The following is a 55936-nucleotide window of genomic DNA, read 5'->3' as shown; positions in this document are numbered from 1 at the left end:
GCGGTCGATGCTCGTCGCCGCCCTCGTCCTCGTCGTCCTCGTCGGTGCGGTCGCGTGGATCGTCACCCGCCTCGTCGTCACCCCGGTGCGCACGTGCGGAGGTGGCCCGCCTCATCGCCGACGGCGACCTCGACGAGCGCATGCCCGTCCACGGCAACGACGAGATCGCGGTGCTCGGGGAGAGCTTCAACGACATGGCCGACACCCTCCAGCACCAGATCCAGCAGATGGAGCGGCTCTCGGTGCTGCAGCGGCAGTTCGTCTCCGACGTCTCCCATGAGCTGCGGACCCCGCTCGCGACGATCCGCGCCGCCGCCGACCTCATCTACGATGCGCGCGACGACCTCGATCCGGTGACTGCCCGCAGCGCCGAGCTGCTCAACTCGCAGGCCGAGCGCTTCGACGCCCTCCTCTCCGACCTCCTCGAGATCTCCCGCTACGACGCCGGGGCCGCAGCGCTGGTCGCCAAACCCGTCACGTCGGCGCGATCGTCACCTCCGTCGTCGAGACCGTCTCGATGATCGCCGACCAGATGTCGACGCACATCGTCGTCCATGCCCCGTCCTCACCGGTCATGGCCGAGGTCGACCGGGTGCGGATCACGCGGATCATCCGCAACCTCGTCGTCAACGCCATCGAGCACGGGGAGGGCAAGCCGATCGACGTCTACGTCGCCTCGAACGCCGAGGCGGTGGCCGTGAGCGTGCGCGACCACGGCGTGGGCATGAATGAGGAGCAGGTCGAGCACGTCTTCGACCGGTTCTGGCGCGCCGACCCCGCCCGCAAGCGCACCCTCGGCGGGTCCGGCCTCGGCCTGGCGATCTCGCTCGAGGACGCCCACCTCCACAGCGGCTGGCTCCAGGTGTGGGGCAACCCGGGGGAGGGCTCGTGCTTCCGGCTGACGCTGCCGCGCCGTCCCGACCAGGAGATCACCTCGTCGCCGCTGCCGCTGCCGCCGCGGGACGCGCAGATCCGCGGCTCCGCGCTCGTCGCCGGCCCGATGTCCTCCGACGGCTCGGTGCGGATCCAGACCGGGTCGATCCCCATCGTCGTCGAAGCCGATCTCGCCGAGGCGGTCCCCGACCGCAGCGAACCCGCCGAGGCGGAGGAGAGCGAACTGCAGAAGGGAAGCTCATGAGACCGTCGACAGCCCGGATGCGCGTGGTCACGATCGTCCTCGCCGTCTGCGCGAGCCTCGCCCTGACCGCGTGCTCCTCGATTCCCACGACCTCGCCCGTCGGACACCTCCCGGCGGCATCGAACGAGGCCGCCGCCGGCAGCGCGCGGACCCCGGACGGGCCGAAGCCCGGTGACAGCGTCGGGGAGATCGTCCGCGGGTTCCTCGCCGCCGGCGCCGGGACCGGCAACAACTTCGCCGTCGCGAAGTCGTTCCTCACCGAGGCGGAGGCCCAGGAGTGGAACCCGCTCGCCTCGGTGTCCGTGCTGCCCGGCGACACCGACCTCGACTCGCTCAACTACGAGGTCACCTCCGACCAGAAGACGCTGACGATGTCAGCTCCCGTCGTCGGCATCGTCGACTCCTCGGGGATCTTCTCCTCGGCGACCCCGGACACCCGCTCGAACCTCGAGTTCTCGCTGCGCCAGGAGAACGGGGAATGGCGGATCTCCTCGGCCCCCGACGGCCTGCTCGTCACCCCGACGACGTTCCGCACGATCTTCCTCAGCTACTCGCTCGAGTTCTTCACCTCTGACTTCTCCTACCTCGTGCCCGACTCCCGGTGGTTCCTGCGCTCGTCGTCGACCCCGACGGCGATCATCAACGAACTCCTCACCGGGCCCGCGCCCTACCTCGCCGGGGCCGTCATCACGGCGGCCCCCGACGGGGCGAAGCTCAACGACTCGAACGTCGTGACGATCGAGAACGGCGTCGCCAACGTCTCCCTCGGCAATCTCACCCCGGCGCCGACGGACCGGGAGAAGGGCCTCATCCGGCAGCAGATCGCCTCGACGCTGCGGGCCATCCCCTCGGTCTCGAGCGTCGAGCTGACGATCGGCGGTCAGGTCGTGTCCGAGAGCCTGCAGCCGAAGACGGACTCCTCCGTCCAGGTCGACGGGCCGCCGGTCGTCATCGCGAACAACCGGATCTCGCGGATCTCCGGCACCACGGTGGCCCGGGCGGAGAACAGCCCCGACCTCAGCGATGCCAAGGCCAGCGACCCGGCCGTGTCCTTCGACGACTCGATCTACGCGTACCTCGAGGACGACGGGCAGCACCTCAAGCGGCTGCGCGCGGACTCCTCGGAGTCGCGCACCGTGCTCAACGGGTCGTCGCTCGTCGGGCCGAGCATCGACCGGTTCAACTCGATCTGGACGGGCGAGCGCGACAACAAGGGCGAGATCACGGCGGTCGGCCGCGACGATCAGGTCTACACCGTCGCCGCGGACTTCCTCTCCGGTCGCACCCTGCTCGATCTCGAGGTCTCCCGGGACGGCACCAGGCTGGCGGTGCTCAGCCGGCAGGGCGATCAGCCCGAGCGCATCGACGTCGTCGGCATCCCGCGCGACCGGGCGGGCAACCCCGCCGCCTCCCTCTCCGACGCCCCGCTGCAGGTCGGCTCGTACTTCTCCGGGATCCAGGACATCTCGTGGGGCGGGTCGACCTCGCTCGCGGTGCTCGCGCAGCTGCCGGGCGAGACCGTCCAGCCCTACCGGGTCCACGTCGCGGGTCCGCCCGAGCAGCTCGGCCAGCTGCCCGGCGGCGGCGACCGGATCGCGGCCGGCGAGGACGGTCGCTCGATCCTCGTGACCGGGACCGCCGGCGAGATCTACTCGTATAACTCGAACGCGTGGCAGAAGCTCATCGACGTCACGGCGAAGGATCCCGCGTATCCGGGCTGAGTCGCTGCGATGGGGCTGCTGAGCGAGTTCTCCGATCTCTTCCTGCCGCGACGGTGCGCCGGCTGCGGGCGGGAGACCGTCTCGCTGTGCACGACGTGCCTCATGCTCCTCGGCGGCGTTCCGCGCGCGATGGAGCCGCGGTACGGGACGCTGCCCGTCGTCGGGGTCTCGGAATACAACTCGCGGGTGTCCCATATGGTGGTCAATTTCAAGGACAACGGCCGTCGGGACGTCCTCGACCCGCTCGCCCTCGCTCTCGCACGGGCGATCGTCGCCGCCCTCGACCTCGTCGGTCATCCGGGCGGACCGGTGGGCGTCGTGCCCGCACCGAGTTCGCAGGCAGCTCTCCGCCGCCGCGGAGGATCGCACACCGCCGCCCTCGCCCGGCGGGCCGGGCAGCTCGCTCCGGACCTGTCGCTCGAGGTCATCGACGTCCTCGCCGCGCGCAGGCGCCACGACCAGGTCGGACTCGGGGCACACGAGCGGGCGCACAATGCGGAGAACTCGCAATTCCTCATCCCGAATCCGCCCTCCCGGCGGGTGCGGGAAATCGCTGCGGAGACCGCCACGGTCATTCTCGTCGACGATTTCTCGACCACCGGCGCGACCTTGGCCGAAAGCGCAAGAGTATTAACATCGGTGCAGGTCAGACCCGCTGTTGCCGCAGTCATCGGACTCGGTCGCGGGGGCACTCGATTTGTCTCTCCCTTTACTGTATAACGGTGTTTACCCATCCAAGGGAATGGGATCGGATTCATCCGAAGAACGAGTCGCCAAAGGACCCATCATGGACATTGTTGTCACCGGACGCCAACTGACCATCTCCGACAGCTTCCGCGCGCACATCGAAGACAAGATCGCCAAAGTCGAGCAGCTCGCGCCTCGCGCGCAGCGTGTCGAGGTCCACGTCGCTCACGATAAGAACACGAAGCAGCCCGAGACGAGCGAGCGGGTCGAACTCACGGTGGTGGCGAAGGGTCCGGTCATCCGCGCCGAGGCGATGGCGAGCGACAAGTACGCCGCCCTCGACCTCGCGTGGGCCAAGCTCGTCGAGCGCTTGAGGCGGGCCAGGGACAGGAACAAGGTGTCCCGCGTCGGCCGTCATCGCAAGGAGTCGACCGCCGAGGCGCTCGCGAAGATGCCCGTCGCCGAGCCGCTCGGAGGGACCGAGGCCGATGCCGACGCCGAGACGACCGCATCGACCCCCGACCAGACGAACGGCCGGATCAAGGCAGAGGGCGATTCGCCCGTGGTGCTGCGGGAGAAGTCGTTCGCGGCGGCGCCGATCGGCATCGAGGAGGCGCTCAACCGGATGGAGCTCGTCGGCCACGACTTCTACCTCTTCATCGACGAGGAGTCGTCGAAGCCCTCCGTCGTCTACCGCCGCAAGGGCTGGAGCTACGGTGTCATCGCCCTCGACGAGGACCTCGTCAGCGAAGAGGCGCTGCCGGAGACGGTCGCCGACTAGGCACCGCCTGACCCGACGACGCTACCGAGGCGGCACACCCCGTGAAGGGGAGTGCCGCCTCGGCGCATGTCCGGGAGGTGGGCTGTTCAGTGTTCGGCGCGGGAGGCTCAGCGCTCGGCGCGGGAGGGGCCCCACGTGACGATGCGCCACAGACGCTCGAGCGGGCCCTGCGAGAAGAACCGCAGCCACACGGCGGAGGCGATGATCTGGACGATGAGGATCGCCGTGCACACAGCCGCAGCCGCGACGTAGCCGCCCTCGCTGTCGAAGGCCGCGAGGTCGGGGACGAGGAAGCGGACGCCGACGAGGAGGAGCGTGGCGCCGATGTAGTTCGTCAGCGCCATCCGCCCCAGCGGCGCGAACACGGCCCGGAGGACCGACTCGGCGGGGGTGCGCATGAGGAGCAGGACGACGATGACATAGCACAGAGCCATCGTGATCCCCAGGCCCGCGGTGATCCACTGATCGAGCTGGCGGGTGAGGTAGTCCGTGGTGAGGAACCCGGTGACGGTGACGGCGGCGGCGAGCCCGCCGACGAGGGCGAGGCGGCCCGGGTGAGCCAGCGCCGTGCGGACGAAGTCGGTGTAGCCGATCGCGAAGCCGAGGAGGAAGAGGCCGGGAATGATCGCCATCCCGCCGCCGGTGGCCATTCCGGCGATGAGGAGGAGCGCGCCGAGACCCGAGGTGATCGCCGGGAGGACGCGGGCGGGCAGCCACGTCGAGGGCAGGAGGACGACGAGCGCGGCGAGAGCGTACGGCAGGAGCGCCTCACCGGGCTGGAGGAGCATGTGGAGGGCGCCGAGGGCGCCGAGGAAGAGGAATCGGCGCAGCAGGGCGAGACGGGGCCGGGGGCTGCGTCGGCGGGCGGAGTGCCACATGATGCCGAAGCCGATGCCGAAGAGGATCGAGAAGATCGGGAAGAACCGGCCCTGGACGAAGTCCTGGCTCGCGGCGTAGAACGGGAGCGTGTCGCCGCTGCCGTCGACCGAGCTGAGTCCGAACATCGGCGGCAGGTTGACGAAGATGATGCCGCACAGGGCGACGCCGCGCAGCACGTCGAGGGCGGCGATCCGGCGGGGACGGGTGAGCTGGTCGCCGGTCGGCTGCGCGGAAGCGGGTACCGGCGGGGTGAGTGCGTGTGAGTTCATGGCCTCCATCCTCGTCGGGGAAGCGGCCTGAGACATCGGCCGGGCGACCGGTTCGCCGGCTCCGCCCTCAGCCGTTCGGCTGATCCATCGCCCCCGACTCCCACATGCGGGCCGCGATCTCGACGCGATTGCGGGCGCCGAGGCGGGTCTGGATGTTCCCGAGATGCGTCTTGACGGTGCCGAGGGAGATGTAGAGCTCGGCACAGATCTCCTGGTTCGTCAGTCCCGTGGCGACAAGGGCGGCGACGTCGCGTTCGCGCTCGCTCAGGCTCTCCACCCGGTCGCGCGGCCGGCGTGCGGCTGCGCGGCCGGTGAGCGGCGGCGCAGGAGAGCGAGGGTGAGGGCGGGAGAGATGAGGGCCTCCCCGTCGACGGCGGCCTTGACCCCGGCGATGAGGAGGTCGGGTCCGGCGTCCTTGAGGAGGAACCCGCTCGCGCCCTGGTCGAGGGCGGCATCGACGTACTCCTCGTCGTCGAACGTCGTCACCATGATGACCTTCGTCAGGGGGGTCAGCCGCGGCAGCGCGGAGAGTCCGTCGAGGCGGGGCATGCGGATGTCGAGGAGGACGACGTCGGGGTGCTCCCGCTTGGTCAGCTCGATCGCATCGACCCCGTCAGCACCCTGCCCGACGACGGTGATGTCGGGGTCGGCATCGAGGATGAGCGCGAAGCCCATCCGGACCATCTCCTGGTCATCGACGAGGGCGACTCTGATCATCGGCGGGGCTCCTTCGGGTGGGTCGGCGGGGTCGGTTGAATCGGTGCAGTGAGCGGGATGCGGGCGCGGACCTCCCAGCCGCCGGCGACGGGACCGGCGGTCAGGGTGCCGCCGGTGCCCTCGACCCGGTGGCGGAGTCCGATGAGACCGGAGCCGCTGCCGCGTCCGATCCCCTCGGCCCCCGGTGCGTTGGCGATCGTGAGGATCACGGCGCCGAGGCGGTCGGCGGTGATGTCGTCGGCGGTGAGTCCGATCGTCACCGGCACGGCGGTGCCCGCGTGCCGGCGGATGTTCGTCAGGGATTCGACGAGGACGCGGTCGAGGACGGCCCAGACGGGGCCGGGGACCGCCTCGGCGAGGGAGGCATCGAGGTCGACGGTCACCGCAGTGCCCCCGGCCGCGCGGAAGGCCTCGACCCGATCGAGGAGTCCCTGGCGGCCGGTCGTCACCGGGGTCCGGGCGGCAGCGGCATCGTCGTGGGTGGCCGAGACGAGGGCGCGGATCTCCTCGAGCGCGCGGGTGCCCGACTCCTCGATCTTGCCCAGCGCCGTGTGGAGGATGCCGACGTCGTCGCTGCGGGCGGCCGCCTGGGAGAGGACGACGATGCCGGTGACCTCGTGGGCGACCATGTCGTGGAGTTCGGTGGCGATGCGGCGGCGCTCGTCGGCGACGGCGGTGGCGTGACGTTCGATGAGCGAGCGGTCGACCATCCGCAGGAGCAGGCCGAGGGCGAGGGCGGCGATGACCCCGGTCGAGGCGCCGAAGGCGAACGTGAAGCCGTCCCCGGCGGAGAAGCCGGCGGCGAGCCCCGGTGCGAGGACGGCGGCGACGGCGAGGACGACGAGCCCGGTGATCTGGAGCGGGGAGACGGCGACCCGACCGAGGACGGCGAGGACGACGAGGCTGAGCCACAGCACAGTGATGCTGATGCCGGAGCCCACGACGAGGACGAGCTGGGCGGCGACGAGGACGGCGACGACGATGAGCAGCAGGCGCGCCGTGCCCGGGCTGACCGCGGCTGCCGTGCGGGTCGTCAGCCGGGTGCGGATGAGGACGACGGCGCTGACCACGGTGGCGGCCACCGTGGTCAGCGCGGTGAGCAGTCCGAACGCGGCGAGGATGTCGAGTCCCAGGCAGAGCGGTACCGGCACGAGCCACAGCCAGGTCAGGACGGTCTTCATGTCTCGGAGTCTAGTCATCGCCGAGCGGTCGGGTCCTCAGGCGCGAGCGCACGTCGGGTCCGCGTACTCGATCTCCGCGGCGACGCCGTCGTTGTTGGCGAACACCGAGGTCAGCGTCGCACCGTTCGGCAGGTCGAGGCTGCCGATGCTGCGGTCGTCGGCGAAGACCTCGAGCTTGCCGTCACCGGCGGTGCCGGAGAACGTCACGGTCTTCCCGCCCATCGTCGCCTGGTCGGTGAACGCCCCGGCTTCGTCCTCGACGGGGCGCGCATCCGCCTGCGGGTAGTCGAAGGTGACGAAGCGGGAGACGCGGGCCGCCCGGCCGTCGCTGAGCTCGTGGACGATGAGCTGGTCCTTCTTCGTCCCGGCCTGCGGGGCGAGATCGACGTAGGTGAGCTCGGCCCGCTCGGCCATCGCCGAGAGGATGTAGGGGCGCCCGTGGACCTCGATGCCCGAGGCGGTGACGTCGCAGCCGCCGAGGTAGTCCTCGACCTGGGCTTCGAGCTGGGCCTTCGACCGGTACTCCCAGAAGAAGAGCGCGCCGATGCCGACTGCCAGCGCGGTGAGAACGGAGGTGAGGGCGATGATGACCTTCTTCATGAGAGGTCCTTCCTGTGTTCGAGGGACGGACCGGAGGGTGGTCCGCTGTGGGATCTCCATCCTGTCGCGCGGCAGGGGGCGGCGACCTCAGCCGTTCGGCCGATCCGACTCGGCCGAACGGGCAGAGCTGGGTCGCGTCAGTGGGGTGGCCTATCGTGGGGCCATGCAGACGATGTCACTGGCGGCGGCGCGGCGGACGGCGATCGCGGCGACCGGTCTCGACCGTCCCCGCCCGCCGCAGGTCACCGCGCGCCATCTCAAGGCGACGTTCGAGCGGATGGGATTGGCGCAGATCGACTCGGTCGCCCGAGTCGTGCGCTCCCACTACCTGCCCTTCTACTCGCGGTTGGGACCCTATGACCGCAGTCGGCTCGACCGGCTCCTCTACTCCGACCCGCGGATGGGCGCCGAGTACTGGGCGCACGCGGCGGCCTTCGTGCCCCCGGAGACGTGGCGCCACTTCGCCCGCAGCCGAGCGGAGTGGTGGCGCATCGACCACGGACAGCGCCACCCGGAGACCGGGGCGGCCTTTCGGGCCCTGCAGCGGTCCCTCCTCGAGGCGCTCGAGGACGGACCGCAGACCGCCAGGTCGGTCTCCGAGCTCGTCGACCATGACCTACCCGAACGCCACCGCGGGCACTGGGGGTGGAACCCGAGCCAGGTGAAGTCGGCGCTCGAAGCGCTCTTCGTCTCCGGGGCGGTGAGCTCCGCGGGACGCAATGACCATTTCGAGCGCATCTATGCGCTGCCGCGCGATGTCAGCCCCCTCCTCGGCGAACCGGTCCTCGCCTACGGCACCCCGGAGGCCCCGGACCTCGGGCTGCAGAGCGGCGCGGGCAAGCCCCCGCGGGGCGTGTCCGGGACGGCCAACGACGTGCTGGCCCTCACGCGCATCGCCGCCCGGGCTCTCGGGGTCGCGCGCCCGGACTGCCTCGCCGACTACTTCCGACAGCTGCGCGCCCCGACCGACGTCGCGATCGAGACGCTGCTCACCTCTGGCGAACTCGTCGAGGTCGAGGTCGCGGGCTCGCCCGCCCTGCGCTGGCATGCGGCGAGGACCCCGCGGGCGACGGCGGCCAGAGCCCTGCTCGCCCCCTTCGACCCGCTCGTCTTCCACCGCCCGCGCATCGAATGGCTTTTCGACTTCCACTTCCGCATCGAGATCTACACCCCCGCGTCCCGGCGGAAGCACGGGTACTACGTCATGCCGTTCCTCCTCGGCGACCGCCTCGTCGCCCGCGTCGACGTCCACCGCGACGGACCGGCGGGAGTGCTCCGCGCGCTCAAGGTGACCTGGGAGCCGGGGGAGGAGCACTGGGACGAGCTCACCGCCGAACTCACCGCGCTGGGACGGTGGCTGGGGGCGGGGTCGGTGGATGTGTGCGGGACTCACCTGCCATTAAGCTAGGGCCTATACAGTCATTCGAGTTGTCGTCAGGCGCCCCGCGCCGAATAGGAGAGAAGTGGCTAACATCCTCGAGAAGCTTCTGCGCACCGGTGAGGGCCGGACGCTGAAGAAGCTCCGCCGGTACACCGACGCCATCAATCAGCTGTCCGATGAGTTCAGCGAGATGTCCGACGCCGAGCTGCGCGAGGAGACCGACCGGTTCAAGAAGCGCGTCGCCGACGGCGAGTCGCTCGATTCGCTGCTGCCCGAAGCCTTCGCCGCGGTGCGCGAGGCCTCCGGACGGACGCTGGGCATGCGCCACTTCGACGTCCAGCTCATGGGCGGGGCCGCCCTGCACCTCGGCAACATCGCGGAGATGAAGACCGGTGAGGGCAAGACGCTCGTGGCCACCGCGCCGGCGTACCTCAACGCGCTGACCGGCAACGGCGTCCACGTCATCACCGTCAACGACTACCTCGCGACCTATCAGTCCGAGCTCATGGGCCGCGTCTTCCGCTTCCTCGGCATGGAGACCGGCTGCATCCAGGCGAACATGCCCTCGGACGAGCGCCGCAAGCAGTACGCCGCCGACATCACCTACGGGACGAACAACGAGTTCGGCTTCGACTACCTCCGCGACAACATGGCGTGGACGGCCGAGGAGCTCGTCCAGCGCGGGCACTCGTTCGCGATCGTCGACGAGGTCGACTCGATCCTCATCGACGAGGCCCGCACCCCGCTCATCATCTCCGGTCCCGCCGAAGGCGACGCGAACCGCTGGTACGAGGAGTTCGCGAAGGTCGTCAAACGACTCAAGGCCGACCGCGACTACGAGGTCGACGAGAAGAAGCGCACCGTCGGCGTGCTCGAACCCGGCATCGAACGCGTCGAGGACTACCTCGGCATCGGCAACCTCTACGACGCGGAGAACACCCCGCTCATCAGCTTCCTCAACAACGCGATCCGCGCGAAGGAGCTGTTCAAGAAGGACAAGGACTACGTCCTCCTCGACGGCGAGGTGCTCATCGTCGACGAGCACACCGGTCGCGTCCTCAAGGGCCGTCGCTACAACGAGGGCCTCCACCAGGCCATCGAGGCGAAGGAGAACGTCAAGGTCCAGGCGGAGAACCAGACGCTGGCGACGATCACCCTGCAGAACTACTTCCGCCTCTACGACAAGCTCTCGGGCATGACCGGCACGGCCGAGACCGAGGCTGCCGAGTTCATGTCGACGTACAAGCTCGGCGTCGTGCCGATCCCGACGAACAAGCCGATGCAGCGCGTCGACCAGTCCGACTTCGTCTACAAGAACGAGATCGCGAAGTTCGATGCCGTCGTCGACGACATCGTCGAGCGCCACGAGACCGGTCAGCCGGTCCTCGTCGGCACGACGAGCGTCGAGAAGAGCGAATACCTCTCGAAGCACCTCGCCAAGCGCGGTGTCCGCCACGAGGTGCTCAACGCGAAGAACCACGCCCGTGAGGCGGCGATCGTCGCTCTCGCCGGACGGAAGGGCGCGGTCACCGTGGCGACGAACATGGCCGGCCGCGGCACCGACATCATGCTCGGCGGCAACGCCGAGTTCATCGCCGTCGCCGAGATGGAGAAGCGCGGACTCGACCCCGTCGAGGACGCCGAGGAGTACGAGAAGCAGTGGCAGGACGTCCTCGCCGAGGCGGAGGCGAAGGTCGAGTCGGAGGCCGAGGAGGTCATCGAACTCGGCGGTCTCTACGTCCTCGGCACCGAACGCCACGAGTCCCGACGCATCGACAACCAGCTGCGCGGACGCTCGGGGCGTCAGGGCGACCCGGGGGAGAGCCGCTTCTACCTCTCGCTCACCGACGACCTCATGCGCCTCTTCGGCTCCGGTGCCGCCGAGCGGATCATGGCCACGGCCAATGTGCCCGACGACGTCCCGCTCGAGTCGAAGATGGTCACCCGGGCGATCCTCTCGGCGCAGACGCAGATCGAGCAGCGCAACGCCGAGCAGCGCAAGAACGTGCTCAAGTACGACGACGTCCTCAACCGCCAGCGCACCGTCATCTACGACGAGCGCCGCAAGGTCCTCGACGGCGAGGACCTCGCCGATCAGGTCGCGAGCTTCCGCGAACAGGTCATCGACGCGTACGTCCAGGCCGCGACGACCGGCCCGGTCGAGGAGTGGAAGGTCGACGAGCTCTTCGAGGCGCTCGGCAAGATCTACACCCCCTCGATCACGGAGGAGGACCTCGCCGAGGAGGTTGGCGGGCTGAGCAACCTCACGAAGAACCGCCTCAACGCGGAGATCCAGTCCGACATCGACGTCTTCTACGCCCAGCGCGAGGAGGATCTCGGTGAGGAGGCGACCCGTGAGCTCGAGCGCCGTGTCGTCCTCTCCGTCATCGACAAGCGCTGGCGCGAGCACCTCTACGAGATGGACTACCTCAAGAACGGCATCGGCCTGCGCGCGATGGCCCAGCGCGACCCCCTCGTGGAGTACCAGCGCGAGGGCTTCGAGATGTTCACGACGATGCAGGACGGGATCAAGGAGGACGTCGTGCGCCTCACCGACACCCTCGAGGTCACCGTCAACCGACCGCAGGGCGAATCCGGTGACGACTCGGAGGTCGAGGTCGACGCGGCAGAGCTGCGCCACACCACCCCGAAGATGCAGCTCTCGGCTCCGTCGGAGGACGGCGGCACCTCGGTGACCGAGGACGACGCCGACAGCGCGGACGACCCGGCTCCGGCCAACCGCGCCCAGCGCCGGGCGAAGAAGAAGGCGAAGCGCTGACGGGTCTCACATGGTCTGCAGCGCCGTCATCGTCCAGCGGTTCGTCAGCAGTTCGAGGCGGATCGCCACGGCCCGGTAGCGCGCGGGCGTGCGGACCATGACCGTGACCTCGGCGACGGTCTCGGCGACGCGGCACACGCGGGAGCGCCCGGCGGTCAGCGTGCGTTCGGCCGCATGGTCGCGGACCGGTCTCGTCGGGGCGATCTCCGCTCGCAGCTGAGCGCGCCGATCGATCTTCTCGAGCAGCTCCTGGTCGACCCAGCGGGCGATCGTGTCGCTGCGACGCACCCCGGAGAAGATCTCGAGGCACGCGATGGCCAGAGACGTCGCCGTCGCGGCGATCCGTTCGCCGTCATCGTCCGGCGGCACCGGCCGCGGGGGAGAGGCGCCAGGGGCGCTGCGGGTCAGCCGCGTGGCCGGGGCAGTCGTGCGGGCCGGGCGCGTGAGGACGAGGGGTGCGCTCATGAGGGGATCTCCAATCGCTGTCCGGGCATGATGAGATCGGGGTCGGCGCCGATGACGTCGCGGTTGGCCGAGTGGATGGCGGCCACGAGCGTCCCGCGCGCGTCATCGGAATCGGTGAGCTCGGAGGCGATCGACCACAGGCTCTCCCCACGGCTGACGATGTGCACCGTCGGTGTGGAGGAGTCCGGGCCGGGCGCGGCAGGGGCGTCGGGGTCGCGGGTGTCGGTGTCGGGCGTCTCGCCGTCCGGGTCATTCGCGGTGTCGGACGCACCGTCGGGCGGATCAGTGCTGTTCGGCGGATCCGGGCTCGCCGGAGGATCGGCAGGGTCGGTGGTCGGCCATCCGGGGTCGAGCGGCGCACCGGGAGTCGTCGGCCATCCGGGGTCGGGCAGGTCCGAGGCGGTCACGGGTCTGCTGTCGACACCCGAACTGTCGGTGACGCTCGCAACCCTCGGAACTGCGGCGGGGCTCGGACCGGCGTTGCCGGCGAGGCTCGGACCGGCATTGACCTCGAGGCTCGGGCCGGAGCCGCCACCGACGGCGAGGGCGCTCTGGGCCGCGCAGCCGATGGCGACGGCGGTGAGCACGCTCGACGCGAGCATCCGGGGCGCCAGCCGCACCGCTGCCGCACTGAGCCGGGTCCGCAGACGACCGGTCGGCAGCACGGCGGTGACGAGCGCGAGGAGGGCCGTGAGGCCGAGGCGGGCGAACGCGAGGACGGCCGCGCCGGCGAGCGTGAGGACGACGAGGTCGCTGACCGTCCACGGTTGGGTGAGGGCCACCCACAGAGAGGCGAAGCCGCCGAGCAGAGACAGCCAGGAGATGGCACAGAGCCCGATAAGATACATTGTGAACATCCTTAAGTGTGAATGTTCAGCAATCATGCAGTTTGACTGTATTTGATGTCAATAGGATTCATCGAACTACGACACTGTAGTTAGCTCGGTCTCTTGCGGACATCGCGGGACTCGGGCAAGCTTCACGATATGGACGAGCGGATCGACGCCTTCCTCGATGACCTCGAAGCCATGCACACATGGCGCGAGCGTCATGCCCGACGCGGCGAGTTCTCCGATGAGCTCGCGATGCAGGCCGCGGAGCGGACTCTCCTCGAGCGCCTGCGCGGCAGCCTCGGGGAGGAGGTCAGGGTGACGACCGAGAGTCGGGAGATCACGGGGACAGCGGTCTTCCTCGGTGCCGGGATCTGCGTCATCGCCGGGACGGAGGTGACGATCGTGTCACTGGCCTGTCTCTACGAGCTGCGGACCGGATCCCGCCGGCACGACCACGGGGCGGGTCCGCTGGAGAGGCTCGGGATGGGGTCGGCGCTGCGGCGTCTGGCCGCCTGGCATGAGGAGATCGTCATCGAGCTGCGGGCGACGGGCAGGACGATCCGCGGGCGCACCGACATGGTCGCCGCCGACTACGTCGAGATCGCGGGTCGGATCATCCCGCTCTCGCGGATCGCCGCAGTGCAGGCGCGGGTGAATCCCTTTGCGTGAGGGGCGGCGCGGGAGATCAGTCGTCGAGGAGGCCGGCCTTGATCTCGTGCTCGGTGCGCTCGTACATCCGCTGGATGTACGCCTCGATCTCGGCCTTCTCGACGCGCCACTGCCCGCGGCCGCCGACCTTGATGGCGCGCAGGTCGCCGGTGCGCACGAGGGCGCGCGCCTGAGCGATCGAGACATTGAGCAGTTCGGCCACGTCGGTGAGTGGCAGGAAGCGGTTTTCGACGACCATGACGGTTCTCCCCAATTCCAAGCGACGGCATTGTTCCCAGCGATGACAGGGCCTCAAGCGACAACAGTTTTGCCTGAAATCATTGCTTTGACCCCATTTGATACTCGATACTATCACTCACCGGCAATTCCTGTCATGGGAAAATCCCCCGAATCGGAGATGCAATGGAGCTCTCGAGACGTTTCCGCCCGCCCCGCTGGACCGACGCCAGGCTGCTCGTCGGCGCCGTCCTCGTCATCGCGGCCATCGTCGCCACCTATCTCCTCGTCAGCGCCGCCACGGCGACGACCCGGGTCTGGGCCAGCGCGGCATCCCTCGTCCCCGGTCAGGCACTCGGGCCCGACGACCTCGTCTCGCCGAGGTCAACCTCGCCGACGTCGGGGACAAGTACCTCTCCGCCGACACGCCGCTGCCGCAGGACTCGAGCGTGCGCTCCGTCATCGCCGAAGGGGAGCTCGTGCCCGCCTCGGCGGTGACCCCGATGGCCGAACTCGAGGGCCGGATCGTCGCGATCGACGTTCCCGGATCGGTGCCCTCGGTCGTCGACCGGGGCAGCCTCGTCGATGTGTGGGCCCAACCGGAGTCGACGGGACTCGACGACGAGGCCGGCGACCCTGAGCAGATCGTCAGCGGCGCCCCGGTCGCCCACATCACCCGTGACGTCGGCAGCTTCGGGGTCGGCGACGGGGCCCGGATCGAAGTCTTCGTCCCGGCCACCGCGCTGTCCGGGGTGCTGTCCGCCCTCGACGGCCGCAGCGTCCTCTCCGTCGTCGGCGCCCCCGGCGGGAGCTGATCGCGATGCCCCAGGTGCTCCTCGCCGTCGACTTCGAGTACGACCTCATCCTCTTCGAACTGCTCAGCGACCTCGACGACGTCGACGTCGTCGCCCGTCCCGCCGACGACGTCGAACTCCTCGCCCTGTGCCGGACCGGCAGCGCCGACATAGCGATCGTCGGAGAGTACTTCCCCGGCCTCGACGCCGACGTCATCGCGGCCGTGCTCGCCACCGGGACGAAGGTGCTCGGCGTCGGGGCCGATGAGGCCGCCCTGGCACGCCTCGGCATCACGACGGCGGTGCCCGCCACCGCCGATGCCCTCCGGGTCGCCCGCGCCCTCGACGACGTCACCCGCAGCGCCGTCGTGCCGCCCCGCCCGGCGTCCCCGCCGGGACGCACCGCACCGGCCGGGCGGATCATCACGGTGTGGGGGACCGGGTCGTCCCCGGGGCGCACGCTCACCGCCGTCAACCTCGGCGATCAGTCCTCCCGTCTCGGACATCGCACCGTCGTCGTCGATGCCGACACGGTGGGGGCGATGGTCGCCACGACGCTCGGCCTGACGGAGGAGTCCTCGCACCTGGCGAGCCTGTGCCGGCTCGAGGCGGAGAAGTCCCCGCCCACCGACATCAGCGGGGTGCCGCACGCGGCGATCCGCGACGACTTCCACGTCATCACCGGGCTGACCCGGCCCGAACGGTGGCCGGAGGTGCGGGGAGCCGTGCTCCGCTCGGCGCTGCGCGACCTCGCGGGACTCTACGATCTCGTCGTCGTCGACGTCTCCGACCGCCTCGATCCCGACGACGACTTCGCCGATCCCTTCTACGATCGACACTGCGCGACCCGGGCGGCCCTCGACGCGGCCGACGATGTCGTCGTGCTCGCGACCGGCGATCCCATCGGCCTGCAGAAGCTCGTGCGGCTCCTCGGCACCGAACGCTGCGAGCAGATGCGCGAGACCCTGCGGATCGGGATCACGAAGGTGAGGGCCTCGGCGGTCGGGCACCCGGCGGAGACGCGGATCAGGGAGGCGCTCGGACGCTTCGCCGGACGCGAACCCGACTTCGTCTTCAGCGACGATCGGGCGACCGTCGACGCGGCGCTGCTGTCGGGGCGCACCGTGGCAGAGGTCAGTCCGAAGTCGGCGCTCAGCCGCCAGTTCGCCGAGGTCGCCGCCGGGCTCCTCCCCACGCGCCGGCGGATTCGGCACCGGTCCGGCAGCGCCCGGAGTGGGAGCATTCGCGGAGTCGCGGCCCGGCTCCGGTCACTCTGAGCCCCGCTGGTCGCCCTCCGGTGAGCGACTCCGGTGCAATGGGCGCGCTTGACCCTAGGATGGAGGCATGGCTGTTCGCTGCTACATCCCGACCACTCTCGCCGCCCTCGCCGCCGGACTGCAGACCGCGACCGCGGTCGCCCCGGACGCCGCTGCCGCCCAGCTCCGCGGTGAGGACCTCGACGAGGCCGAGTTCACGGCGATGAGCATCGCTGCGGCCCTCGCCGCCGACGAGGCGCTGAGCTCCGGCGCGGAGTCGGCGTCCCCGCGGGCCGTCGTCGCCTACGATGCGCCGGCGACGAGCGACCGGGAGCCGCTCGCTCCGGGATTCGACGCGCTCACCCTCACCCGAGTCGACGAGGACCGCATCGTCAGCGTCCACCTCGACGAAGCCGCCGAATGGGACGCGGCGCTCGAGCTGGCCATGGCACAGGGCATCGAGGCGGCCGGCGACCGCCTCGGCGATTCCGATCTCCTCTGGTACGACCGGACCGAGCTGGGCGACCTGCTGCGCGATCGCACCTGAGCGGACTCCGGCTCAGACGGCGGCGAGCCGGTCGAGTCGCTCGCGCAGTTGGGTCTCGAGGATGGGCACGAGCGCCTGCTCGATCATCGACCCGAACATCGGCACCGAGGAGCTGATCTCAGAGCGCACCGTGGCCGCCGTTCCGCTGCCCTCGGAGACGAGGGTGAGGAGGGAATCGATCTCGACGGGCACCCCGGCGGCGTGGGCGGTCATCCGGACCTCGGCGCGATCGCCGATGACGTCCCCGGGAACCATGTAGACCTCGACGAGCTCGGCACCCGAGGGCAGGCGCGAGGCCAGGGTCGCCGGCAGCTCACTGGCCGGCACAGCGGTGCGCACGGTCACCTCGGTGTCGGGATCGACCCGCTGAGTCGTCGCCGCAGAGCCGAGCTTCTCCCACGTCGCGGCATCGGCGAGCAGGGCGAGGAAATCGGTGAGTCCGATCGCATAGTCATGGCTGAGTGTCAGTGTTCTCATGCCCTCAGTCTGCCAGCCCTTCGACGCCGTGCCGCGGCAGGCTGACCGGCGTGCCTTTCTCGCCGATTGAGCATAGTGTGGGGGATGGCGGTTCGGAGTCGAGCCGACAACATTATTTGTGCGCTGATCGTAGAGGTGTAAAGGTGTCTCAGGTCTCATATTCGGACATTGCTGGAGAGTGGAGGAAGCAGAAGGGGCAGGCCGCTCCGGAGAATTTCATCGAAGCGTACTATCCCCGATTCGAACCGGGCACCGCCGAGGCGGGCGCCGAAGGTCTCGCCGCAGCGGCGGCCACCCACTACGCTCTCGGCCTCGAGTATGACGGCACCGCTCCGGTTCTGCGCATCTACAACCCGTCGGTCGACTCCCCGGAGTACCTCGACAACCACACCGTCATCGCGATGGTCCTGCCCGACATGCCTCACCTCGTGTCCTCGATCGTCTCCGATCTCGCGACGAGCGGGCGGGCCATCCGCCTCGTCCACCATCCCATCCTCGCCGTCGAGGGGCACGGCTCCGACCTCACCGTCCTCTCTCCCGCCGAAGCGCCCGCCGTGTCCGCCGACACCGCGGGCATTCCTGTGGTCACCGAGGCCGCGGAGCCGACCGGTGACGCCCCCGACCAGCAGTCGTGGATCCGCATCGAGGTCGACCGGGTGCCGCCGGAGGACCACGAGGCGCTCGAGAAGCAGCTGCGCAGCGTCCTCGACTACGTCGCGGCCGCCGCGCGCGATGCCGACGCGATGTCGGCGAAGGCCAAGGAGATCGCCGGTGAGCTCCAGGCGCGTCCGCCCCGCCCCGAGCTCGCCTCCGAGGCGGAAGCCGCCGCCGAGCTGCTGACCTGGCTCGACGGTCATTTCACGTTCCTCGGCTACCGCGAGTACGACTACTCCCACGACGCCGAGTCGAGCAGTCTCGAACCGATCGAGCACACCTCGCTGGGCATCTCCGCGCTGCGCCCGCTCGCGAAGTCGCCGCTGTCGAACGCCGTGGCCGCGAAGGCGGCCGAACCCCACGTGCTCGTCCTCACGAAGGCGAACTCACGGTCCCGGGTCATCCGCGGCTCGTTCATGGACTACATCGGGGTGAAGACCTTCGACGAGAACGGCGAGATCGTCGGCGAGCGACGCTTCGTCGGCGTCTTCAAGCCCGAGTTCTACAACGACAGCGTGCTGAGCATCCCGGTGATCAACCGCAAGGTGCGCAAGATCCTCGCCTCGAGCGGATTCCCCGCCGGATCCCACTCGGCCAACGAGCTCCTCGGCATCCTCGAGACGTATCCGCGCGATGACCTCATGCACGATGACACCCAGTCGATCTTCGACGTCGTCATGCAGATCGTCGACATGCAGGAGCGCCGCCAGTCGCGGGTGTTCGTCCGCGAGGACCCCTACCAGCGCTACGTCTCCGTCATCCTCTACCTGCCCCGCGACCTCTACGACACCGCGGCCCGCCAGCGCGTCCAGGATGTGCTGCGCGAGTTCTACAACGCCGAGAGCGTCGACTTCGACGTCCTCCTCACCGAGTCCGCGCTGGCCCGCATCCACTTCGTCGCCCGGGTCGCCCGCGACGCGGAGCTGCCGGAGATCGATCCGGCGGTCGTCGAGAAGCGCATCGTCGCCGCCGTGCGCTCGTGGAACGAGGACGTCCACGCCTTCCTCGCCCCGACCGAGCGCGGCGACAGCGGACGCGCCATCGAACGCGCCGACCTGTGGTCGAAGGCGTTCCCTCCCGGGTACGGCGAGTACCACACGCCCGCCGACGCCGTCGCCGATGTCGAGCGCTTCGAAGCGCTGAGCACCGGTGAGGGATCGGCCGTGCGCCTCTACACCCCGGAGGACGCCGACGATGCGCCGACGCGGCTCGCCCTCTACCGCGACGGTCGGGTCGGCCTCTCCGAAGTGCTGCCGTACCTCACCGCGTTCGGTGCCACGGTGCTCGACGAGCGTCCCTACGAACTCGACCTCGCCGACGGCACGCACCGTTACATCTACGACTTCGGCGTCCGCTTCGACACCGACCTCGACGAGGCGGCGAGCGTGCGGATCGCCGACGCGTTCATCGCCGGCTGGGACGGCCGCAAGGAGGCAGGCGTCTTCGACCGCCTCGTCGTCTCCGGTCTCGACTGGCGGCAGGTGACGATCATCCGGGCGCTCGGGAAGTACCTGCGCCAGGCCGGGTTCACCTACTCCGACGCCTACGTCGGGGAGGTCTACAGCGACAACCCGGAGATCTCCCGCCTCCTCGTCGACTACTTCTTCGCGAAGTTCGACCCCGCGGCCGACGACGCCGGGCGCGAGGCCGCCACCGCGGCGATCGACGAGCGGATCGAGACCGCCCTCGGCGACGTCGCCAGCCTCGACGCCGACCGCGTGCTGCGCTCCTCGCTCGAACTGCTGCGCGCAACCCTGCGGACGAACTACTTCATCAACCCCGACGGCGAACTGCCGACGGCACTGGCCCTGAAGATCCGCCCCACCGAGCTCAGCTTCGTGCCCAAGCCCCGGCCGGCGCTCGAGATGTGGGTGTACTCCCCGCAGGTCGAGGGCGTCCACCTGCGCTTCGGCACCGTCGCCCGCGGCGGCCTGCGCTGGTCGGATCGCCGTGACGACTTCCGCACCGAGGTCCTCGGCCTCGTCAAGGCGCAGATGGTCAAGAACGCGCTCATCGTGCCCACCGGCGCCAAGGGCGGATTCTTCCCCAAGCAGCTGCCGCCGATGAGCGACAGGGATGCGTGGATGGCCGCCGGTCAGGCCGCCTACGAGGTCTTCATCGAAAGCCTCCTCGAGGTCGCCGACAACCTCGTCTACGCCGAGGACGGCAGCCAGAAGGTCGTCCATCCCGACCGCGTCGTCCGCCACGACGGCGACGACTACTACCTCGTCGTCGCCGCCGACAAGGGCACCGCGCGCTTCTCCGACGTCGCGAACGCGATCTCCGAGCGCCGCGGATTCTGGCTCGGTGACGCCTTCGCCTCCGGCGGCTCGGTCGGCTACGACCACAAGAAGATGGCGATCACCTCCCGCGGTGCGTGGAAGTCCGTCGAACGCCACTTCCGCGAGCTCGGCCTCAACACCGCCGAAGAGGACTTCACCGTCGTCGGCATCGGCGACATGAGCGGCGACGTCTTCGGCAACGGCATGCTCCGCAGCGAGCACATCCGCCTCGTCGCCGCCTTCGACCACCGCGACATCTTCCTCGACCCCAACCCGGATGCGGCGACGAGCTTCACCGAGCGGCAGCGCCTCTTCGACCTGCCGCGCTCGTCGTGGCAGGACTACGACCGGGACCTCATCTCGCAGGGCGGGGGCGTCTTCCCGCGGTCGGCGAAGTCGATCGATCTCAGCCCGGAGGCCGCTGCGGCCCTCGGCGTCGATCCCGGCCGGCGCAGTCCCGCCGAGCTGATGTCGGAGATCCTCGCCGCGCCCGTCGACCTCCTCTACAACGGCGGCATCGGCACGTACATCAAGTCCTCCGGGGAGAGCCACGCCGACGTCGGAGACAAGGCCAACGATGCGATCCGGATCGACGGCGACGACGTCAGGGCACGGGTCATCGGGGAGGGCGGCAACCTCGGCGTCACCCAGCTGGGACGCGTCGAAGCGGCACTGAGCGGGGTCGCGATCAACACCGACGCCGTCGACAACTCCGCCGGCGTCGACAGCTCCGACCACGAGGTCAACATCAAGCTCCTCCTGCGCACCCTGCTCCACAAGGGGGCGTTCGCGGCAGAGGATCGGGAGAAGGTGCTGCTCTCCTTCACCGACGACGTCGCCGACCGGGTGCTGGCGAACAACTACGCGCAGAACGTCGTCCTCGGCGAGGCGCGCTCGCAGACCGAGGCGATGTCGGGCACCTACGGCCGGATGCTCGCCTACCTCGAGAAGCACGCCGACCTCGACCGCCACGTCGAGTTCCTGCCGAACGCCGAGGAACTGGCCAAGCGCGAGTTCAGCTCGTACGTCTCCCCGGAGCTCGCGGTGCTCCTCGCGTACGCGAAGATGCACGCCGTCGACGAGATCCTCGACAGCGTCGTGCCCGATGAGCCGTGGATGAAGCGGGAGCTCGCCGGTTACTTCCCGGACGCCCTGCGCGAACAGTACGGCGACTACATCGCCGAGCACCCGCTGCACCGGGAGATCGCCACTGCGAAGCTCGTCAACCGGATGGTCGACCGCGGTGGGCTCACCTACGTCTACCGGATGCTCGAGGAGACCCCGGCCTCGGTGCCGCAGATCGCCCGCGTCTTCGTCGTCGTCTCCGAGATCTTCGGCCTCGATGACTTCTTCGACGCGGTCACCGCACTTGACAACAAGGTGCCCACGGAGGTCCAGGTCAAGCTCCAGCACGACTACGTGCGCCTGCTCGACCGGTCCTCGCGCTGGCTCGTCCAGCAGGCCCCGGACACCCTCGACGTCGATTCGGGCATCGAGCTCTACGGGAAGGTCGTCGCCGCTCTGCGCGAGCGCGTGCCCGCCCTCGTCGACGGCTTCGACGCCGAGGCGATGGCCGCCAAGGCGCAGGAGTACATCGACGACGGGGTCCCCGAGGAGCTCGCATGGCGGGCGGCGGCGCTGCTCGACGAGTTCGCCCTCCTCGACATCACCCAGCTCGCGGCGCGCACCAACGAATCCGCCGAGGACGTCGCCGAGGTCTACTACGCCGTCAACGACAAGTTCTCCGGGTCGCAGGTGCTCGCCCTCATCGGCGACCTCGACCGGTCCGATCGCTGGTCGGCACTGGCCCGCGGCTCCCTGCGCGATGACTTCTACTCCGCGATCCTCTCGGTCGCCGGTTCCGTCATCGCCGCCACGGATTCGCCGATCTCCGGGACTCCGGACGAGCGCGCCAAGCAGCGGCTGACCGAATGGCTCGAGCGCAACGAGACGGTCGCCGCGCGGGTGCTCGAGACGATCGAGACGGTCATCGCCCTCGACACCGTCACACAGGCTCCGCTGTCGGTGCTGCTGCGCATGATGCGCGGTGTCGTGCGGTCCTCGGCCTGGGAGTCCGAGCACAGCGCCTGATCCGCACCGCCTGGCCGAGCGACATCGGTGATAGCGTCGATCTCAGCGGGCTCGAAGACGACCTTCGGGCCCGCTGAAGACTCCCCACCCGGAAGAGGGACCCGTGCTCAACGAACAACTGGCAGCCGAAGGCATCACCGATGAGACGGATGCCGAATACCTTCACCTCCTCGTCGGGGACTGGCAGCTCATCGCCGATCTCTCGTTCGCCGACCTCGTCCTCTGGGTGCCGTCGGCGAGCGGGGCGTTCACGGTCGTCGCGCACGCGAGGCCGACGACGGGGGCGACGCTGTTCAATCGGGACCTCCTCGGCGCGCGGGCGACCGGGCTCGAACGCGAGCTCCTCGAGGCGGCGGTGGAGACCCGGACCATCGTCACCGAGGTGGCCCCGGCCAAGGACCTCGGCGTCAACGCGGGCACCGAGGAGACCGAGGTGAGCGCCGAGGCGGTGCCGCTCGTCCGCCGTGGTGAGACGCTCGCCGTCATGGTCAGGTACTCCGAGGAGATGCGCCGGCGCGGGACCTCGCGGCTCGAGAAGCACTACCGGGACGCGGCGAAGGCGCTGCTGACGATGATCGCCCAGGGCGCGTTCCCCGATCGGGAGGCGCCGAGCGGAGTGCGCCACGGCGAGCCGCGGGTCGGTGACGGCATCTTCGTCCTCGACCGTGACTCCCGGGTGCAGTACGCCTCCCCGAACGCCGTGTCGCTGATGAATCGCCTCGGTCACGGCGGGGAGATCGAAGGCTCCTATCTCTCCGAGGTGGTGTCGAGCCTGAGCACCGAGCTGCGGCAGGTCGATGAGACCCTGCCGCTCGTGCTCACCGGACGCGCGCCGTGGCGGACCGAACTCGAGGTGGGCCGCACGAGTGTCTCCCTGCGCGCGATTCCGCTCACCGACGACGGTGAGCGTACCGGGGCGATCGTGCTGGCCAGGGACGTCTCGGAGATCCGGCGGCGCAAGCGGGAGCTGCTCTCGCGCGACGCGATGATCAAGGAGATGCACCACCGGGTGAAGAACAATCTCCAGACGGTGTCCGCTCTGCTGCGCCTGCAGACGCGCCGCATCGACAATCCCGCGGCGAAGGCGGCGCTGTCGGAGGCGATGCGGCGGGTGTCGATCATCGCCGTCGTCCACGATGTGCTCAGTCAGGGAGTCGAGTCCGAGGTCGACTTCGACGAGGTCGTCGACAAGGGCCTGCGGCTGACTCCGGAGCTGACGAGTCCGCTCGTCCAGATCTCCCTGCAGCGCCAGGGCAGCTTCGGAACGATCTCGTCTGCCGACGCGACGTCCCTGGCGCTGGCGATCACCGAGCTCATCACGAACGCGATCGAGCACGGCTTCCCGCTCGAGGAGCAGGAGGGGCTGGCGCCGGGGGAGACGCTCACCGGTCATGTGTGGGTCGTGCCCGATCGCGACGGCGACCACCTCCACGTCACGATCGCCGACGACGGCGTGGGGCTGGGCGACCAGCAAAGCCCGGGCAACGGCCTGGGCACGCAGATCGTGCGCACCCTCGTCTCGGCGGATCTCGCCGGGTCGATCCAGTGGCGGGAGCGTGAGGGCGGGGGCACCGAGGCGATCCTCGACGTCCCGCTCCGCCCCGACTCCTACGACTGACGGTCCGCCTCGGTGCCCCGCGCCGGCTGCTGCTGGGTGCGCATCCCTACGCGGAGCGCCATACCCTACGCGTGCACGGGGTGGTTATCGGGCTCCGCGGAGGAGATGCGAAGCTGCGGGTTGTGCGTGCGACCCAGGGTTGCGAAAGCGGACCAGGGTTGTGTGTGCGGACCAGGGTTGTGTGTGCGGACCAGGGTTGTGTGTGCGGACCAGGGTGTGCGTGCGGCTGCCGGTTGTGTGTGCAGCTGCGGGGGTGAGATGCGCGCCGAGGTGGTGCGACTGAGTGTCTGCGCCCGACGGATTGCGCACCACTACGCGGAGCGCCATATCCTACGCGTGCACGGGGTGGTTATCGCGCTGCGCGGAGGAGATGCGAAGCTGCGGGTTGTGTGTGCGGACCAGGGTTGCGCGTGCGGACCAGAGTTGTGCGTGCGGCTGCCGGTTGTGCGTGCGGCCCAGGGTTGTGCGTGCGGCTGCGGGGGTGAGATGCGCGCCGAGGTGGTGCGACGGGTGCGGGCACGACAAAGTCCCCAGCTCGGATCGCGAAGATCGTGGTTCGAGCAGGGGACTCTGGCGAGGTTCGGACTGTGGAACTGCGCTGCGAGTGCGATGGAGCGAGAGCGCCGGCGGGACTGCGGTATCGGTGGTGCAGAACGCAGCCGAGGTCAGCCGGCGCGGCGGGCGCGGGCGGCGCGACGCTTGAGGGCGCGGCGCTCGTCTTCGCTGAGGCCGCCCCAGACACCGGCGTCCTGTCCGGATTCGAGTGCCCACTGGAGGCAGGTCTCCGCCACTTCGCAGCGACGGCACACAGTCTTGGCCTCTTCGATCTGAAGCAATGCCGGACCCGTGTTTCCGATGGGGAAGAACAGTTCGGGGTCCTCATTGAGGCATGCAGCGCGATGACGCCAATCCATGGTGGCCTTTCGACGGTGATAAGTGAAAGCGGTGTGCGCGCACGACAGCAGCGGCGCGCAACTCTCACAGTCAAGGTTCACATAACCGCAAAAGGCACACAAGAGTCTGGCAGTGTGAAGTTTCTGACAAATATTCTGTCCATTTTCCTGCTAAGGCGTGCTCGTTGCAAATCCGTCCAAAACGCGTCTCACTCTGCAGAAGCACGGTGTCGCCAGGATGAACGGAGAGGGGAGGGACCGTGAAGTCGCACGTCCCCGCAGGAGGACATCCCGCGGCAGGCGGAGAGCACCGCCACGAGGTGGGCGGAGACTATCACTGCGAGGAGAACTGCACGTGAGACGCCTGCCGCAGGAACCACCGCCGTGGGTAGACTGGCAGGCACCCGAACCAGCACCGAGAGCCGATGGAGGACTCATGACGGAATCGCAGGCACGCATCATCTCTGTCGGCGGGCACACCCCGCAGATCGATCCCGAGGCCTTCGTTGCCGCCGGTGCCACCCTCGTCGGGGACGTGCGCGTCGAACGCGGCGCCGGCATCTTCTACGGCTGTGTGCTCCGGGCGGAGAAGGCCCCGATCACCATCGGCGAGGACTCGAACGTCCAGGACAACACCGTCATGCACACCGACGAGGGCAAACCGGTCGTCGTCGGCCGCCGGGTCTCGATCGGCCACCAGGCCCTCGTCCACGGGGCCACCGTCGACGACGATGTGCTCATCGGCATGCATGCGACGGTCCTCAACGACGCGCACATCGGCTCCGAGTCGCTCATCGCCGCCGGCACGGTCGTCCTCGAAGGCACCGACATCCCGCCGCGCTCACTCGTCGCCGGCGTGCCGGGCAAGGTGCGACGCGAGATGACCGACGACGGCGTCGAGAAGGTCAGAGCCAATGCGCAGGCCTATGTCTCCCTCTCCGCGCTCCACCGAGACACCGCCGAGGCGGTCGACCCCGCCGGTTCCTGACCGGCGCCGCCCGCCTGACGACGCACTTTCCGCCCCGAGAGTTCATTCGCTCCCGGGGTGGCGATTTGAGAGGATTGAGCCGTGAACGAAGAATTTGAATCCGCAGCAGATCGTGTCGTCGTCATCGGCGGTGGACCGGGAGGCTACGAAGCCGCTCTCGCCGCCGCACAGCTGGGCGCCGACGTCATGCTCATCGAGCGCCACCGCACCGGCGGCGCCGCCGTCGTCACCGACGTCGTGCCCTCGAAGTCGCTCATCGCGACGGCGGAGATGATGGACGAGATCACGCGCTCGTCGAGTCTCGGCATCAGGATCACCGGCAAGGACGAGACGACCGAGGAGCACCCGGACCACGACCGGGTGACTGCGGACCTCAAAGCGGTCAACGACCGCATCCTCTCGCTCGCCACCGCCCAGTCCGACGACATCTACGACGGTCTCATCCGCGCCGGGGTGAAGATCATCAAGGGCAGCGCGAAGCTCGTCGACCGCGATCGGGTCGAGGTCGTCGAGGAGAGCGGCACCGAATACACCCTGCGGGCCTCGACGATCCTGCTCGCCGTCGGCGCCCACCCGCGCGAACTCGACACCGCCAAGCCCGACGGCGAGCGGATCCTGTCATGGACCCAGCTCTACGAACTCGAGGAGCTGCCCGAGCACCTCATCGTCGTCGGGTCGGGTGTCACCGGTGCCGAGTTCGCCTCGGCGTACCGCGCCCTCGGGGCCAACGTCACCCTCGTGTCCTCCCGCGAGAAGGTCCTGCCCGGGCAGGACGAGGACGCCGCCGACGTCCTCGAGTTCGTCTTCCGCAACAAGGGCATGAACGTGCTCTCCCGCTCCCGCGCCCAATCGGTCGAGCGGACCGACGACGGCGTCGAGGTCACCCTCGCCGACGGCCGCCGGGTCCAGGGCTCGCACTGCCTCATGGCCGTCGGGTCGATCCCCAACACCGCCGACCTCGGCCTCGACGCCGCCGGCGTCAAGGTCAACGACTCCGGGCACATCGTCGTCGACGGCGTCTCCCGGACCAACCGCCCCGGCATCTACGCCGCCGGTGACTGCACCGGCGTCCTGCCCCTCGCCTCGGTGGCGGCGATGCAGGGGCGCATCGCGATGTCCCACGCCCTCGGCGATGCCGTCCAGCCGCTCAAGCTGCGCAACGTCGCCTCGAACGTCTTCACCGCCCCGGAGATCGCGACCGTCGGCTTCACCCAGCAGAACTACCGCGAGAACCCCACCGACATCGACACCGTCATGCTGCCGCTCGACACCAACCCGCGGGCGAAGATGCTCGGCATCGAGGACGGCTTCGTCAAGATCTTCGCGCGTCGCGGTTCGGGCTCCATCCTCGGCGGAGTCGTCGTCGGACCCCGCGCCAGCGAGCTCATCCTCCCCATCACGATGGCCGTGGAGAACCGCCTGACCGTCGATCAGCTCTCGGCATCATTCGTCGTCTACCCCTCGCTCAGCGGATCGCTCACCGAGGCGTCGCGGCGCCTCCACCGGCACCTCTAGAGATCTTTTCGCCTCCCGGTGTCGATATCCTGACCTCAGGGACGTCACAGTGGTGTCGGACGATCCCGTCCGGCGCCACCGGGTGCGCGAGGCGCATCCGCAAGCGAAGGGGAGTCAGAGATGAAATACGCACTGCTGCTCATGGGCAGGACCGCCGACGCCGACTGCGGTGAGGACGGCGGACCCGACCCGAGCGAGTTCATGCGCTTCGACGAGGAGATCAGCGCCGCCGGCATCGTCGTCGGCGGCTTCGCCCTCGAAGGCCCCGAGCACGGGGTGAGAGTGAGCGAAGCGGAGGGGCAGGCGCTGGTCACCTCGGGGCCGTTCGCCGAATCGAGCGAGTTCGTCGGCGGCAGCTACGTCATCGAGGTGCCGACGATCGACGATGCGATCGGCTGGGCGAAGCGCAGCCCCGGCGCGAAGTTCGGGCACATCGAGATCCGGCCGCTCGCCGACTACTGAGTCCGGCAATGGCCACCGAGTCCGCGGCAGCCGCCCGAGCCCTCACCGCGATCGGCGAGGAGGACCACGGGCGCCTGCTCGCGGCTCTGGCCCGGACCTTCCACGACCTCGATCTCGCCGAGGAGGCCCTCGCCGACGCGATCGTCCGCGCTGTCGAGACCTGGCCGGACAGGGGAGTCCCCGCCAGCCCCCAGGCGTGGCTGATGACGACGGCGAAGAACCGCGCGATCGACCTCATCCGCGCCGATGCCCGCAGAGCACGGCACCTCGCACGGCTGCGGATCGAGGATGAGCGGCGTCCCGGCGATCACGAGGACCACGCCGACCGCCTCGGCGCAGACCTCGATTCCGCCCGCATCCCCGATGATCGGCTCGGTCTCTTCTTCACCTGCGCGCATCCGACCCTGAAAGAGCCCGAGCGGATCGCCCTCATCCTCCGCTTCCTCGCCGGACTGAGCACCGCCGAGGTGGCTGCCGCCTTCCTCGTCGACACGACGACGATGCAGCAGCGGATCGTGCGGGCGAAGAAGCGGATCACGGTGACGGGGATTCCGTTCGGCACCCCCACCGAGGAGGTCCTCGGTGACCGACTGCCCGGGGTGCTGCGCGTCGTCTACCTCATCTTCACGCAGGGGTTCGCCGCGACAGCCGGACCGGTGCATGCGCGCACCGACCTGCAGGAGGAGGCGATCCGGTTGGCGCGCCTGCTCGTGCGGCTGCTGCCGGACCGGACGGAGGCCCGCGGTCTGCTCGCCCTGCTCCTGCTCACCCGGGCTCGGGCGGAGGCGCGGGTCGATGAGCACGGGCGCCCGATCCCGCTCGCGCACCAGGACCGGCGGCGCTGGGATTCGCGGCTCATCGCCGAAGGCCTCGGGTTGGCGCAGGCAGCGGCCGGTGAACAGGGCGCGGGGGCGTACACGGTGCAGGCGGCGATCGCGGCCGTCCATGCCGAAGCACCGACGTTCGCCGAGACCGACTGGCCGCAGATCCTCGTCCTCTACCGGCTGCTCGAGCGGTTCGAGCCGACCCCGGTCGTCGCCCTCAACATCGCGGTGGTGCGGGGGAAGGTCAGCGGTCCGGCGACGGGGCTTTCCGCCCTCGATGCGCTCGGCGGGCAGGCGCAGCTGCAGCGTCATCGTCCCTATCACATCGCCCGGGCGATCACGCTGCGTGAGCTGGGACGTGAGGACGACGCCGAGGCGGCGCTGCGCAGCGCACTGGCGTGTCCGGGCAATGATGCCGAGTCCGACTACCTCACTGCCCGGATCACCGACGACGGGTGATCCGGGCAGTGAGTGAGCGCAGCGGACTCAGGCGGCGAACCGGATGATCGGCTCTCCCGACTTCACGGCGGTGCCGGCGTCGACGAGGACCTCGGAGACCGTGCCCGAGTGGCCCGCCTTGAGCGGCTGCTCCATCTTCATCGCCTCGATGACGGCCAGCGTGTCCCCGGCCTCGACGGTGTCGCCGGCGGCCACGGCGACGGAGACGATCGTGCCCTGCATCGGGGCGTTGAGCGCGTTCGACTCGTCGGTCAGCTGCGCGCCCTTGCGGCGCAGGTTGCGCTTGCGGCGGGGCACGCTCGGGCTCGGGACGTGACCGAGGTCGGAGATGACGTCCTTGGGAACCGACACGGTCATCCGGCGGCCGTCGACCTCGACGACGACACTGAAGCTGTCAGCGGTGGTGCTCATGTGATCTCCTGTGGTCGGTGCGGCGAGCGGATTGACGAACGCGGTTTCGAGCCAGTTGGTCCACACCGCGAAGTCTCCGGCGAATGCCGGTTCCGAGGCGAGGATGCGGTGGAGGGGCAGCAGGGTGGAGACCCCGTCGATGCGGTACTCGCTCAGGGCGCGACGCGAGCGCGCCAGCGCCTGGTCGCGGTCGGCGCCGGTGATGATGAGCTTGGCGAGCATCGGGTCGAAGTCGGTGCCGACGACGCTGCCCTCGCCGATGCCGGAGTCGAGGCGCACCCCTGGCCCGGCCGGCGCCCGGTAGTTCTTCACGGTGCCGGTGGCGGGGAAGAACGTCGTGGGATCCTCGGCGTTGATGCGGAACTGGATCGCGTGTCCGCGCACAGCGGGGAACGTCTCGGGGAGGCGCTCACCGGAGGCGATGCGCAGCTGCCAGCCGACGAGATCGACGCCGGTGACCTCCTCGGTGACGGTGTGCTCGACCTGGATGCGCGCGTTGGCCTCCATGAAGATGATCGTCCCGTCGGTGCCGAGGAGGAACTCGCACGTGGCGGCGCCGACGTAGCCGACGTGGGCGAGCACGCGGATCGAGGCCTCGGTGACGATGCGCTCCTGCTCCGCGGTGAGGAACGGGGCGGGAGCCTCTTCGACGATCTTCTGGTTCCGGCGCTGCAGCGTGCAGTCGCGGGTCGAGAGGACGCGGACGTTGCCAAGGAGTCGGCGAGGCACTGCGTCTCGATGTGCCGGGGGTGGACGATCTGCTTCTCGATGAGGCATTCGCCGCGCCCGAACGCGGCCAGGGCCTCGCGGGTGGCCGCGGTGTACGCCGCTTCGAGGTCGTCGGCGGTCGGGCAGGCGCGGAAGCCGCGGCCGCCGCCGCCGTGGACGGCCTTGATGACGACGGGATAGCCGAGTGCGCTCGGCGACCGCGGCGGCCTCGGCGAGATCGGCGACGGCGCCGTCGGAGCCCGGTGCGACGGGAGCGGAGACCGCCTCGGCGACCTCACGGGCACCGGACTTGTCGCCGAGGAGCTCGATGGCGGCCGGGGGAGGGCCGACCCACGTCAGCCCGGCATCGATGACAGCCTGCGCGAACAGCGCGTTCTCGGCGAGGTAGCCGTAGCCGGGGTGGATGGCATCGGCCCCGGAGCGCGTGGCGAGGGCGAGGATCTTGTCGATGTCGAGGTAGGTCTCCCCGGCGCCGGTGCCCTCGAGCAGCCAGGCGTCGTCGGCGAGCGACACGAACTCGGCGTCCGCGTCGGCTCGGGTGTAGACGGCGACCGCTTTGATGCCCAGGTCGTGAGCCGCCCGGATAATGCGCAGGGCGATCTCACCGCGGTTGGCGATGAGGACGCGGCGCACGGGGGCCGTGGGGACGTGGGTGGACAGCGAATCGGTCGTCTCGTCGGGGAGAACTGTGGTCATGGCGCTCCTTTTGTATGATCTCAGATCAATTTAGGGATCGCCGCAAACCGTTTGTAGGCCAGCGATAAAAACCTCATGAGAAAACTTCAAAGGCGCCGGGCGTGTCCGCTCGACCGCTTCGAGTCTAGTCCCGGACGGACCAGAAATCGGGCCAGAACAGGCCCATGTCACGCGCGAGATCCCTCACAACCGGCAGGCTGAGCCCGAGCACCGTGAGATGGTCCCCGTCGAGCCGGTCGACGAAGGCACCGCCGAAGCCGTCGATCGTCAGGGCACCGGCGACGTGGAAGGGCTCCTCCGTGGCGATGTAGGCCTCGAGCTCCTCCGGGCTGGGGGTGCCGATGAGCACCGAGGTGGCCGACCGCTGCGAGCGGAGGTCGCGGAGCCGGAAGGGCGCAGCGAGGTCGGTGCGGTCGAGCAGCGCAAGCGAGTGACCGCTGTGCAGCGTCGTCCAGGCGCCGGCCATCGACGCCCAGATCTCGCGTGTGCGCTCCGGTGTGCCCGGTTTCCCGATCGCCGCGCCGTCGTGTTCGAGCAGGGAATCGCCGGCGATGACGACGCAGGTCAGGGCCCCGCGCAGCGATTCGGGCAGGTCGGCGGCAGGCATCGTCTCGAGTCGGGCGACGACCGCCCGGGCCTTCGCCGCTGAGAGCTCCGTCGTCAGGTCCCCGACGGACCCGGTGAAGGACTCCTCGATCGCGCGCTCGTCGACCTCGGAGACGATGACGGTGGGGTCGATGCCCGAGGCAGCGAGGATCTGCCGGCGGGAGGGGGACTGGGAAGCGAGGACGACCGGGATCACGGGGCCGTGCCCTCGGAGGCCGGCGGCGTGGGGTCGGCGGGTGCGGTCGCAGACGCGTCCTCATCGGCGGCGCGGCCCTGTCCTGGGATAAGGTCGGCAGGCTCTTCGCGCGTGTCGTCGGGGATGTCCTGCGAGCGGTCGACGGCGATAGGGGCGGCGATGCGCTCGGCGATCGCGGCGAGCACCGTCGACGCGAGCTGGGCGTAGCCGAGGGCGCTGGGGAACCGGCCGGACTCGTTGAGCAGCGACTTCCGGGTCGTGCCCGTCAGCGATCCGGTGGCGAGCAGCGGCACAGCGCGGGCCGACAGGGCCGCCAGCCACTGCGAGCCGGCGAGCACGCGGGACGAGCGCCGCAGCGTCGTCTTCAGCGGGTCGCGCAGCCCCGGAAGACCGCCGAGGTTGGGGCAGACGAGGACGAACACCGTGTACCGGCCCTCGCGTTGGAGCCGGTTGATCGCCTGGGTGAGCGCCGGCACGCCGATCGGGCCGTGGATGGGATGGATGACGTCCCCGGTGCCGATCGAGATGATCGCGAAGCGACGGTCCTGGGTCCACGACTCCGCGCCCTGCCGGGCGAGTCGGGACGAGCGGAGGATCTCATCGACCTGTGCCGAGAGCTGATCCGACAGCGCCGAGGGACGGGCGGTCGACTCCACCCGGACCGTGGTCCCGAGCAGCCTGCCGAGGCCGCGGGCGATGAGCATGGCAGGGGTCTGGGCGGGATCGTCGATGTCGACGCCGCACAGCCACGAATCGCCGATGACGGCGAGGGAGGCCACATCCCCGTCATCGGTGCCCGGTGGAGGAACATCCTCGGCGACGGTGATGTGGCGACGGTCGGCGTCGGCGTCGAACCCCCGACGCAGGGACGAGGCCTGGCGGCGGAGCAGCCCGGCGGCCGATGCGCCGATGCCGACAGCCGCCCCTGTCATGGTGGCGGCGGCGTAGAAGATGCGCTTTCTCACAAAGAATCCCTTCCTGTGCTGTCATCATTCCACCTCACAGCCATGCTCAACAACTATTGTTGGAGCATGTCAGACAACGAGAACACCGAATCCCGATTCCGGTTGAAGGGGGCATGGAACTCCGCCCGCGGAGATCGCAGCCGCTCTCGCCGGAGCAATGACGACGAAGCGGTGCGCGCCGGGGACGTCAGCGCCACCGACGTCGCGCACGCTCGCCTCGACGCCAATTCCGAACCGTACGTCTCCCCGGGCCTGCGAGTCGCCGCCGCGTGGTCATGGCGCTCGATCGTCGTCCTCGTCGGCATCGGCGTGGCCTTCTGGCTGCTGTCGAAGGTCTGGGACGTCCTCCTGCCGGTGCTCATCGCGCTGCTGCTGGCGGCACTGCTCGGTCCGCTCACCGATTGGCTCGCGAAGCGGATGCCGCGCGGTCTCGCCGCCGCCATCTCCTTCGTCGGCTTCATCGTCGTCGTCGTCGGGCTCTTCACCCTCGTCGGACAGCAGATCTACTCCGGCATGCCCGATCTCATCGATCAGGTCATCACCGGGTTCTCGAGCATCAGCGACTGGCTCGCGCACAACCCGTTCGGCATCGATTCGGGAACGATCTCGACCTACATCGACGACGCGATCCAGTCGGCGACCCAGTTCCTCCAGAACAACGGCTCGCAGCTGCTCGGCGGAGCGCTCCAGGCGACCACCTCGGTGGGTTCGTTCCTCGCCGGTCTCCTCATGACCCTCTTCGCGACGTTCTTCTTCCTCTACGACGGCAAGCGCATCTTCGGGTGGGTCGCGAACCTCCTCCCGATCCCCGCCCAGCCGGTCGCGATCGGCGCCGCCCGTCGCGGGTGGACCACACTGACCCAGTACGTGCGGGTGCAGATCCTCGTCGCCGCCGTCGATGCGATCGGCATCGGCATCGGTGCCGCGATCCTCGGCGTGCCGCTCGTCATCCCGATGACCCTGCTCGTCTTCCTCTCCTCGTTCGTGCCGATCGTCGGTGCCGTCGCCTCGGGCATCGTCGCCGTCGTCGTCGCGCTCGTGTCGAACGGCCTCGTCTCGGCGATCATCATGCTCGCCGTCGTCATCGGCGTCCAGCAGCTCGAAGGCCATGTCCTCCAGCCGTTCCTCATGGGCAAGGCCGTGTCCGTCCACCCGCTCGCCGTCGTCCTCGCCGTGGCCGCCGGAGGCTTCCTCTTCGGCATCGTCGGCGCCCTCTTCGCGGTGCCGCTCGTCGCCGTGCTCAACACCGTCGTCAGCTACATCGTCCACGCCAACGGTCCACGGGGAGGTGCGGCACCCCCGGAGGAGAGACCGGACACCGCCGAGGCGGATGCCGTGCTCGACTCCGCGCAGGCCAAGGTCGACGCGGCGGAGGCCAGGAGCGCCGCAGAGGGCCGCGATTCGGCCGAACCCGAGGACCTCCCCGGATCGGAGACCCCGAGCGGTCGCAGCGGCGCCGGCCGCGACGATCCGCAGCGCTGAGTCCGCCCGGTGCTGAGCGGCCTCGACCGCTCAGCACCGTGTCGTGGGGCGTCGTCCGCACGCGGAGAAGAGAAGACCGGTGGGCGGGTGCATGATGCACCCGCCCACCGGTCTTCGCTGCATCGCAGCCGGTCTCAGCCGGAGAAGGCCTCGATGTCGACGACCTCGACGGAGATCTCCTTGCCGTTGGGGGCCTCGTAGCTCGTCTTGTCGCCGACGGCGACACCGAGCACGGCCGCACCGAGCGGCGACTTCTCCGAGAACACGTCGATGTCGGAATCGCCGGCGATCTCGCGGCTGCCGAGCAGGAAGCGCATCTCGTTGCCGGCGACCTTCGCGGTCACGACGGACCCGGGGGACACCGTCTTGCCGTCGCTCTCGCTCTCTCCGACCTTCGCGGACCGGAGCAGCTGTTCGAGCTGGCGAATGCGGGCCTCCTGCTTGCCCTGCTCTTCGCGCGCCGCGTGATAGCCGCCGTTCTCCTTCAAGTCACCCTCGTCGCGGGCGGCTTCGATTTTCTCAGCAATCTCTGCACGTCCCGGTCCGGAGAGGTGTTCCAGTTCCTTCGACAGACGGTCGAAGGCTTCCTGTGTCAACCATGTCTCTTCCTGGGTGACATCCTCGGTCATGACTTCTCCTTCTTCGGTTCGGTGCACTGACGGCACGTCAGGCAACGAAAAACCGGGCGTGGGGTACGCCCGGGTGGTGAATGAAACTACAGTCTAACGCATCTGCGGCGAAATACGATGATCTGGATCACCATCCGGACACTGAGATCGTCCACGTCAGACCGCCTCGGCGAGGAATCAGTGGGAACAGGTGACCTTGCGGCTCAAGGGCGGGGCAGAGTTCGCGCTCAGTGCCGGCCGGCTCACTCGAACCAGCAGGCGTCGGCGTGTCCCGAGGCCGCGAGCTGCGTCGTCGCGAGGGTGACGTCGATCTGCTTGGGCGAGGTGGGGTCGGCCTGCGGGTCGGCCTCGAGGCTGACCTCGGTGAAGCCGACGATCGCCTCGCGATCGTTCGTCGCCTGCACGATGCAGTGCACGCTGCGGGTCTGATCAGGGTAGATGGCGACGCTGACCTGAGTCTTCGCGGAATCGACGATGGCATAGTTGAGCGTCCGGGGATCCGTGGGCTCCTGCGACGGCTGGAAGTTGATGACGCCGATGACGACGACGGCCACGGCGATGACCGCTGCGCCGATGATCGTGGCCCGGCGGCTGAGGCGGCGCTGCGGAGTGCGGCTGCGGCCGTACCGGTCGCTCTGGGGGTCTGCGGCTGTAACCTCAGTCATTGAATTCCTCATCTGTCAGTCTCGCGCACTAACCTAGAGTAGTCGATCCGAGTTCTGCGATCATGTCCACGGGCACGCGGAGTGAGGAACGGCTCACGGCGAATCGAAAGGGATCTTCCGAGAAATGACTGCGCTTCCATATGAGGGTCTGCGTCTGCTGGCAGTTCACGCCCACCCCGACGACGAGTCGTCGAAGGGGGCCGCGACGAGCGCGAAGTACGCGGATCTCGGCGCGCGCGTCCTCATCGCCTCGATGACCGGGGGAGAGGCCGGCGACATCCTCAATCCGGCGCTCCTCCAATCGCCCAAGGCCACCCGCGACATCGCGGGACTGCGCCGTGAGGAGATGGCGGCCGCCGCTGCCGCGCTCGGCGCTGAGCACGTGTGGGTCGGCCACGTCGATTCGGGTCTGCCCGACGGCGACTTCGAGAACCAGACGCCGCCCGGCTGCTTCTACCGGGTGCCCGACGAGATCGCGATGCTGCCTCTCGTCCACATCATCCGGCAGTTCCGGCCCCAGGTGGTGACGACGTACGACGAGCTCGGCGGCTACCCGCACCCCGACCACATCAAGAACCACGCGGTGACGATGGCCGCCGTCGACGCCGCCGCAGATCCGCAGGCCTATCCCGAGCTCGGCGAGCCGTGGCAGGTGCAGAAGGTCTACTACAACCAGGACCTCTCGGCGAAGAAGTGGATCACGATCCACGAGAAGATGACCGAGGCCGGTCTCGAGTCGCCGTTCGCCGACCATATCGAGGACTTCAGGAAGCGCGATGCCGAACGCGTCAACTGGCTGTCGACGCGCATCGACTGCGTTGAGTACTTCGACGCCCGTGATCGCGCCCTGCTCTCCCACGCCACCCAGATCGATCCCGAAGGCGGGTTCTTCTCCGCCTCGCGGGTCGCGGCCCGGAAGTACTGGCCGACCGAGGAGTTCGAACTCGCCGTCGACCGCACCGACCGGCCGCCGCTGACTCCGGGCGTCGACTTCCAGGAGTCCGATCTCTTCGCCGGAGTCCGACGCGACGACGGCAGCACGGTCCCGGCCGAGGGCATGCTCCCGGCCTCACCCTCCGTCGACGAATACCAGGGAGAGAGCGCATGAGCGTCATGGCAACCGAGTCGAGCCTGTCAGCGGTCGCGGTGCTCGCGGCGACGGGGACGGCGACCCCGTCGGGTGGGCCCGATCCGGACCTCGTCACTCCGGGCACGATCGGCTTCCTCACGACGTTCGCGATCGTCGTCGTCGCGATCTTCCTCATCCGCGACGCCCTCAAGCGCGTGCGCCGGGTGCGGGCGCGGTCCCGGGCCAGCGACGCCTACCCGATCCCGCTGCGCAAGTACGCGGTGCCCAACCAGTCGAAGCTCTCCGGGGCCAACGCCCCCGAGGCCACCGGCGATTCTTCCGAATCCGACCAGGCCGATGCCGATGGTGGAACCGAGAAGACCCGGAAGCAGGACGGCTGAACCGCTGAGAGGCCCGGGGTGAGTGCCCATCCCGACCTCACCGGCAGTCCACAGCGCCGGATCCGATGATCGCCGAGGCGGTCGCCGGGTCCGGCGCTGTTGTGTGCGCTGTGTGCTCGGCCGGTGCGACGCCTGCGCGGCCGCCGGCGCTCAGTACGCCGCGACGGCCGCGACGAGGAGCGCGGCGAGGTGGCAGCCGTAGCCGGCGATCGTGAGGATGTGGAAGATCTCATGGAACCCGAGCCACCTCGGTGCCGGGTTGGGCCGTTTGATGCCGTAGATGACGGCACCGGCGATGTAGCAGACGCCGCCGACGACGATGAGGATGCCGACGGCCGGGATCGTCGTCCAGATCTGCGGGATGTAGCCGACCCCGGCGACGCCGAAGAAGACGTAGACGGGGACGAAGAGCCACCTCGGCGCGGTCGTGAAGATCGTCCGGAACGCCACCCCGAGGGCCGCCGCACCCCAGAGCACCGAGAGCAGGAGGATCGCCTGGTCCGGGCGGAGCATGAGGACAGCGAGCGGGGTGTAGGTGCCGGCGGTGATGAGGAAGATGTTCGCGTGGTCGAGGCGGCGGAGGATGAGGCGGGCGCGGGTCCGCCAGCGTCCGCGGTGATAGACCGCGGAGGTGCCGAAGAGGAGCATCCCGGTGACGGCGAAGACCGAGGCCGCCAGCCGCGATTCGATCGTCGGGGAGATGATGACGAGGGCGAACCCGCCGATCATCGCCAGCGGGAACGCTCCGGCATGGAACCAGCCGCGCAGCTTCGGCTTGACCTGTCCGGCGAGTTTGCCGAGCTCCGAGCGCAGCGCGGTGCGGCGCCGGGCGATGCGCACGGGATACGCGCCGCCGGAGCGGGGCTGGCGGTCCGGCGAATCGGGACGGTCGAGCGCTGGCGGGTCCGTGACGGGAGCGTTCATGGCTTCAATCTACTGGCTTCTCCTGGCAGGATCCCCAGCGGCCCATGTGCCGGTCGTGGCAGTTCTGCGCTGACCTCGGAGAGTCACCGGCTGAGACCGACCGCAGGTGAGGCGGTCGGAGGATAGTACTCTGGATGATGTTCGACCGACCGGGACCGCAGGAGAAAGAAGGCGACGTGGCACGACCGCTGAGCTTGCTCTACCGCCTCTACGAGCGGAGACTCCTGCGCGAGCTCGACACCTCGGTGCCCGTGCCCCGGCACGTCGGGGTCATCACCGACGGCAACCGCCGCTGGGCGAAGGAGTTCGGGGCGACGACCGCCGACGGCCACCGCGCCGGAGCCGACAAGATCGTCGAGTTCCTCGGCTGGTGCACGGAGGTCGACGTCGAGATCGTCACCCTCTACGTGCTCTCGAAGGAGAACCTCGCCCGCTCGGCCGACGAGGTGGCCGTGCTCATCGAGATCATCTCCGACATGGTCGAGCGGATCGCGAAGCTCGACGGGGTGTGGGTCCAGCTCGTCGGCGACCTCGACATCCTGCCGCCTGACCTGCGCGCCCGCCTCGAAGCCGCGGCCTCCTCGGACGGACGCGGGATGCGCGTCAACGTCGCCGTCGGCTACGGGGGGCGGCAGGAGATCGTCAACGCCGTGAAGTCCCTGCTGCGGACCCGGACCGACGACGGCGTCGACCTCGAGACGATCATCGCCGAACTCTCACCCGAGCAGATCGGGGCGCACCTCTACACGAAGGGTCAGCCCGATCCGGACCTCATCATCCGCTCCTCGGGCGAACAGCGGCTCTCCGGATTCCTCATGTGGCAGAGCGCGTACTCGGAGTTCTACTTCTGCGAAACCTATTGGCCCGACTTCCGGCGCACCGACTTCCTCCGCGCGGTCCGCGACTACGGGCTGCGCCAGCGCCGCTTCGGGCGGTAGACGCCGAGTCCCGGCTCAGCGCTTCGCCTGGCTCAGCGCTTCTGCGCGAGAAACACCCATTCGGCTCCCGGGCGGTCCGGTGCGTCCCGGATGTCGCGGACGGCGAAGCCGGCGGCCTCGAGCGCCGAGGCGACCTCTCCCTGCTCATGGAACCGCAGCCGGGAGCGCGAGCCGATGACATCGCCCGTGGCCGCGAAGCGGTAGAGGTGGGAGAAGGAGACGAACGGCAGGTCGACCTGACCCAGTGCCAGGGTCTCCGTGACCTCGCCGATGCCGTCGACGTCGAGGGTGCGCGGCTGGCGCCGTCCCCACGACTCCCAGGCTCGGACGGCGGGGTCGCGGGTCTCGACGACGAGGTGACCACCGGAGCGCAGGCCGCGGGCGCAGTCGGCGAACACGGCGCGCAGGTCGTCGAGGCTGAGGAAGACCTGGGCGACGTTGCCGGTCATCGTCACGAGATCGGCGACAGCGGTGGGGATGTCCGCTGCGGTGCCGACGCGGTGATCGATGCTGAGCCCCTCCTCGGCGGCGTGCGCCTTCGCGAGATCGATCGACGCCCGGGCCGGATCGATGCCGAGGACGTGACGGCCGGCGCGGGCGAGCCTGCGGGCGAGCACACCGGTGCCGCACCCGAGGTCGATGACCGCCGATGCCGCGACCTCCTCGGCGAGTGAGGTGTAGAGGTCGAGATCGTCGCGGGGAGCGTCGAAGGCATCGTAGACGGCGACGAGCTGCGGGTTCTCGAAGATCGCATCGGCCATGGGCCGAAACTATCACCTATCCCATTCATGCGAAGTTCATGACGCGGATGCGCGTGCCGGTACCGGGACACGCCCGAGACCGGGGTTAGGTTGGCTGTAGTTGGTCGACACCAACCCGGGGTTCGGGGGATGTCAGGACTTGGACCTCGGCGCTACGCACGCAACAGGGGTCCTCATGGCCGAAAAGGTCCACACATACGTTCTCGACACCTCGGTGCTTCTCTCGGATCCGGGAGCACTGCTGAGATTCGCAGAGCATCACATCGTCATCCCTCTCGTCGTGGTCTCGGAGCTCGAGGCGAAACGGCACCATCCTGAACTCGGGTTCACCGCCCGCAAGGCCCTCCACATCCTCGACGACTTCCGCTCCGACTACGACCGTCTCGACGAGCCGATCCCCGTCGGCGACGCCGGGGGCACGGTGCGCGTCGAACTCAACCACATCGACGCCTCGACGATGCCCGTCGGATTCGACCGGTCGGAGAACGACACGCGGATCCTCGCGGTCGCCCGCAACCTCGCCGCGGAGGGACACGACGTCGTCGTCGTGACGAAGGATGTGCCGATGCGCGTCAAGGCCTCAGCGCTCGGCCTCCAAGCCGAGGAGTACCTGGCCGAACTCGCCACGGATTCGGGATTCACGGGGATGAGCGAACTCGCGCTCGGCGACGAGGAGATGTCGGAGTTCTACGACTCCGGGTCGATCCAGACCGATGCGGTGGCCGACGAGGTCGTCAATACCGGGGTCGTCATCACCTCACCGCGGGGTTCGGCTCTCGGCCGGGTGCGGGCGAACAACACAGTCAGCCTCGTGCGCGGGGACCGGGACATCTTCGGCGTCCACGGGCGGTCGGCCGAGCAGCGGGTGGCCATCGACATGCTGCTCGACGACGAGCTGGGCATCGTGTCGCTGGGAGGGCGAGCCGGAACGGGGAAGTCCGCGCTCGCTCTCATGGCGGGGCTGCAGAAGGTGCTCGAGGAGAACAAGCACTCGAAGATCATGGTCTTCCGCCCGCTCTACGCCGTCGGCGGCCAGAACCTCGGCTACCTGCCCGGCAGCGAGGGGGAGAAGATGAACCCCTGGGCCGAGGCGGTCTTCGACACGCTCAGCGCACTCGTGAGCAAGAACGTCATCGACGAGGTCGTCAACCGGGGGATCCTCGAGGTGCTGCCGCTCACGCACATCCGCGGCCGGTCGCTCCACGATGCGTTCGTCATCGTCGATGAGGCGCAGTCGCTCGAACGCAATGTGCTGCTCACCGTGCTCTCGCGCATCGGGATGAACTCGAAGGTCGTGCTCACCCACGATGTCGCGCAGCGGGACAATCTGCGGGTGGGACGCCACGACGGGATCGCCGCGGTCATCGAGAAGCTCAAGGGCCACGACCTCTTCTCGCACGTCACGCTCACCCGTTCGGAGCGCTCGGACATCGCCGCCCTCGTCACCGACGTCCTCGAGGAGTTCGACCCGTTCCGGTCCTAGGGTGTGCTCCGACGCGACAGCGCCCGCCGACGGTCGGTGGTGACCGGCGGCGGGCGCTGTGCGGTGAGCGGCTCAGCTCACTTGTAGGTGCCGATCATCGTCATGACGTCGAGCGCCTTGTCGAGGTCGGCCTCGGTGATCGAGCCGTTCTCGACGAAGCCGAGATCGATCGTCGCCTCCTTGACGGTCATCTTGTTCGCCACCGCGTGCTTGGCGATCTTCGCGGCGTTCTCGTACCCGATGACCTTGTTGAGCGGGGTGACGATCGACGGGGACGCCTCGGCGAGGAAGCGCGCCCGCTCGACGTTCGCGGTCAGTCCGTCGATCATCTTCTCCGCCATCACCGTCGAGGCGTTGGCGAGGAGGCGGATCGACTCGAGGAGGTTCGAGGCCATGACGGGGATGCCGACGTTGAGCTCGAACGCGCCGTTCGTCGACGACAGGGCCACGGTCGTGTCGTTGCCGATGACCTGGGCTGCGACCTGGATCGTCGCCTCGCAGATGACCGGGTTGACCTTGCCGGGCATGATCGAGGAGCCGGGCTGAAGGTCGGGGATGGCGATCTCGCCGAGGCCGGTGTTCGGTCCCGAGCCCATCCACCGCAGGTCGTTGCAGATCTTCATGTAGCCGTAGGCGATCGTGCGCAGCTGACCCGAGGCCTCGATGAGGCCGTCGCGGTTGGCCTGGGCCTCGAAGTGGTTGCGGGCCTCGGTGATCGGCAGGCCGGTCTCCTCGGCGAGGATCTCGACGACGCGCGAGGAGAACCCGTCAGGGGTGTTGATGCCGGTGCCCACGGCGGTGCCGCCCTGCGGCACCTCGGCGACGCGGGGGAGAGCCGATTCGATGCGCTCGATGCCGTAGCGGACCTGCGCGGCGTAGCCGCCGAACTCCTGGCCGAGGGTGACCGGGGTGGCGTCCATGAGGTGGGTGCGCCCGGACTTGACGACCGAGGCGAACTCCTCGGCCTTCTTCTCCAGTGACGTCGCCAGCGTGTCCATGGCCGGGATGAGCGTGTTGACCAGAGCCTTCGTCACGGCGACGTGCACCGAGGTGGGGAAGACGTCGTTCGACGACTGCGAGGCGTTGACGTGGTCGTTGGGGTGGACGTCGATGCCCTTGTCGGCCAGTGCCTTCGTCGCCAGTGTCGCGAGCACCTCGTTGGTGTTCATGTTCGACGAGGTGCCGGATCCGGTCTGGAAGACGTCGATGGGGAACTGCGCATCGTGCTTGCCGGCGATGACCTCGTCGGCGGCGTTCTCGATCGCCTCGGCGCGGTCGGCGTCGAGGACGCCGAGCTCGCGGTTGGCCTTTGCCGCTGCCTTCTTCACCTGCGCGAGGGCGGCGATGTGCGCGGATTCGAGCGTCTTGCCGGAGATCGGGAAGTTCTCGACGGCGCGCTGGGTCTGCGCGCTGTAGAGGGCGTCCTTGGGAACCTTCACTTCACCCATGGTGTCGTGTTCGATGCGAAACTCTTCGCTCATGCTTGGGCACTGTCCTTTCGTGATGGTGTGTGCGGCCGCGACGTGCGGACGCCGCGGCGCCCTCACGTTCCGGCCGCCGGTCAGGAGGCGTAGGTCGAGACTGCGGCCTCGTCGCCTCCGTACTGGGCGACGACGGTCGTGTGACCGTCGTGGAGCTGGTAGGTCATGCCGACGATGATGAGTCGGCCCTCCTCGACGGCGCGGGAGATCAGCGTGGAGAGCTGCATGATCTTCTCGACCGTGTCGATGGTGTTCTGCACGACCGTCTCATTGACGGTGGTGCGGCGGTTCTTCCGCGCCCGGGCCACGGTCGGGAGGATCCGGGCGACGACATCGGAGATGAACCCGGGCGGGGTCTCCCCGGTGTCGTAGGCGTTGTAGGCCGCCGTCACGGCCCCGCAGCTGTCGTGGCCGAGGACGACGAGCAGGGGAGTGCCGAGCATCTCGACCCCGTACTCGAGCGAACCGAGGGTGACGGGGTCGATGACCTGCCCGGCGTTGCGCACGACGAACATGTCACCGATCCCGACGTCGAAGATCATCTCCGCGGCCACCCGGGAGTCGGCGCAGCCGAAGAGGGTGACGAACGGCTTCTGGTCCGCCGTCACCGCCTCGCGGCGGGCCGTGTCCTGGTTGGGATGTTCGGGTTCGTCGTTGACGAACCGGCGGTTGCCTTCCTGCAAGCGCTTCCAAGCCTGATTGGGCATTGCGTCCTGACCTGCTTCCCTGGGCCGGTGATGGTGGGGCGAGCGGAATCGCACTCGCTGTGTCTGGGACCGGCGCCGGGGCGACCGGCACCGGTGATGGAGTTCGGGTCAGACGAGTCCGCGGCGGGCGGCCTCTTCGGCGGCCTCGACGTAGGAGTGGGTCTTCGCCGACTGGTGCTCGGCGAAGACCGAGCGCACGGTGCCGGACTTCGACCGCATGACGAGCGAGTGCGTCGAGACGTGGCTGCCGTGGAACTTCACGCCGTCGAGCAGGTCGCCCTGGGTGATGCCGGTGGCGACGAAGTAGCAGTTGTCCCCGGTCACGAGGTCATCGGTGCCGAGCACCTGGTCGATGTCGAGGCCGGCCTTCGCCGCGGCTTCGCGCTCGCTGTCGTCCTGCGGCCACAGGCGGCCCTGGATGACTCCGCCGAGGGCCTTGATCGCACACGCGGTGATGATGCCCTCGGGGGTGCCGCCGATGCCCATGAGCATGTCGACGCCCGTGTCGGGTCGGCAGGCGGCGATGGCGCCGGCGACGTCGCCGTCGGTGATGAGACGGATGCGGGCGCCGGCGGCGCGGATCTCCGCGATCGTCTTCTCGTGGCGGGGGCGGTCGAGGATCATCACCGTCACCGAGGCGGGATCCTTCGTTCCCTTCGCCTTGGCGACGCGGCGGATGTTCTCCGCGATCGGCAGGCGCAGGTCGACGGCGTCGGCGGCGGCAGGGCCGGTGACGAGCTTCTCCATGTAGAACACGGCCGACGGGTCGTACATCGCGCCGTCTTCGGTCACGGCCATGACGGAGATCGCGTTGGGCATGCCGAGCGCGGTCAGGCGGGTGCCGTCGATCGGGTCGACGGCGACATCGCAGCGGGCTCCGCCGCCATCGCCGACCTGCTCGCCGTTGAAGAGCATCGGCGCTTCGTCCTTCTCGCCTTCGCCGATGACGACGGTTCCGGCCATGCGGACGCTGGAGATGACATTGCGCATCGCGGCCACGGCGGCGCCGTCGGCGGCGTTCTTGTCCCCGCGGCCCACCCAGGGGGCGGCGGCGATGGCGGCGGCTTCGGTGACGCGCACGAGTTCGAGGGCGAGGTTGCGGTCGGGAGCATCGGCTCCGACCTGGGCCTGCTGGGACCATGCGTCGGTGACTGCGACGGGTGGCGCTTCCGCGTCCACTCGGCCCCGATCATGATGCGATTTCACGTCAACTGAATCCTGTGGGTCACTCATGCCTCCAATTGTGCCACCCTCCTCAGGTGGTCTCCGACACCTCCTCGGTGAGTGCTGACACCTCTTCGGATGCGGAGCGACAGCCGACCACGTCGAGCGGCTGAGTGTCGGTTGCCCAACGGTGCACCCGTGCGCCGGCGGGGTCAGGGGCACCGCCGATTGGCCCCTGGTGGGCCGCACGGGGACAATGGAGGGGTGAATGTCCGTTCCACCACCGACGAAACGGGTTCCCGGCAGCAGCAGGGGACCGGCCGCGAAGGAGTTTCCATGTCCGACCAGTCCGGAGTCGTCCTTCCCGGGTCGCGGGAAGAGATGCGTCTGCTGCGGAAGAACTCGAACTGGGTGAACATGACCGTGGCGATCATGGCCTGCCTGGCTCTCGTCGGCGGTGTTCTCCTCCTCGCCCCGCAGCCGGAGGTCAACTCCGAACGGGTCGTCGACTACCGCGCGATCGCCGAGGCGTCCCAGGCCAACACGGACTATCCACTCGTCGTTCCCGACGTGCCCTCGGGGTGGACGTCGAATGAAGCGAACCTCGACCGCATCGGCGACACCGGCGTCACCTCGTGGTACGTGTCGTTCCTCGGGCCCGACGATCAGTGGGTGAGCATCGAGCAGGCGCAGGCGTCGCAGGCCTGGGCCGACGGTAGGGTCCAGGATGCGACCGCCGCCGAGACCGTCGATGTCAGCGGCTACACCTACCAGGTGTACCGGACCGATGATGCGAAGGTGCAGTGGGTGACGTCGAAGGGCGACGTCTTCGTCGTCATCACGGCGATCGCCACTCCGGACACGGTCAACTACTTCGCCGATCAGGTGTCAGCCGACCTCGCCTGAGCCGTGACTGCAGCTGAGGCGGGCACCGTCATTCGTCGTCGGTGCTGTCCTCGCGGGCCTTGTCGAGGCGTTCGCGCGCACCGTCGAGCCACGCCTGGCACCGATCGGCCAGGGCCTCTCCGCTTTCCCAGAGGCGCAGCGACTCCTCGAGGGGCAGGTTGCCGGCCTCGAGGCGCTTGACCGTGGTGACGAGCTCCTCACGTGCCTGTTCGTAGCTCAGCGTGCTGATGTCGGGTTCGCTCTGCTGGGTTGCGGGTTCGGTCATGGTCAGCTCCTTGTCTCTTCTGTGGCATCGTCGATGGTCGTCACCTCGGCGTCGAAGCGTCCGCGGGCGACTCTGATGTGGACGGTCGATCCAGTGTGGACTTCGTCGGCATCGCGCACGGCCTGACCGCTGTCCGTCTGCACGACCGCGTAGCCGCGTTCGAGGGTGCGCAGCGGCGAGAGCGACCGGGCCTGCGACCGCAGATGGTTGATCTCGTTCTGTCCCTGGTTGAGCTGACCGAACATCGCCTGCAGGCTGCGGCGCCGGAGCATGAGGAGTTCGTCCTCCCGGGCATCGACCATCGTCTGGGGTTCGGCGAGGACAGGTCGCGAGCGCACGGCGGTGAGCATCTCCTGCTCGCGGTCGATGATGCGATTGACTGCGGCATCGAGCATGGCCCGGGCATTGAGGATGCCCATGGCCTCCTCGGCGACGTCGGGGACGATGCGCTTGGCGGCATCGGTCGGTGTCGACGCGCGGAGATCGGCGACCTCGTCGAGGATGGGGCGGTCTGCTTCGTGGCCGATCGCCGAGACGACCGGTGTCTGAGCATTGGACACGGCGCGCACCAGCGCTTCGTTGGAGAACGGGAGGAGGTCCTCCATGCTGCCGCCGCCGCGGGCGATGACGATGACGTCGATCGTCGGATCCGCGTCGAGCTCGGCGAGGTTCTTCATCACTCCGGGCACGGCGTCGGGCCCCTGCACTGCGGTGTTGCGGATCTCGAATTCGGCGGCGGGCCAGCGCAGGTGCACATTGCGCACGACGTCCTTCTGGGCATCGGAATCGCGTCCGGTGATGAGCCCGATGCGGTTCGGGAGGAACGGCAGGCGCTTCTTGCGGGCGGGATCGAACAGGCCTTCGGCGGCGAGCTGCTTCTTCAGCCGTTCGAGACGGGCGAGGAGCTCGCCGAGTCCGACGGCGCGGATGTCGTTGGCGCGCATCGTCAGGCGGCCGGTCTTCGTCCAGAAGTCGGCCTTGAGGTTCGCGACGACATGGCTGCCCTCGGACAGCTGCGCTCCCGTGCGGTCGAGGACGTTCTTCCAGATCTGGACGGGCAGGGACATCTCGACGTCGGTGTCACGCAGCGTGAGGTAACTGGCCTTGCCGCGATGGTTGAGTTCGACGACCTGGCCTTCGATCCACACGCTCGACATGCGGTCGATGTAGGACTTCATCTTGTTCGACAGCACACTGAGCGGCCACGGGTTCTCCGCAGTGGTCTCCGCCGCCGTCGCCGGCAGCTCCTGCGGGTCGACGTTCTCGCCGAGCGTCCCCGGGGTGCCGGATATTCGTTGCGCCATGTCATCTCCTTGTCCCGACCCAGCCTAACGAACGCCTCGGACATAGCGAACGCCGCGGACATGGACGGTCAGCGCTGCCAGGCGGGTCCCTGGCCGCGGTCGGGCAAGGTGACTGCCTGTGGAATGGTTCACCTTTGTGGCTCATGCACAGCCGCGACACTTAGACTGTCCTTGTGACTGCCGTTTCTGTTCCCATGCCCACGATCCCGCGCAAGCGCATCGCCCCGGACGATATTCGGACCCCGGCCGGCAGCGACCAGAAGGTGCTGCTCGCCGCTCCGCGCGGCTACTGCGCCGGAGTCGATCGCGCCGTGATCGCGGTCGAACGCGCGCTCGAGCACTACGGTGCCCCCATCTACGTGCGCAAGGAGATCGTCCACAACCGGCACGTCGTCGAAACGCTCTCCGAGCGCGGCGCGATCTTCGTCAATGAGACCGATGAGGTTCCCGAGGGCGCCCGGGTCGTGTTCTCCGCTCACGGTGTCTCCCCGGCCGTGCACGCCGAGGCGGCCGCCCGCGATCTGGCGACGATCGACGCGACGTGCCCGCTGGTGACGAAGGTCCACCGGGAGGCTGTCCGGTTCGCTCGCGACGGCTATCGCATCCTCCTCGTCGGCCATGCCGGTCACGAAGAGGTCGAGGGCACGATGGGCGAGGCCCCGGACCACATCACGCTCATTCAGAACCCCGAGGAAGCGAAGACCGTCGAGGTCGAGGACTCCGAGAACCTCGTGTGGATCTCGCAGACGACGCTGAGCGTCGACGAGACCATGGCGACCGTCGACATCCTCCGTCAGCGCTTCCCGCAGCTGCAGGATCCGCCGAGCGATGACATCTGCTACGCCACGCAGAACCGTCAGGTCGCGGTGAAGAAGATCGCCCCGCAGGCCGATCTCGTGCTCGTTGTCGGGTCGGCGAACTCATCGAACTCGGTGCGCCTCGTCGAGGTCGCTCTTGAGCACGGCGCGAAGGCGGCTCACCGCATCGACTTCGCCCGGGAGGTCGACGAGACGTGGTTCCACGACGTCGCCACCGTCGGCGTCACCTCGGGTGCGAGTGTCCCCGACGGACTCGTGCAGGAGCTGCTCGGACTTCTCGCTGACTACGGCTTCGCGTCGGTCGAGGAAGTCGTGACCGCCGAAGAGGATCTCATGTTCTCGCTGCCGCGGGAACTGCGCAAGGACCTCAAGGCGGCTGGCAAGAAGACGTCGAACAAGCGCGACGGCGCTGACCGTCAGCACGACATCATCTGAGCTGTTCGGCCCCACCTTAGGCGCGTGAGCCGCTCGACCCTTAGCCGGTCGCGTGAGCTGTTCGCCCCTCACCGGTCGCGCTGATCGGACGAATCGCGCAATTGTCTGCTCGTTTCAGTCGGTGCCGGTGTGCCTCCTTCTCAATTGTGTCGGGTCGTCTGTGCCGAAGCTCGGGCGTGAGAGTTCGGCAGCACTGACCCCACGCGCGCGGGAGTCGAGTTCGGCGACTGCGTCGAGTTCCTCGCTGACGATGCCCGTCGACGGGAACTTCCGGGCCGTGACGAGGAAGCGCGACTCGAACGAGGAGACGAACCGGTTGTAGTCCTCGACGGAGCGGTCGAGGCTCGACCCCATCTTCGACACATGCGAGACGAGCGTGCCGACGCGTTCGTAGAGTTCCGTGCCGAGACGCAGGACCTCGGCCGCCGACGTGCTCATCTCCGCCTGCCGCCAATTGAGCGCGACGGTCTTGAGCAGGACGAGGAGCGTGGCAGGAGAGGTGAGGACGACGTTCTTGCCCAGGGCATGATCGATCATCTTCGGATAGGTCGCGGCCGCGGCGGAGAGCAGACCGTCGGTGGGGACGAAGCACACGACGAAGTCCGGTGCGGCCTCGAACGCCTTCCAGTACTCCTTCGACGCGAGCGCATCGACATGGCGCAGGAGCGCGCGAGCATGACTGCCGTCGGCCTCCTCTCCCTCGCCGATCCGCGCCGACAGCGGGGTCTTCGCATCGATGACGATGGTGCCCCCGCCGGGCAGATGCACGACCATGTCGGGACGGTGGCGCTGTCCATCGCGGTCGACGCTGACCTGCGCATCGAAGTCGACGTGGGGGAGGAGTCCGGCGTATTCGACGATGCGCCGCAGCTGCACCTCGCCCCAACCTCCGCGCTGCGTCGTGGAGTTCAGGGCATTCGCGAGCGACCCGGTCGATTCCTGCAGCCGCAGATTCTGCTGGCTCAAGTGCGAGATCTGGGCGTTGAGCCGCGTGATCTGCTCGACCTGAGCCCTGTCCTGAGTGCGGACGCTCTCGTGCAGCTGCCGGACGCTGGCGGCGAGGGGACCGATGGCCGCGGTGATCTCGCCGGCCATCTGGGCGTCGGCTTCGAGGTCCTCGGTCCGGGTGGAGAGGATCTGGGAGGTCGTCTCCGCGCGGGTCAGGCGTTCGACGTAGCGGGAGCGGGTGAGGGCGCGGCCGAGGAGGAACCCGAGGGCAGCGCTGAGGACGATCGCCAGGAAGAAGGCGGCGATGACGCCGGCGGCGGGAAATGCATTCATGACTTCAGGGTGACAGACGGCACGGACACGAGGATTCGGGGACCGCCTCGGCGCCGGGATAGACTTGACTACCGTGGCACTGACAATCGGAATCGTGGGACTGCCCAATGTCGGCAAGTCGACCATGTTTAATGCACTGACCAAGAACCAGGTTCTCGCGGCGAACTATCCGTTCGCGACGATCGAGCCGAATGTGGGCGTTGTGCCCCTGCCGGATGCGCGGCTGACGCGCCTGGCCGAGATCTTCGGGTCGGAGCGGATCCTCAACGCGACCGTCGACTTCGTCGACATCGCCGGAATCGTGCGCGGTGCCTCCGAAGGTGAGGGGCTGGGCAATCAGTTCCTCGCGAACATCCGCGAAGCCGATGCGATCTGCCAGGTCATCCGCGGTTTCGTCGATGACGATGTCGTCCACGTCGACGGCAAGATCAGCCCGGCCGATGACATCGACACGATCAACACCGAGCTCATCCTCGCCGACCTCCAGACCCTGGAGAAGGCGCGCCCGCGGATCGAGAAGGACGTCAAGGGCAAGCGGGCGCCGGCCGAGCTGCTCACGGCGATGGATGCCGCCACGGCGATCCTCGAGAGCGGACGCACGCTCTACCAGGCGATGCACACGGACAATTTCGACGTCTCGCCGCTGCGGGAGCTGCAGCTGATGACGACGAAGCCGTTCCTCTACGTCTTCAATGTCGACGACGAGGTGCTCGGCGATGAGGCGAAGAAGGACGAGATGCGGGCGCTGGTGGCCCCGGTCGAGGCGATCTTCCTCGATGCGAAGTTCGAGTCCGAGCTCGCTGAGCTCGACGAGGACGAGGCGCGGGAGATGCTCGAGTCGACCGGTCAGGAGGAGAGCGGACTCGATCAGCTCGCCCGCGTCGGGTTCGACACGCTCGGTCTCCAGACCTATCTGACCGCGGGGCCGAAGGAATCGCGCGCGTGGACGATCCCGAAGGGTGCGACTGCCCCCGAGGCGGCCGGAGTCATCCACACCGACTTCCAGAAGGGCTTCATCAAGGCCGAGGTCGTCTCCTTCGATGATCTCGACGCCACCGGCTCGATGGCCGCTGCGAAGTCCGCCGGCAAGGTGCGGATGGAAGGCAAGGACTACGTCATGGTCGACGGGGACGTCGTCGAATTTAGGTTTAATGTGTAGGTGTCGTCGGTAATAAGTCATCGACTATTGAGGGGCCTCTTGTGGATTGGACGCAGATAGTAACGGCACTCCTTGCCTTGGGTGGGGCACTCCTAGGCGGCTATCTATCTCAGATCGTGGGTGGCAGGGTCGCGGAGCGTCGAGAAGATCGTCGACTCGTCCGAGAGGCGCAGGTCGCGTTTGAGCGGTGGGTGGCTACGCGTGTTGGTCCTGTGAACCTTGGTTATCCTGGTGTCTCCTCGGACCAAATGCAACCAATCTCGGAAAGAGCGTTCGCTGACTTCTTCGATCGTCACTTCTCTGCCACTGTAGACGCGAAAGCGGCACTCGGTGTTGTGAGGAAACTTGACTCGCGTATAGGAGAAGTTCTGGACTTGGAGCGATGGGACATACCATCGGAGCGGATCAATGAGCTTCGAGAAGCACTTCAAGCTGCACAGCAGATGGTAAAGATTTCTCGATGATGAAAGTTCCGGTCGCACCGCGCCGTTGTTGGGCTGATGGCTCCTGGACGTCGGGGGGCTCATGATGGTCAGCGACCCGCATGGTTTGGACGAGTACTTTGCGCAGGTAAACCCGGATCGCATCCGGGCTCGCGAAGCCGAGTTTGAACGATTAGACCTTTCGGTGATGACACCTGAAGAGGTGTATTCCGAGCTGATGTTCGTGATTTCTCTGGCAGAGACCAGGTGTTCGTCCACTTACGCCATGCTTCCGACTGACTCCCGGTTGATCACGCCAGGAACTTTGCTGTGGCGTGGACGCGCCCTGGACGCGGACGATCACATTTTGCCGTTACGGGACATGAACTCAATTGCCGATGCGTGGGAAGCGCCGCCCTTGAATGTTAAGTCAGCGGGACGTCTTAACAAGGTGGGGGAGTCGCTACTCTACACCAGCTACGACAACCCACTGGCTGTTCCCGATGAAATCCGCGTTGGCGACAATGAGTACTTCTCGCTCATGAAATATCAGACTTTCGACGAACTGAAGCTCACGGCAATCGGATTGCCAGTTCCGCTAGAGCATCTCTCCGATTCGGCATATCTTGGTGCTGAAGTGATATCAGGGTTCTTTGGGCGACAGTTCTCCCGCAAAGCTCGCACTAAGGACGGCGCGCAGTATCAGCTATCAGAACTGATCGCAAAATACAACTACGACCTTCCCCCTGAGATCCACCACGGTTGGATTTATCCCTCAGTGGAGCTACCGGGCGCATTGAATGTCACCTTAAGGCCCGAAGAGGCTCATCTGCGCATGGCGCTTGCCGGAGTCTGCATTTGCAAAGCCTTTCGATCGGCAGAAGGGCTGAAGATATCCGGGATCCTTTACTCGGACGGGGCGGACAATGGCAGAGGTTTCAAGTGGCATCAACAAGGTTCTCCCGTGCAACTCGAGCTGTTCCCCGAATTTGCTTCCTAGTTTTCTGACGAAAAAGTAGAATCATGGACGCTTCTGTTCACAATTCCCCAACAGCCAGGCTTCCGGTAAAAACTCGAGGCGATGTGTTGTCCCGCGTTTGTGCGTAAGATGGGGTTGCTCATAAGTCATTCCATGGCGACACTGGAGGGCTCCGGAGCGGACGATCCGCGTTTCTAGCGGGTTCGCGAGATGGCGCTAGAGGGACGGATTGATCGAATCCAGTCCGGGAGACAGCACTGGAGAAAATACTCAGCCTGCAGACTGCGGAGTCGGCTAGGAAGCAGGTCTGCCACCGCACCGAGAACGAGCAGTGCGTCTCTAACAAATTGTTTGAAGCAAACCTGGTCGACTTCAAACCGAGAGGACTCGTCGGCACGGACTTCGACGGTGAGCCATTGTTCGCGCTCCATGGATACGAGGGCCAGACGTGATATTCGGAAGTGGCCCGGGCTGATAGCTTCGGCGGTCTCACCGTCTGTGATCAGACTGCCCTATGTGCGGCGACGTCGTGGAGTGGAGGTTCGCGCTTTAACGTCTGCTGGTGGCCGAGGCGCGTGTGGTCGGAGACGACCACCCCGCCGACTCGTCGTCGGTGTCCGCTAACAATGAAGGCAAACGACCCCCTCCCAAGCCTCTCGAAGAAGCTCAAATGGGTGGGGCCTCTTTCTTTCCGGGATGTCTGTGAAGCCGAGTCTGTCCTGGGACGAGCAAGTCGCCCTCCTGGTCAGTCGGGGCCTCGTCGTCGACGACGAGGTTGCCTGTGCCCGCTTCCTTGCCGCCACGAAATACTACCGGTTCTCCGGCTATGCGTGCTACTTCCAGAAGGCTCCCACGTCGGCGACGACGACTTCCGTCAGGGCGTCGTCTTCGACGAGATCCGCGCGGTCTACGACGCTGACGAGGAGCTACGCATTGCTCTCGTCCGGCCGCTCGCGCAGGTCGAGCTCATGCTCCGCTCGCACGTCGCCCGCGTCGTCGCCGACGAGCACGGGGCCTACGGGCGGTATCTCGAGGCAGGCTTCCACACCGACATCAGTGACCGCGAGCCGACCGTCGAGTTATGCCTGCGCGATATCGATCGCAGCAAGGACCGCCACATCCTCCACTATCGTGAATCCGGCATCAACCGTGCCGACTACAGCAAGCTACCGGACTGGTCGGCCGTCGAAGCCTTGTCGTTCGGCACGCTGTCGAAGGCCATCGAGCGGGGCGCGGGCGGCGATCTCGCCGACGCCGTCGCGACGAGCACGGGAATCGCCAAGGCTGGCTTCGCCTACCGAATGCGCGCCCTGGTCTACCTCCGCAACCGCTGCGCCCACCACGGCAGGCTGTGCCACCGCTCGGTCCTCGACGCCGGGCCGACCCCGAACATCGTGCGGAAGAAGGCCAAGAGGGAAGCAGGCCAGTTCGAGCCTCGGTCCGTGCTTGACATCATCGCCTCGCTCGATGACATGGCGTCCCGCGCCGAGGTCGCCGATCCGCTGCTTCCCAGGCTCTTGGTCGAGCACCCCCGTGACTCCGCGTTCTGGCAGGGGTTGGTGCGGCCGCAGAGCCCTCGCGGCCACGGTCGCGACACGCCGTAGCGTCGTCCTGAAGTGTAAGTGCGCGAATCGCGTGCCATACTGAAGTTGTGGTCCTGGCCGAATCCGCGGCTCCGGACGCGGATTCAGGAGGTCAGAGTGATTCCAGATTCACCCGCCGATGCGTTCGGCCCATATGCGGCGACCGTCCGCGAAGTCGCGGTCGACGTAGTGCGGACCCGACACGGTTATGCCGCCGACGCCCACCAGGCTGCACACACGCGGAACAGTCGCGGCTACTCGACGCTCTGGCAGGACCTTCTCATCGACGTGCAGGATGCGTTCGTCGGCAGAGGGCACGACCTGCACCGGCTTGCTCCGGCCGGTCACAAGGTGCCAATCGTCAACGGTTGCCTTGTGTACGTGTGGCGAGTGCCTGCCTCCGGTGATCCAGTGGATTTCGCGTCGAGCCCGACGAAGATCTCCTGCTTCGATGCATCGATTCCGGAGCCGACGCTCTTCGGCCCCGACCTGATGGCCTCGACGGGCCAGGGCCCCGCATTCGAACCCGAGCAGGCGGTTGATCTGGAGGCCGTGATGAGCGCGGTCGACGGCAAGATGCCGCTCGTGCTCGTCAAGGTCTACTCCTCGCCGCGGCAACTGCAGACGATCGACTGGGCCGTTGCCGAACTCGACCGGGACAGCGGTGAGGTCAGCTACCGCGGCGAGGAGACCATCTGGCAGGCGGAGCCCGCGGCCGAGTCGGATGCCTCCGAGGTGGAGTCGTTCGCTAGTGGCACCCCGGTCGAGCCCGTCATCGAGCCGCGCGAACAGGAGGGCATCGATCCGGATGCGCGATGACACCCCGAGCCTGTTCGATGTCTCGGGCCCCGGGCAGACGCACGGCCGCTTCGAGCCGGCGCGTCTGACGCAGGCCCGCGTCCGTCGCTCGGTGACCAAGACCGACCTGGCCGCAGAGGTGGGCGTGTCTGCCGCGGCGATCGGGCAGTACGAGGCGGGTGTCAACTCTCCCCGGACAGACGTCCTCGACCGTTTAGCGAAGGCCCTGGACGTCCGACCCGGCTTTTTCGACGTCGGCCGGCCACTGGCGCGGATCGACACGGTCAACGCCCACTTCCGCAGCCTGAGGTCGGCCCGCGTGAGCGATCGCCAGAAAGCGCTGGCGATGGCGACGCTGGTGTGGGAGCTGACGTTCGCGCTTGAGCGGCACGTCAAGCTCCTGAGGGCGACCTCCCAGAAGTCCGTCCAGGAAGCTCGCCCGCCGAGGCGGCGGCCCTCCTGCGCCAGCACTGGGACCTGCCCGACGGCCCTATCAAACACCTGGTTGCCACGGCCGAGTCTCACGGCATCGTGGTCGCCGTTCGCCCGCTCGCCGAGATCGACGCCGTCGATGCCTTTTCTGTCGTCATCGTCGACCGACCGATCGTCATCACGACGCCGCGCCGGACGGAGAATGTATTCAGACACCGGTTCTCGATCGCGCACGAGATCGGGCACCTGCTGCTCCACTCCGACTTCGGAGAGTACAGTGCGGCTGTCGAGAAGGAGGCCGACGAGTTCGCTGCGGCGTTCCTCACCCCGGCGTCGTCCATGGACGCGGCGTTGCCGCAACGGCTCGACCTCGCTGCCCTAGACCGTCTCGGCAGGAAGTGGGGCGTCTCGCCGACCTCGTTGATCCGCAGAATGGTCGAGCGAGGGCGCACCACCGAGTCCTCTGCGCGTCGGGCCTACCAGCGCCTGTCGGCCGTCTACGACTCCAAGGCCGATCCGACGAGCGCATATCCGGGAGAGGTGCCGAAGCTGCTCCGGAAGGCCGCTGATCTTGCCGGTGATCACGGTGCTCCCGTGCCTGTGCTCGCCCAATCGCTGAAGATCAGCCCTATTCAGGTCCGCGACCTGCTGGGGGAAATCGACGAGCGCCCGGTGCTGCGCCTCGTCGGCGGCGACTGACGACCTCGTTCCTGCCGGGACGGCGACCGGCTGATACAGGCCGACCGCGCCGCTCACTACTGACGAAGAAGGATCTTCACCGATGGCTTATCCCACGCTCGCTCTCCACCTTCTCATCTCGGCACCGGGTGATGTGCCGCTCGCGGACATGGCTGTCATCCGCAAGACGATCAGCCAGTGGAATCTGAACCTCGGCCGCCATGTCGGCCTGACGGTTCTGCCCGTGTCCTGGACCGAGCACGCCGTCGCCGAGTTCGGCGAGCGGCCGCAGGAGATCCTCAACCATCAGATCGTTGAGGGGACCGATCTCGCGGTGGCGCTCTTCCAGGATCGCCTCGGGACGCCGACTGGCGAGGCCGAGTCGGGCACGGC

General features: G+C 68.2%; 53 protein-coding genes and 2 pseudogenes (1 of these 55 running past the window's edge). 32 read left to right on the top strand and 23 right to left on the bottom strand.

The genetic code is table 11. From position 1 onward, the window contains the following. Positions 1-194: 194 nt before the first annotated feature. The 5 genes from AC2W7K_RS08585 to hpf all read left to right on the top strand — a co-directional run bounded on the left by AC2W7K_RS08585 (position 195) and on the right by hpf (position 4327). On the top strand, positions 195-521 hold the full coding sequence (locus AC2W7K_RS08585; RefSeq protein ID WP_486006010.1) for a histidine kinase dimerization/phospho-acceptor domain-containing protein: 327 nt from the start codon (positions 195-197) through the stop codon (positions 519-521). Further along, the gene (locus AC2W7K_RS08580) at positions 518-1138 is read left to right on the top strand and encodes an ATP-binding protein (protein WP_486006004.1); all 621 of its coding nucleotides are present in this window, start codon (positions 518-520) and stop codon (positions 1136-1138) included. The genes AC2W7K_RS08585 and AC2W7K_RS08580 overlap by 4 nt, the downstream gene beginning before the upstream one ends. Then, positions 1135-2859: an LpqB family beta-propeller domain-containing protein gene (locus AC2W7K_RS08575; protein ID WP_198498396.1), complete on the top strand. Its 1725-nt coding sequence runs from the start codon at positions 1135-1137 to the stop codon at positions 2857-2859. The genes AC2W7K_RS08580 and AC2W7K_RS08575 overlap by 4 nt, the downstream gene beginning before the upstream one ends. Before the next feature lie 9 nt (positions 2860-2868). Continuing rightward, positions 2869-3579 (top strand): ComF family protein, encoded by a 711-nt coding sequence (locus AC2W7K_RS08570; RefSeq protein WP_198498397.1) that lies wholly within the window; start codon positions 2869-2871, stop codon positions 3577-3579. A 67-nt stretch (positions 3580-3646) separates the two neighbouring features. Beyond that, positions 3647-4327, top strand: coding sequence for a ribosome hibernation-promoting factor, HPF/YfiA family (hpf, locus tag AC2W7K_RS08565; RefSeq protein ID WP_198498398.1), 681 nt, complete (start codon positions 3647-3649; stop codon positions 4325-4327). A gap of 107 nt (positions 4328-4434) precedes the next feature. On the opposite strand, the gene AC2W7K_RS08560 is transcribed toward hpf, so the two are convergent. From AC2W7K_RS08560 to AC2W7K_RS08540, 5 genes are all read right to left on the bottom strand, one after another. After that, entirely contained in the window at positions 4435-5475 is a 1041-nt protein-coding gene (locus tag AC2W7K_RS08560) for a DUF418 domain-containing protein (RefSeq protein ID WP_198498399.1), read from the bottom strand. A 67-nt stretch (positions 5476-5542) separates the two neighbouring features. After that, positions 5543-5752 (bottom strand): response regulator transcription factor, encoded by a 210-nt coding sequence (locus AC2W7K_RS08555; protein WP_486006003.1) that lies wholly within the window; start codon positions 5750-5752, stop codon positions 5543-5545. After that, the gene (locus tag AC2W7K_RS08550; RefSeq protein ID WP_486006002.1) at positions 5740-6192 is read right to left on the bottom strand and encodes a response regulator; all 453 of its coding nucleotides are present in this window, start codon (positions 6190-6192) and stop codon (positions 5740-5742) included. The genes AC2W7K_RS08555 and AC2W7K_RS08550 overlap by 13 nt, the downstream gene beginning before the upstream one ends. Then, positions 6189-7373: a sensor histidine kinase gene (locus AC2W7K_RS08545; protein ID WP_198498401.1), complete on the bottom strand. Its 1185-nt coding sequence runs from the start codon at positions 7371-7373 to the stop codon at positions 6189-6191. The genes AC2W7K_RS08550 and AC2W7K_RS08545 overlap by 4 nt, the downstream gene beginning before the upstream one ends. A 36-nt stretch (positions 7374-7409) precedes the next feature. Next, a complete protein-coding gene (locus tag AC2W7K_RS08540) occupies positions 7410-7973 on the bottom strand; it encodes a hypothetical protein (protein ID WP_198498402.1) in 564 nt (187 codons plus the stop codon). 163 nt (positions 7974-8136) lie between these two features. Here AC2W7K_RS08540 and AC2W7K_RS08535 point away from each other — a divergent pair, with 163 nt between their 5' ends. Both AC2W7K_RS08535 and secA read left to right on the top strand, forming a co-directional pair. After that, a complete protein-coding gene (locus tag AC2W7K_RS08535; protein WP_332839522.1) occupies positions 8137-9381 on the top strand; it encodes a winged helix-turn-helix domain-containing protein in 1245 nt (414 codons plus the stop codon). Positions 9382-9436: 55 nt separating this feature from the next. Then, positions 9437-12133, top strand: coding sequence for a preprotein translocase subunit SecA (gene secA / locus AC2W7K_RS08530; RefSeq protein ID WP_198498403.1), 2697 nt, complete (start codon positions 9437-9439; stop codon positions 12131-12133). A gap of 6 nt (positions 12134-12139) precedes the next feature. On the opposite strand, the gene AC2W7K_RS08525 is transcribed toward secA, so the two are convergent. Together AC2W7K_RS08525 and AC2W7K_RS08520 are read right to left on the bottom strand one after the other, a co-directional pair. Then, the gene (locus AC2W7K_RS08525; protein ID WP_198498404.1) at positions 12140-12598 is read right to left on the bottom strand and encodes an Rv3235 family protein; all 459 of its coding nucleotides are present in this window, start codon (positions 12596-12598) and stop codon (positions 12140-12142) included. Beyond that, complete coding sequence (locus AC2W7K_RS08520; RefSeq protein WP_198498405.1) at positions 12595-13446, bottom strand: LysM peptidoglycan-binding domain-containing protein; 852 nt, start codon at positions 13444-13446, stop codon at positions 12595-12597. The genes AC2W7K_RS08525 and AC2W7K_RS08520 overlap by 4 nt, the downstream gene beginning before the upstream one ends. 138 nt (positions 13447-13584) lie before the next feature. Here AC2W7K_RS08520 and AC2W7K_RS08515 point away from each other — a divergent pair, with 138 nt between their 5' ends. Further along, positions 13585-14100: a hypothetical protein gene (locus AC2W7K_RS08515; protein WP_198498406.1), complete on the top strand. Its 516-nt coding sequence runs from the start codon at positions 13585-13587 to the stop codon at positions 14098-14100. A 16-nt stretch (positions 14101-14116) separates the two neighbouring features. Here AC2W7K_RS08515 and AC2W7K_RS08510 read toward each other — a convergent pair whose 3' ends face one another. Continuing rightward, positions 14117-14338, bottom strand: a complete 222-nt coding sequence (locus AC2W7K_RS08510; RefSeq protein ID WP_137824735.1) for a helix-turn-helix domain-containing protein — start codon at positions 14336-14338, stop codon at positions 14117-14119. Positions 14339-14502: 164 nt separating this feature from the next. Between AC2W7K_RS08510 and AC2W7K_RS08505 the strand changes: the two genes are divergently transcribed. The 4 genes from AC2W7K_RS08505 to AC2W7K_RS08490 all read left to right on the top strand — a co-directional run bounded on the left by AC2W7K_RS08505 (position 14503) and on the right by AC2W7K_RS08490 (position 16913). After that, entirely contained in the window at positions 14503-14814 is a 312-nt protein-coding gene (locus AC2W7K_RS08505) for a hypothetical protein (protein ID WP_486006001.1), read from the top strand. Beyond that, the gene (locus tag AC2W7K_RS08500) at positions 14766-15131 is read left to right on the top strand and encodes a hypothetical protein (RefSeq protein WP_486006000.1); all 366 of its coding nucleotides are present in this window, start codon (positions 14766-14768) and stop codon (positions 15129-15131) included. The genes AC2W7K_RS08505 and AC2W7K_RS08500 overlap by 49 nt, the downstream gene beginning before the upstream one ends. Positions 15132-15136: 5 nt before the next feature. Next, positions 15137-16387, top strand: a complete 1251-nt coding sequence (locus tag AC2W7K_RS08495) for a CpaE/TadZ family protein (protein ID WP_198498408.1) — start codon at positions 15137-15139, stop codon at positions 16385-16387. 67 nt (positions 16388-16454) lie between these two features. After that, positions 16455-16913: a DUF6912 family protein gene (locus tag AC2W7K_RS08490; protein ID WP_198498409.1), complete on the top strand. Its 459-nt coding sequence runs from the start codon at positions 16455-16457 to the stop codon at positions 16911-16913. 12 nt (positions 16914-16925) lie between these two features. Here the strand turns inward: AC2W7K_RS08490 and AC2W7K_RS08485 are convergent, their stop codons facing one another. Further along, positions 16926-17390 carry a DUF2505 domain-containing protein gene (locus tag AC2W7K_RS08485; RefSeq protein WP_198498410.1) on the bottom strand — a complete coding sequence of 155 codons (465 nt, stop codon included), beginning with the start codon at positions 17388-17390 and terminating at the stop codon, positions 16926-16928. A gap of 143 nt (positions 17391-17533) precedes the next feature. On the opposite strand from AC2W7K_RS08485, the gene AC2W7K_RS08480 reads away from it, so the two are divergent. Further along, positions 17534-22417, top strand: coding sequence for an NAD-glutamate dehydrogenase (locus tag AC2W7K_RS08480; RefSeq protein ID WP_198498411.1), 4884 nt, complete (start codon positions 17534-17536; stop codon positions 22415-22417). A gap of 103 nt (positions 22418-22520) precedes the next feature. Further along, positions 22521-24035, top strand: coding sequence for a sensor histidine kinase (locus tag AC2W7K_RS08475; RefSeq protein ID WP_198498412.1), 1515 nt, complete (start codon positions 22521-22523; stop codon positions 24033-24035). Positions 24036-24700: 665 nt separating this feature from the next. Here the strand turns inward: AC2W7K_RS08475 and AC2W7K_RS08470 are convergent. After that, on the bottom strand, positions 24701-24949 hold the full coding sequence (locus AC2W7K_RS08470) for a WhiB family transcriptional regulator (RefSeq protein WP_009374875.1): 249 nt from the start codon (positions 24947-24949) through the stop codon (positions 24701-24703). Between the two features lie 415 nt (positions 24950-25364). Here AC2W7K_RS08470 and AC2W7K_RS08465 point away from each other — a divergent pair, with 415 nt between their 5' ends. The 4 genes from AC2W7K_RS08465 to AC2W7K_RS08450 all read left to right on the top strand — a co-directional run bounded on the left by AC2W7K_RS08465 (position 25365) and on the right by AC2W7K_RS08450 (position 29176). Beyond that, positions 25365-25916 (top strand): gamma carbonic anhydrase family protein, encoded by a 552-nt coding sequence (locus tag AC2W7K_RS08465; protein ID WP_198498413.1) that lies wholly within the window; start codon positions 25365-25367, stop codon positions 25914-25916. Positions 25917-25997: 81 nt separating this feature from the next. Then, complete coding sequence (locus AC2W7K_RS08460; RefSeq protein WP_198498414.1) at positions 25998-27431, top strand: NAD(P)H-quinone dehydrogenase; 1434 nt, start codon at positions 25998-26000, stop codon at positions 27429-27431. 120 nt (positions 27432-27551) lie between these two features. Beyond that, the gene (locus AC2W7K_RS08455; protein WP_198498415.1) at positions 27552-27893 is read left to right on the top strand and encodes a YciI family protein; all 342 of its coding nucleotides are present in this window, start codon (positions 27552-27554) and stop codon (positions 27891-27893) included. Between the two features lie 8 nt (positions 27894-27901). Next, entirely contained in the window at positions 27902-29176 is a 1275-nt protein-coding gene (locus tag AC2W7K_RS08450; RefSeq protein ID WP_198498416.1) for an RNA polymerase sigma factor, read from the top strand. Positions 29177-29203: 27 nt separating this feature from the next. Here the strand turns inward: AC2W7K_RS08450 and AC2W7K_RS08445 are convergent. The 3 genes and pseudogenes from AC2W7K_RS08445 to AC2W7K_RS08435 all read right to left on the bottom strand — a co-directional run bounded on the left by AC2W7K_RS08445 (position 29204) and on the right by AC2W7K_RS08435 (position 32779). Then, a pseudogene (locus tag AC2W7K_RS08445) lies at positions 29204-31012 on the bottom strand (acetyl/propionyl/methylcrotonyl-CoA carboxylase subunit alpha). A 124-nt stretch (positions 31013-31136) separates the two neighbouring features. Then, positions 31137-31814, bottom strand: a complete 678-nt coding sequence (locus AC2W7K_RS08440) for a Maf family protein (protein ID WP_198498418.1) — start codon at positions 31812-31814, stop codon at positions 31137-31139. Beyond that, complete coding sequence (locus tag AC2W7K_RS08435; protein WP_232623552.1) at positions 31811-32779, bottom strand: SGNH/GDSL hydrolase family protein; 969 nt, start codon at positions 32777-32779, stop codon at positions 31811-31813. The genes AC2W7K_RS08440 and AC2W7K_RS08435 overlap by 4 nt, the downstream gene beginning before the upstream one ends. Before the next feature lie 66 nt (positions 32780-32845). Here AC2W7K_RS08435 and AC2W7K_RS08430 point away from each other — a divergent pair, with 66 nt between their 5' ends. Continuing rightward, on the top strand, positions 32846-34261 hold the full coding sequence (locus AC2W7K_RS08430; protein WP_198498419.1) for an AI-2E family transporter: 1416 nt from the start codon (positions 32846-32848) through the stop codon (positions 34259-34261). A gap of 134 nt (positions 34262-34395) precedes the next feature. Here AC2W7K_RS08430 and greA read toward each other — a convergent pair whose 3' ends face one another. Beyond that, positions 34396-34890 carry a transcription elongation factor GreA gene (gene greA, locus AC2W7K_RS08425; protein WP_137824722.1) on the bottom strand — a complete coding sequence of 165 codons (495 nt, stop codon included), beginning with the start codon at positions 34888-34890 and terminating at the stop codon, positions 34396-34398. A gap of 242 nt (positions 34891-35132) precedes the next feature. Continuing rightward, complete coding sequence (locus AC2W7K_RS08420) at positions 35133-35555, bottom strand: DUF4307 domain-containing protein (protein WP_198498420.1); 423 nt, start codon at positions 35553-35555, stop codon at positions 35133-35135. Between the two features lie 124 nt (positions 35556-35679). On the opposite strand from AC2W7K_RS08420, the gene mca reads away from it, so the two are divergent. Beyond that, on the top strand, positions 35680-36663 hold the full coding sequence (gene mca / locus AC2W7K_RS08415; protein WP_198498421.1) for a mycothiol conjugate amidase Mca: 984 nt from the start codon (positions 35680-35682) through the stop codon (positions 36661-36663). Next, on the top strand, positions 36660-37025 hold the full coding sequence (locus AC2W7K_RS08410) for a hypothetical protein (protein WP_232623553.1): 366 nt from the start codon (positions 36660-36662) through the stop codon (positions 37023-37025). Before mca ends, AC2W7K_RS08410 begins: the two co-directional genes overlap by 4 nt. A gap of 150 nt (positions 37026-37175) precedes the next feature. Here AC2W7K_RS08410 and trhA read toward each other — a convergent pair whose 3' ends face one another. Beyond that, on the bottom strand, positions 37176-37949 hold the full coding sequence (trhA, locus tag AC2W7K_RS08405; RefSeq protein ID WP_198498422.1) for a PAQR family membrane homeostasis protein TrhA: 774 nt from the start codon (positions 37947-37949) through the stop codon (positions 37176-37178). 176 nt (positions 37950-38125) lie between these two features. Between trhA and AC2W7K_RS08400 the strand changes: the two genes are divergently transcribed. After that, on the top strand, positions 38126-38887 hold the full coding sequence (locus tag AC2W7K_RS08400; RefSeq protein ID WP_269780020.1) for an isoprenyl transferase: 762 nt from the start codon (positions 38126-38128) through the stop codon (positions 38885-38887). 32 nt (positions 38888-38919) lie between these two features. On the opposite strand, the gene AC2W7K_RS08395 is transcribed toward AC2W7K_RS08400, so the two are convergent. Further along, the gene (locus tag AC2W7K_RS08395; protein WP_344257814.1) at positions 38920-39648 is read right to left on the bottom strand and encodes a class I SAM-dependent methyltransferase; all 729 of its coding nucleotides are present in this window, start codon (positions 39646-39648) and stop codon (positions 38920-38922) included. A 175-nt stretch (positions 39649-39823) separates the two neighbouring features. On the opposite strand from AC2W7K_RS08395, the gene phoH2 reads away from it, so the two are divergent. Next, positions 39824-41131, top strand: a complete 1308-nt coding sequence (phoH2, locus tag AC2W7K_RS08390) for an RNA 5'-3' helicase PhoH2 (RefSeq protein WP_344251252.1) — start codon at positions 39824-39826, stop codon at positions 41129-41131. 77 nt (positions 41132-41208) lie between these two features. Here phoH2 and AC2W7K_RS08385 read toward each other — a convergent pair whose 3' ends face one another. The 3 genes from AC2W7K_RS08385 to glpX form a co-directional block, all read right to left on the bottom strand. Beyond that, complete coding sequence (locus AC2W7K_RS08385; protein WP_344257812.1) at positions 41209-42612, bottom strand: class II fumarate hydratase; 1404 nt, start codon at positions 42610-42612, stop codon at positions 41209-41211. Positions 42613-42692: 80 nt separating this feature from the next. Further along, positions 42693-43319: a carbonic anhydrase gene (locus tag AC2W7K_RS08380; protein WP_344251251.1), complete on the bottom strand. Its 627-nt coding sequence runs from the start codon at positions 43317-43319 to the stop codon at positions 42693-42695. 108 nt (positions 43320-43427) lie between these two features. After that, positions 43428-44552 carry a class II fructose-bisphosphatase gene (gene glpX, locus AC2W7K_RS08375; protein ID WP_137824713.1) on the bottom strand — a complete coding sequence of 375 codons (1125 nt, stop codon included), beginning with the start codon at positions 44550-44552 and terminating at the stop codon, positions 43428-43430. Positions 44553-44819: 267 nt separating this feature from the next. Here glpX and AC2W7K_RS08370 point away from each other — a divergent pair, with 267 nt between their 5' ends. Next, a complete protein-coding gene (locus AC2W7K_RS08370; protein ID WP_198498425.1) occupies positions 44820-45389 on the top strand; it encodes a DUF4245 family protein in 570 nt (189 codons plus the stop codon). A 28-nt stretch (positions 45390-45417) separates the two neighbouring features. Here AC2W7K_RS08370 and AC2W7K_RS08365 read toward each other — a convergent pair whose 3' ends face one another. Further along, positions 45418-45654 carry an exodeoxyribonuclease VII small subunit gene (locus AC2W7K_RS08365; protein ID WP_198498426.1) on the bottom strand — a complete coding sequence of 79 codons (237 nt, stop codon included), beginning with the start codon at positions 45652-45654 and terminating at the stop codon, positions 45418-45420. A gap of 2 nt (positions 45655-45656) precedes the next feature. Further along, a complete protein-coding gene (gene xseA, locus AC2W7K_RS08360) occupies positions 45657-46958 on the bottom strand; it encodes an exodeoxyribonuclease VII large subunit (protein ID WP_486005999.1) in 1302 nt (433 codons plus the stop codon). A gap of 194 nt (positions 46959-47152) precedes the next feature. On the opposite strand from xseA, the gene AC2W7K_RS08355 reads away from it, so the two are divergent. Next, positions 47153-48211, top strand: coding sequence for a 4-hydroxy-3-methylbut-2-enyl diphosphate reductase (locus AC2W7K_RS08355; RefSeq protein WP_486006009.1), 1059 nt, complete (start codon positions 47153-47155; stop codon positions 48209-48211). Between the two features lie 114 nt (positions 48212-48325). On the opposite strand, the gene AC2W7K_RS08350 is transcribed toward AC2W7K_RS08355, so the two are convergent. Beyond that, complete coding sequence (locus tag AC2W7K_RS08350; protein WP_198498428.1) at positions 48326-49492, bottom strand: DNA recombination protein RmuC; 1167 nt, start codon at positions 49490-49492, stop codon at positions 48326-48328. Positions 49493-49565: 73 nt separating this feature from the next. Between AC2W7K_RS08350 and ychF the strand changes: the two genes are divergently transcribed. The 7 genes and pseudogenes from ychF to AC2W7K_RS08315 form a co-directional block, all read left to right on the top strand. Further along, complete coding sequence (ychF, locus tag AC2W7K_RS08345) at positions 49566-50651, top strand: redox-regulated ATPase YchF (protein WP_486005998.1); 1086 nt, start codon at positions 49566-49568, stop codon at positions 50649-50651. A gap of 525 nt (positions 50652-51176) precedes the next feature. Then, complete coding sequence (locus tag AC2W7K_RS08340) at positions 51177-52073, top strand: hypothetical protein (protein WP_486005997.1); 897 nt, start codon at positions 51177-51179, stop codon at positions 52071-52073. An 809-nt stretch (positions 52074-52882) separates the two neighbouring features. Then, positions 52883-53656, top strand: coding sequence for an Abi family protein (locus AC2W7K_RS08335; RefSeq protein ID WP_232623554.1), 774 nt, complete (start codon positions 52883-52885; stop codon positions 53654-53656). A 96-nt stretch (positions 53657-53752) separates the two neighbouring features. Continuing rightward, on the top strand, positions 53753-54454 hold the full coding sequence (locus AC2W7K_RS08330) for a hypothetical protein (RefSeq protein WP_198498442.1): 702 nt from the start codon (positions 53753-53755) through the stop codon (positions 54452-54454). Next, a pseudogene (locus AC2W7K_RS08325) lies at positions 54360-54668 on the top strand (helix-turn-helix domain-containing protein); the annotation flags it as partial. The gene AC2W7K_RS08330 and the pseudogene AC2W7K_RS08325, both read left to right, overlap by 95 nt. A gap of 224 nt (positions 54669-54892) precedes the next feature. Then, entirely contained in the window at positions 54893-55564 is a 672-nt protein-coding gene (locus tag AC2W7K_RS08320) for an ImmA/IrrE family metallo-endopeptidase (RefSeq protein WP_486006008.1), read from the top strand. 148 nt (positions 55565-55712) lie between these two features. Beyond that, positions 55713-55936 carry the 5' portion of a hypothetical protein gene (locus tag AC2W7K_RS08315; protein WP_198498444.1) on the top strand. It continues 604 nt past the right edge of the window, so the window shows 224 of its 828 coding nt (coding positions 1-224); the start codon lies at positions 55713-55715; the stop codon falls past the right edge of the window.

The sequence above is a fragment of the Brevibacterium sp. LAARM2_SD2 genome (assembly GCF_057364785.1).
The sequence above is the reverse complement of the archived record's forward strand: the minus strand, read 5'-3'. Positions and strand labels throughout refer to the sequence as shown.

Bases quoted from the DNA above. Each gene is read 5' to 3' on its own strand.
- AC2W7K_RS08585 (WP_486006010.1), top strand. From the start codon at position 195: ATGGCCGACACCCTCCAGCACCAGATCCAGCAGATGGAGCGGCTCTCG.
- AC2W7K_RS08580 (WP_486006004.1), top strand. From the start codon at position 518: ATGATCGCCGACCAGATGTCGACGCACATCGTCGTCCATGCCCCGTCC.
- AC2W7K_RS08575 (WP_198498396.1), top strand. From the start codon at position 1,135: ATGAGACCGTCGACAGCCCGGATGCGCGTGGTCACGATCGTCCTCGCC.
- AC2W7K_RS08570 (WP_198498397.1), top strand. From the start codon at position 2,869: ATGGGGCTGCTGAGCGAGTTCTCCGATCTCTTCCTGCCGCGACGGTGC.
- hpf (WP_198498398.1), top strand. From the start codon at position 3,647: ATGGACATTGTTGTCACCGGACGCCAACTGACCATCTCCGACAGCTTC.
- AC2W7K_RS08560 (WP_198498399.1), bottom strand. From the start codon at position 5,475: ATGAACTCACACGCACTCACCCCGCCGGTACCCGCTTCCGCGCAGCCG.
- AC2W7K_RS08550 (WP_486006002.1), bottom strand. From the start codon at position 6,192: ATGATCAGAGTCGCCCTCGTCGATGACCAGGAGATGGTCCGGATGGGC.
- AC2W7K_RS08545 (WP_198498401.1), bottom strand. From the start codon at position 7,373: ATGAAGACCGTCCTGACCTGGCTGTGGCTCGTGCCGGTACCGCTCTGC.
- AC2W7K_RS08540 (WP_198498402.1), bottom strand. From the start codon at position 7,973: ATGAAGAAGGTCATCATCGCCCTCACCTCCGTTCTCACCGCGCTGGCA.
- AC2W7K_RS08535 (WP_332839522.1), top strand. From the start codon at position 8,137: ATGCAGACGATGTCACTGGCGGCGGCGCGGCGGACGGCGATCGCGGCG.
- AC2W7K_RS08525 (WP_198498404.1), bottom strand. From the start codon at position 12,598: ATGAGCGCACCCCTCGTCCTCACGCGCCCGGCCCGCACGACTGCCCCG.
- AC2W7K_RS08520 (WP_198498405.1), bottom strand. From the start codon at position 13,446: ATGTATCTTATCGGGCTCTGTGCCATCTCCTGGCTGTCTCTGCTCGGC.
- AC2W7K_RS08515 (WP_198498406.1), top strand. From the start codon at position 13,585: ATGGACGAGCGGATCGACGCCTTCCTCGATGACCTCGAAGCCATGCAC.
- AC2W7K_RS08510 (WP_137824735.1), bottom strand. From the start codon at position 14,338: ATGGTCGTCGAAAACCGCTTCCTGCCACTCACCGACGTGGCCGAACTG.
- AC2W7K_RS08505 (WP_486006001.1), top strand. From the start codon at position 14,503: ATGGAGCTCTCGAGACGTTTCCGCCCGCCCCGCTGGACCGACGCCAGG.
- AC2W7K_RS08495 (WP_198498408.1), top strand. From the start codon at position 15,137: ATGCCCCAGGTGCTCCTCGCCGTCGACTTCGAGTACGACCTCATCCTC.
- AC2W7K_RS08490 (WP_198498409.1), top strand. From the start codon at position 16,455: ATGGCTGTTCGCTGCTACATCCCGACCACTCTCGCCGCCCTCGCCGCC.
- AC2W7K_RS08485 (WP_198498410.1), bottom strand. From the start codon at position 17,390: ATGAGAACACTGACACTCAGCCATGACTATGCGATCGGACTCACCGAT.
- AC2W7K_RS08470 (WP_009374875.1), bottom strand. From the start codon at position 24,949: ATGGATTGGCGTCATCGCGCTGCATGCCTCAATGAGGACCCCGAACTG.
- AC2W7K_RS08465 (WP_198498413.1), top strand. From the start codon at position 25,365: ATGACGGAATCGCAGGCACGCATCATCTCTGTCGGCGGGCACACCCCG.
- AC2W7K_RS08455 (WP_198498415.1), top strand. From the start codon at position 27,552: ATGAAATACGCACTGCTGCTCATGGGCAGGACCGCCGACGCCGACTGC.
- AC2W7K_RS08450 (WP_198498416.1), top strand. From the start codon at position 27,902: ATGGCCACCGAGTCCGCGGCAGCCGCCCGAGCCCTCACCGCGATCGGC.
- AC2W7K_RS08430 (WP_198498419.1), top strand. From the start codon at position 32,846: ATGTCAGACAACGAGAACACCGAATCCCGATTCCGGTTGAAGGGGGCA.
- greA (WP_137824722.1), bottom strand. From the start codon at position 34,890: ATGACCGAGGATGTCACCCAGGAAGAGACATGGTTGACACAGGAAGCC.
- AC2W7K_RS08420 (WP_198498420.1), bottom strand. From the start codon at position 35,555: ATGACTGAGGTTACAGCCGCAGACCCCCAGAGCGACCGGTACGGCCGC.
- mca (WP_198498421.1), top strand. From the start codon at position 35,680: ATGACTGCGCTTCCATATGAGGGTCTGCGTCTGCTGGCAGTTCACGCC.
- AC2W7K_RS08410 (WP_232623553.1), top strand. From the start codon at position 36,660: ATGAGCGTCATGGCAACCGAGTCGAGCCTGTCAGCGGTCGCGGTGCTC.
- trhA (WP_198498422.1), bottom strand. From the start codon at position 37,949: ATGAACGCTCCCGTCACGGACCCGCCAGCGCTCGACCGTCCCGATTCG.
- AC2W7K_RS08395 (WP_344257814.1), bottom strand. From the start codon at position 39,648: ATGGCCGATGCGATCTTCGAGAACCCGCAGCTCGTCGCCGTCTACGAT.
- phoH2 (WP_344251252.1), top strand. From the start codon at position 39,824: ATGGCCGAAAAGGTCCACACATACGTTCTCGACACCTCGGTGCTTCTC.
- AC2W7K_RS08385 (WP_344257812.1), bottom strand. From the start codon at position 42,612: ATGAGCGAAGAGTTTCGCATCGAACACGACACCATGGGTGAAGTGAAG.
- AC2W7K_RS08380 (WP_344251251.1), bottom strand. From the start codon at position 43,319: ATGCCCAATCAGGCTTGGAAGCGCTTGCAGGAAGGCAACCGCCGGTTC.
- glpX (WP_137824713.1), bottom strand. From the start codon at position 44,552: ATGAGTGACCCACAGGATTCAGTTGACGTGAAATCGCATCATGATCGG.
- AC2W7K_RS08370 (WP_198498425.1), top strand. From the start codon at position 44,820: ATGTCCGACCAGTCCGGAGTCGTCCTTCCCGGGTCGCGGGAAGAGATG.
- AC2W7K_RS08365 (WP_198498426.1), bottom strand. From the start codon at position 45,654: ATGACCGAACCCGCAACCCAGCAGAGCGAACCCGACATCAGCACGCTG.
- xseA (WP_486005999.1), bottom strand. From the start codon at position 46,958: ATGGCGCAACGAATATCCGGCACCCCGGGGACGCTCGGCGAGAACGTC.
- AC2W7K_RS08355 (WP_486006009.1), top strand. From the start codon at position 47,153: ATGCCCACGATCCCGCGCAAGCGCATCGCCCCGGACGATATTCGGACC.
- AC2W7K_RS08350 (WP_198498428.1), bottom strand. From the start codon at position 49,492: ATGAATGCATTTCCCGCCGCCGGCGTCATCGCCGCCTTCTTCCTGGCG.
- AC2W7K_RS08340 (WP_486005997.1), top strand. From the start codon at position 51,177: ATGATGGTCAGCGACCCGCATGGTTTGGACGAGTACTTTGCGCAGGTA.